We start from the raw sequence: 43196 nt of genomic DNA, 5'->3' as shown, positions 1-43196 counted from the left end.
ACCGACTATCGGGATATGACCACGCGGCTGGCTCTGCTGCATGAGAAGCTGGGGAAACTTGCGGCGGAAAAACTGGAGCTTCAGGAAGAGCTCGCCAATGCGCCGCGGTCCGCATCATATAGCTCCAACGTCGCCGCGCTGATCGGCGAGGACACTGACGCCAGCACAGTTAATGGGAAGCGGGCTCGTCTTCGCGAGCTTGTTGCAGAAGAGCGAGATGTTGAGCAGGCGATCGCAATCGTAGAGCGCCGCCGTGCCGAGCGCATTAGTCCAGCTTCTGTTTCTGCATGCAATGCGGCACGGCCGGAATACGGCAAGCGGGTCGCTGCATTCATTGAAGCGCTGAAGGCGGCGAAGGCCGCCTATGACACACTCGACGAGGTGCCTGACGCACTGGAACGGGAAGGCGCGCAAATAGGATACCTGCAACCGGTTCGCGTGCCGTTCTTCGCTGGCAATGATAATGCGATGACCCGTCTTATCGCTGAAGCGAAAGAGGCTGGCCATGTCGGTTGAACGTGCGGTTTCAAAGTCTGGAACGCGCGAGCGCCTCGTCACAATGCCTGGTGGCGCGGCAATCCGCACATCCGCAACGGCGCGCGAGATCGCAGAAAAGTTGCGCGCGCGGTCGAAGCTAGCCGAAGCCGAGGCCAAGCTGCGGAAGTATGAAAATGGCCGATGAGATCACTGGTTACGTTGCCCGCTTCAATCGCGAGGCGGTAATTGCCGGAGCCTGGCGTGAAGTCCTGGCTCCGGGCTGCTTCACAAGATCATTGCGCGACTTCCCCGACGTGGTTGCGTTACTGGACCACGACAGCGGCCGGGTGATCGGCAGGACTTCGGCAGGAACGCTCGAACTTGCTGAAGACGCGCAGGGGCTTCGCTTCAGGCTGATGCCCGACCCATCAACGCCATCCGGTCAGGAGGCGCTCGGAACGGTGCGCCGCGGCGATGTTCGGGGTTGCTCCTTCGGCTTCTTCGTAGCCGATGAGGAATGGCAAGATGGCGGCAAGCGCCTGCCGCTTCGCATTATCAAAGAGGTCGAACTCTTTGAAATAACCCTCACTGCCTTTCCGGCCTACGGAGATGACACCGAAGCGACCCTTTCCGGCACTGCCGGCGCTGCGGCAAGGGCTGCGGCTAAGATGCGCGCGCGCGGCATCACCTCTTGAGGGAGGGGTGGGTCCGATCTCTGGCCCGATCCGGCCTCCGTACCGGCGATGGGCAAACGCGTGCATTTCCGCAAATGAAAACATGGGGTGCCGATGGCTAGACCTCGAAAACCGCTCGCCGTTGCCAAAATAACTGGCGCGACGATAAAGGATCCACAGCGATACCGCCCAAGGATTGAACCGACATGCCTTCAACATCTCGGTGATCCGCCAGATTTCATGGATTCCGCGGCTGCGACTGCTTGGCGCGAACTGGCAGCCGACATGCCGTGGCTGAACGGTTCGCATCGCGGCATCCTAGAGATTGCCGCAATTCTGAAAGCCAAGATGGTCCAGCAGACGCTGTGCACTTCAGGCCTTAACCTTCTCCGCCTTTGTCTCGGCCAGATGGGCGCAACGCCGGCGACAGCACGTTTCGCATCCAGCCCCTGCGACAATCCGGAAGACCCAGCGGATCAGTACTTTAGATAGGAATTTCATATGCTTAGAAAAATTATGCATGAAGCTGCGCAGCAATTTGCGGTGCGCCTTATGCAAGAAGGCGTCGAACCTCAGATGGTGGCGGAGGCCTTGGTAACGGCCGGCGCCGCAACGTACGCGGTTGCAGGGAAAGATGCACTGGCCCTCACGCTGGTTGAAGAAATCGCCCTCGCCGAAATCGAGGGCTAGCGCATGGCCGACAATACCGATGACCTGATAATTTCGATTAGCACCGATCAGGCCACGCTTCGGCGCAGCATCAAGCGTATTGAGCAGGATCTCGGAACGCTTGCCGGCACTGTAAAGAAGCAGTTTGACGCGGTAGGCAAGTCCGTTGACAACTCTGTCACGACTGCCATGCAGAACCGCATCAACGCCATGGTTGGCATTGGTGCGAAGGGTGTGAAGGAGTGGAATGGAGCGCTTGCTGATCAAGGCAAGGAGCTCGAGCGCCTTCGTGCGAAATACAATCCGCTTTTCGCAGTTCAGTCGCAGTACCGTAAAAACGCGGACGACATCAAGCGCGCGCACGCACTTGGGGCGATCTCTTCAACGGAATATCAGGCTGCCATGTCGCGCGAGCGGCAGGCGGCACTTGCCGCTACCGCTGCCATTAAGGGGCGGAACCAGGCGATTAGCGCCGGTCCAGGCCGGTTAACTTCCAACGGCGCTGGGGCATACCAAACCGCCAATATCGCGGCGCAGTTTCAGGATATCGGCGTAACAGCCGCGATGGGTATGAACCCGCTGCAGATTGCTCTGCAGCAGGGCACGCAGCTTTCTTCGGTCTTTCAGACCATGGGGGGTGGGAAGGCCGTTGTCGCAGGGCTGGCGGAAGCATTTGCTTCGCTCGTAAATCCTGTTTCTCTTGTCACGATCGGCCTTGTGGCTGGTGGCGCTGCCGCGATCCAGTACTTTTCATCCGTTTCATCCGGCGGGGAGAAGTCCGAAGAAACGTTGCGCCGTGAAGAAGAGCTGATCCAGAAGGTCATCGACAAGTGGGGTAGCGCTCTTCCAGAGCTGCGAAAATACGAAGAGGCGCGGCAGAAACTTGCAGATAGCGCCGATATTAAGGACGCAGCTGCCATTGAAGCAGCCCGCCAATGGGAGGAACTGAGGAGTAGGGTCAGCGATCTTACGGTGGAGTTCGCCGATGTGGTGTCGCTGTTGTCGGCTGCTGGCGCAGAGGCAGATCAAGTCTCAACTCTTCAGCGCGCCTTTTCTGATCTCGCCGCTGCTATCAAGGATGGGTCCGCAACGACCGAGCAGGCCAAAGCGGTACAGACCGCCCTTGCCGCATTCGCAAGCCAAACCGGCGTACCCGCCATCGCGGATTTTGCGGCGCAGTTTGATGGTCTGGCCGCCTCGATTGGCAAGTCGTCCACGAACGCAGCTAAGCTGAAGCAGGACGCGGCCATTCTCGTGGATCTGGTCAAGAAGCTTCCGCCGCTTGGCACGCTGAATCCTATGACATCGGCAGGCGGTCGGTTCATCACCGACCCCAATGAGCAGCAGAGCCAGCGTGCGCGTGATGCCGAAAGCGCGGATCCTAAAATTCTCTCGAACGGGCAATGGGTCACCCCGCCAACTCCGACCCCGCGTCCGAACATTGAACTAGAAGGCCTCCCCGGCGATACCAAAAAGGCCGGCTCCGCATCCAACGCCTATCGCGATCTGGTCAAATCGGCAGACGATCGTCTTGCGCAGATGCGCCAGGAGATTGAGCTCACCGGCAAGGCAGGCATTGAAGCCGATGCGCTGCGGTTCAAGCTGGATCTGCTGCAGCAGGCGGAAGATAAAGGCCGAAAGCTAAGCGCCGAGCAGCGCGGGGAGCTTGAGAAGAAGGTTGATCTTTACAAGCAATACAGCGAGCAGCTTGCAAAGGCCAAGCTACAGCAGGATCTACTAGAGCAGCGCAAGCTCTCTGGTTTGTCCTCCACTGAGCAGAAGGTGTACAGCACGCTTCAGCAGTATGGGCGTCCAACGGATCTGGCCAGCGACGAAGCTGCCGCGATCCGGCAGATGATCCAGATGCAGGACACGCAGGACGGCATCAAGTCATTTCTGACAGACTTCCAATCGGCACTGGTTAGCAGTGGCGGAGACATCGGTGAGGCGTTCGCCACGGCGATCAAGAACGCCATCAACAACGTGCTTTCCAAGGTGCTTGATCAGGCTCTGACAAACCTGTCGAAGGCGATCACTGGCGCGATTTTCGGTGATGGCGCATCATCCAGTGGCGGCGGTGCTGTTGCCGGTGTCGTGAGCGCTGTTGGCGCGGCGCCGGTTATTCCGGTTCAGCGTAGTGGTCTCGGAAATATTAGCTCTTACGCTAAGGCCATCCAGTCCATTGAGAGCGGCGGTAACTACGGCGCCCTCGGCCCAATCACGAAGAGCGGCGACAGGGCGTATGGTGCCTATCAGGTAATGGGCGCCAATATCCCTTCGTGGACCAAGGGCGCACTCGGGCAGTCAATGTCACCTTCCGCCTTCCTATCCAGCCCGTCTGCCCAGGATGCGGTGTTCAATAAGTATTTCGGCGCATCCGTTGCCAAGTATGGAAACCCGCAGGACGCGGCTAGTGTCTGGTTTACCGGGCGGCCGCTGGCGCAGGGAGCAGGTGCTGCTGACATCCTTGGAACCACCGGCAGCCAGTACGTTGACAAGTTCAACAACGCACTTGGCAAGCTCGGCGAGACGGCAGAGGCGGCAACAAGCGGCCTCGGCACATTCGGATCTGGTCTGACGCAAGTAGGATCGGCTCTCGGTGGCGCTGGTGGCGGGGGCGGAGGTGGCGGTGGTCTTTTCTCGTTCCTCGGGTCGCTGTTTGGCGGTGGCGGGAAGACAAGCGGAAGCCTGTATACAAGCGACCGCCTGTTCAGAGCGGCTGGCGGACCTGTTTCCGGACCCGGGACAGGCACGAGCGACAGCATCCCAACGATGCTTTCCAACGGGGAATTCGTCGTTAACGCGCGCTCGAGCCGCAAGCACATGGCGCTTTTGCATGCCATCAACAACGGCACCATAGGGCACATGGCTGCAGGCGGCGTCGTTCGTCCCGTCGCCGTTCCCGTCATGCCATCCGTCGCCAGGATGGGCAATGCCAACGACAACGGCAGCCGCAGCGGCGTTCTCAACGTGCACATCCACGGCGCCAACGGCGATGATCATGTGCGCAACCTTGTCAAGCAAGGTGTTGACCAAGGGATTGCCGCACAGAACGAGCAAATGCGCCGCGGTGGCTTCGGCACCATGAACAACCGCTATAGCAGCCAGAAGGGTTGATATGCCGTATCGAAGTTTTACGTCATGCACACATTATGAACATGCAGACTCGGCGGAAATCTTCCGCCGAGTTCGCGAAATGGATTTGCGGGCAAACACCAGCACATATGCACTGAACGTACACCACGATCCAATCATCTCCCCAATTGTTGGAAGCATCCTGACTGCAGCATTTGGGGCAGTTCCGGCAGCCGTACAGGGCATTGTTACCGCCCTGGTCACCACTGCGGCCGTTGGCGGCATCCAAGTAATCGAATCGAGGCCGAAATGAGTATCGTCAACGTTATTGTAGATGTCGATCATGTTACTTTCGTCACCGACACGCGGGCTGTGGTCGCTGGTGGATTGAAGCGTTTCGACGTGATGAAAACGGCCGTTTTCAATCACATGGCCCTGATGCTGGCTACCCGCGGCAAGCTGTCCGCGCTGGAAAAGTACAGCCGGCTAATTCAGGAGTACAGCACGGACTACCTCACGGCGATCGACGTGGTGAAAGCGCGGCTGACGGACGCTGATGAAGAAGTGTTCATTGGCGGCATCTACGGCGGCCGCCCGCGTGCTTGCCGGATCGCCATAGTAGACGGCCGCGCTGAAGTCTTGGAACTGCCCGGAGGCTGCGCCACGCCATCAGTTTCCGAAGAGGACTTCGCGAGCTACGCTGCCGATCCCATTGCCGGCATGCCAGCGCTGCTGGCCGCCCAGGCTCGCCGATCTTCGGCCTGTGGTGGTTGGGCCAACGTCGCAACCATGCGCAACGAGAACGGCACCGTTGTTACCACGAACTACACAATGGCCCGCATTCCAGAAGTGAAACGTGTTTTGGAGCGGTGATGTGTCGCGCTGGTGTCTCGCTGTTTTACAATTCTTTGTGTAGAACGTGAAACAGATGTTGCGCTGTTGCGCTTTGCGCTACAAGGTGCATTTACCCTCACAAGGGTAACGGGCCGAGACGGAAACTGGTGTGGAGCCAGTTCCCGTCCCGGGGCTTTAGGAGCCAGAGACCCAGCGCGGTTGGACTCGCTTAGGCTTGTGGCTGTTTCGGGGATGGAAGCCGAAATCGAATCACTTCTGTCTCCTGTAAATATTACTACTCGTTCTCGATCGATCTGGACAAACCGTGGTGGTGGAAACGCACAGGTTTTTTGTTCACGGTGCGTTCCATTGCGGAACCTGAAGGCGCCACTGCAAACGACCCGCGTTAGGAACCTATCGACAAGGTGGAGGTCAAGTTCGTCACTTCCGGTGGGCTGAAATCTACCGCGGCTAACCGGTGGGCCGGACCGTGCATGGTTTGCAATGCAAGGTTCGGACAATTGTCCGTGCTCTAGTTTGCCCCGAGATGGCATGCCTTGGCTTGACCGTTTTCACAGAGGGCACAATGAAACTTAAGCGCTCATGGGTATACAGAAGGAGCGTTCACGCCGGCCGTACAACCAGCATCGACGCTGAATGGGTGATGCCGCCAACCGGCGCTCTGCACCACGGTGTTGAGTTCGCGTTTGATCTAGGCACAGACGAAAAAAGTGAGAAAATCACACTGTTCCTACACAACGCCGACTTTGAGAACATCGCCAGACTAATGGCGGAGGCGGATCGGGAGAAGGCGATACAGGCCTTTGCCAAAGCTCTTATCTGGAAAAAGGGGTAAAGCGGTTCCGGCTCTGCGCGGCAGAGATGAAATCCTAGCGGGGCTAAAGACCACCAATATCATCTTGCCTCTCAAAGATCTTGGTTCTGCATCGGCGAGGCGCACGACGGCTGACTTTGGAGCCGACAGATAAGCGGATGACGTAACAACCATCTAGCCCGTATAGAATGGTGAAACTGGAGTTTTCACCATGCGCTTCACGTACAAACGAACCACCAAGGCCGCCACCACAGAAGTAGATGTCGAGATCAAGGATGGGCTGATTGTCGGCGTGCTCCACCTCATAGCCAGCTTCTTCAAATGAAGAGCCAGCCACTCGGCGGGCTTTTTTGCGTCAGCAGCCCCTAATGCCGTCAGTTATCCCCTTCGTCAGGAACGGCATAACGAACTGACCGGTATACATAGTGAGATCGGATCCACCTGCAGTCTGCTTTACGTTGACCGTGTAGAGATAGTGGCCGTTGATCATTCCAGCTGTCGGCACGATGTCGTACTCTCGATTTGGCACCAGTGTCTGCGCTACGAATCGCCAGCGCTCAATCGCGACTGCGTTGTATGACTTCTCGATGGACGGGATCAGACAGGCCACCGCATCATTAGCATTCTTAGCCGTCTTGAACTGAGCGAATGGCTTTCCTGACCTAACCTGCGCGTCAGTCTGGCATGAGGCCAGGGCAGCTACGGCTGCTGCGAGAATTAAAAAACGCTTCACTTGAGTTCCCAATTTTTCGTGCTGCGGCTACGGACATATTCGACCAGAGATCTTCAATGGATTCTACCACCTTGAAGAACCCATCGTCCAAGTCATGATCCTCAAGAAGCTCTTGAAATCGGTCAAAATCCTGTGCGCACTTTTCAACATACCGATAAACTTGGCTTGCTTGCTCAGCAGTAAGATCTGGCGCAATCAGTATTGCGGCGACTTTGTGCGCCATGTCCTTTGCAATTTCGCTTTGCTCACGAAGAGCGTCCAATAAGTAGTTTGACATGTGAGCCTCTCCACCTTCAACACAACCAAAGATGTGATAGATGCCCACTATAAACGAGGCAAAGTTGATTTTACCGTGACAGCCATCTGCGTTAGAGGCCCTCTAGCTGTTGGCGGAAAATGCGTTAGCGGTGTCCGAGCCAAGATAAGCACGACAAAGCATTTCGACTTCAGAATGCAAACCGGAACAAAATTTCTTCTGAGCGTTATCGCATGAAGCGAATTAATTGATAAATATAACTACCTTACAAATTTGTCAAAATTGTCATAAAAACAATAACTTATTTCATTTAACGCTGTTGACTTCGCGAGATTTTCTCATGATGCTTTGCCCGTCAAATCGAGGGAAAAGAAATGCTTCACATTCACGCCGACGACTTCCAAAACATACTTTCAGCGGATCCGCTGGTGAACATGTACAGAGCGGCTGTTGCCGCCGTAAATCAGGCCGATGACGAGGACAACGAAAAGGCAGGCGAAGCCTATCACGCAGTCATTGACCAGATCGGACGCGCAGCCTCTACGCAGGATCCGGTTGACGTCAGGGGCGTCATCGTCCGGCTCGGCTACGTTCTAGGCTCAATCGACCGACTGGTGGAGGCGACCCGCGCGGATCTCGAAACGACGGAGATTGTTGAAGAGATGGAGGCGCACCTTCGGCGTTCCGTGAACTGTCTCGCGAAGATCGGCGCCGTGAACATCCATGGCGAGGGGATTGGTTTTCACCACGTCTAATTCAGAGTGCTGGCCGCTTACCGGCCCGGTCTTCTACACCGGACACCGTAACTGGAGGGGAGATGCGCGTTCGAATCGCGCCGCGGCCGCCAGTTCACCACAGGCGAGTGCTCACCACCGGCCCAACACGTGCCGTGCGCTCGCCGCCCTACCCTACCCGCTGGCCACCGTCCGGTCGAAGCCCTTTGCCGCAGTGCCGGCGGGTAGTGGTACGAACGAAAGTACGAACGTCAACCAGAACGCCCTGTTTTTCAGGACGATCCGTCCAGTCCAGCATGGGAACGAAGGCGAAGATCTTGCCGCCGGAATAAGGGCTCTTTCCCGCTAATGCCGCATTGTCAGCCATGGATCGATTCCGGATTACCTAAATTAGATTTTCTTGCTTTTTCTGTCCGAGATTGCTATTCTGACTCTCGGATTATCGGGATGGAGAAGGAATAGCCATCCCCGCCGCTCTCCCCCCGCAAGGGGTGTTTGCGGCTCTCCTACTACGGATCCGCCCGATAAGGAAGCGCGGTTCGCCGGCAAGCGAAAAGCCCGGGTGCGGGTATGCGGGAAGCTGGCGGCTTCAAGGGGCCAACGCCTCGGGGCGGCGAAAGGCGGCCCGCAGGGGCCGGCACCGCTCGCGGCAGAGGAGCGGCCCGTAAGGGGCCAGCGCCCCGGGCGGCCAAGAGGGCGAGCCGCAGAGATCGGTGCCCCGGGCGGTTAAGTCGGGCTGTAAAGGGCCAACGCCTCCGGGCGGCGAAAGGCGGCCCGCAGGGGCCGGCACCGCTCGCGGCAGAGGAGCGGCCCGTAAGGGGCCAGCGCCCCGGGCTGTTAAGGCGGCGCGTAAGGGGCCAACGCCTCGGGGCGGCGAAAGGTGGCCCGCAGGCGAAGGCATAACTGGCGGCAGAGGAGCGGCCCGTAAGGGTGAAGCGCTCTGGGCGACCAAGGGCGGGCTGCAGAGATCGGTGCCCCGGGCGTTAGGGCCGCTCGTAAGGGGCAAGCGCGTCTGGGCAGCGACATGAGGCCCGCAGGGGCAGGCACCACTGGCGGCAGAGGAGCGGCCCGTAAGGGTGAAGCACCCCGGGCGGCCATGGGGGCGAGCCGCAGAGATCGGTGCCCCGGGCGGTTAAGGCCGCCCGTAAGGGGCAAGCGCGTCTGGGCAGCGACATGAAGCCCGCAGGGGCCGGCGCCACTGGCGGCAGAGGAGCGGCCCGTAAGGGTGAAGCGCCCCGGGCGGCCAAGGGCGGCCCGCAGGGGCCAGTGTATCGGCCGGTGGAGGGCGGCGAAGGGCGGCGGCCTCCACAAATAGGACATATTCCCCGCCGATGTGCGCCGCATGGCTTCGCTTCTCAAGGAACTCTCCCTCGCAATCGGCCTGCTTTCCAGCGACGACGCACAGGTCGCGCTGAAGGAGGGCTGGCAGGGCTATGTCTGGCGGGTTCGGCCCGTGGAACACTGCGCGGCGCCGGACGAGCGCGGCTTCTGCACCCTGCTGGAAAGCCGGTGGGACTGGAAGCGCGACCAGCATTACGTTTTCGCGGTGAAGATGGATGGGGAAGAGAACCGGATCGAGACCCGCGTCCTCCTCGACAACCGCGACCCCGACGACGACGATCACGTCTGCATCGCGGCGGTGTTCTACGACCGGGACGACCGGGAGGTGGCGGTGGATTTCCGGCACATCTATTCGGTGCCGGGCCAGAAGACGGGCGGGGAAGCGGTGCTCATGCCCATGCGGCCGCTGAAGGAGGCCACCCGCGTTGCCATCGGCTCGAAGCAGTGCGATGCGGCTGCGGAAGAGGATGCGGCGCTCTTTGCCTCGGTGCGGGACAAGTTGGGGCAGAAATAGCGGCCGGAAGAGGGCCGGAAATAGCGAAGGAGGCCAAAAGGCCTCCTTCGAGCTTCGCGAAAGAACGGTCGTCTGCCGGACGGGCTACGCGGGTGATCACGCCTCGGTCCGGCAAGCGGGCGGCGCCCAGAAGGGGCGCACGGCCTCACCGGCTTGCATGCGAAGCTTCACCGCCCTTGCGGCCTGCCTGTGCCGCGCGTTCGCGGTCATTCTTGAAGTTGCCGCCGGATGCCTCGCCGCCCTTGCGGCCGGCTGCCGCTGCCCGGGCCGGATCGTTCTTGAAATTGCCGCCAGAAGACATGCCGCCCTTGGAGGCGATTTCGCGCTGACGTGCAGGATCCATCGATGCAAAGCCCCGGGTCGACCGGCCACCAGACTGGTTTCCACCCTGGTTGTTCGCCATGATTGTTTCCTCCGTGTTGTCACGAGATGGGACCATTCCCACTAAGGAGGGCCCATGAGCGGGGCCCGGACTTGCTGAACGCGGTTCGTTCAGGATCGTTCCGCTCGGTACGCCAGCTGACTGAAAATATTCACAGGAATCAGCCCCTTCGGCAGGCGGAGAAAAGCTTTCCCCGGCGCGCCGGATCGGCATAATGCAGCCGAAGAAACCGATGCATTCCGCGAGTCCCGCGCCAAAGGAGCAAAGACCGACATGACCGAACCCGCAGCTTCCCGCCTGGTCATACCCGCGCCGCGTCCGGTGCTGCTTCCGGTGGAGGGAGAGGATGGGCTTTTCCCGGTCCGGCGGGTCTATTGCGTCGGGAGAAACTATGCCGACCACGCGCTCGAGATGGGCGGCGATCCCAGCCGCGAACCGCCCTTCTTCTTCCAGAAGAACCCGGACAACCTGGTGTCGCCGCCCGGTGACTTTCCCTATCCGCCGCTCTCCGCCGATGTGCATCACGAGGTGGAGCTGATGGTGGCGATCGGCAAGGGCGGGGCGGATATTGCGGAGGACGACGCGCTCGGCCATGTCTACGGCTATGGCGTGGCCATCGATTTCACCCGGCGGGACCGACAGGCGGAGGCGAAGAAGGCGGGGCGGCCCTGGGAGGTCGCCAAGGCCTTCGAGCAGTCCGCCCCCTGCTCTGCCCTCGTGCCCGCGGCCCGGATCGGCCATCCTGATAAGGCAGGCATCTGGCTCGAGGTCAATGGCAGCCGGCGCCAGTCCGGCGACATCGCGCAGATGATCTGGCGCGTGCCGGAAATCATCGCCGCCCTGTCCCGGCTTTTCGTGCTCGCGCCCGGCGACGTGATCCTGACCGGCACGCCCGCCGGCGTCGGCCCCGTCTCGCGCGGCGATACGATCGCCTGCGGCATCGACGGCATTGCCACGCGCCGTCTCACCGTCATCTGAACCCCGCATACCGGAGGACCTGCCCGTGCCGCTCTATTCGCTTGGCGACAAGACACCCGAAACGCCCGCCGACGACCGCTACTGGGTCGCCCCCGACGCCCATGTGATCGGCGAAGTGCATCTCGGCGAGGATGTCGGCATCTGGTTCGGTGCCGTTCTGCGCGGCGACAACGAGCCGATCACCATCGGCGCCCGCACCAACATCCAGGAAGGCGTCATGGTGCATGTGGATCCCGGCTTCCCTGTGACCATCGGCGAGGGCTGCACCATCGGCCATCATGCGATCGTCCATGGCTGCACCATCGGCGAAAACTCGCTGGTCGGCATGGGCGCGACGGTGCTGAACGGCGCCAGGATCGGCCGCAACTGCCTGATCGGCGCCAATGCGCTGGTGACGGAGGGGAAGGAGTTTCCGGACAATTCGCTGATCGTCGGCTCGCCTGCCCGCGCCATCCGGACGCTGGACGAGAAGGCGGCCGAGGGGCTGAAACGGTCCGCCGACAGCTATGTGCGCAACTGGAAGCGCTTCGCACGGGACCTGCGCCGCCTCTGAGGCCGGGCGGATGCCGGCCGTTGACCTTCGGGCCGGGCGCGGATAGGCTTTTCCGAACTTCAAGGAAAACTATCAGACGCCATGCGAAGCGCGCCAGGCACCCGCACCCTCAGAACCCTTGCCGCCGCCGGGCGGCACCTCAACTTCACCCGGGCGGCCGACGAACTCGGCCTAACCCCGGCTGCGGTGAGCTTCCAGATAAAGGAACTCGAGACGACGCTCGGCTACGAGCTGTTCCAGCGCACCGGCCGGTCGATGGTGCTGACGGATGCCGGAAAAATCCTCTGCGCGGCGGCGGAAGAGGCCATCGACACGATGAACCGGGCCGTAAGCCGGGTCGCGCGGCTGAAGCGCGACGAACGCCAGCTCAAGGTCACGGTCGACCCGCAATTCGCGACGAAATGGCTGATGCGGCACATCGTCGAGTTCCGCCGGCGCCATCCTGAAATCGACGTGCGCTTCGATGTCTCCTACGAGCTCAGGGATTTCGAGATCGACGACGTGGATATCGCCATCCGCTTCGGCACGGGAAACTATCCCGGCTGCACGACGGATCGCCTGTTTTCCAACGTGATAGCGCCGGTTTGCAGCCCCCGCCTGCTGAAGGGCGAGCGGCCCATCCGGACGCCGTCGGACCTGTTGCAGCACACGCTCGCTCATATCCACTGGACCGGCGACGGCCTGACCTGGCCCACCTGGTCGGTCTGGATGGCCGCTGCGGGCATTCCGGATTTCGACGACGACAACACGCTCGTCTTCGAAAAGTCCTCGGACGCCATCGAGGCGGCGATGACGGGCGAGGTCGTGGCGCTGGCGGATTTTTCCATGGTCGCGAACGACCTTTCGGAAGGACGGCTCGTCCGGCCGTTCGACCTCGGCGTCACCGTCCCGCCGGAATTCGGCTACTACCTGGTCTACCCCACCGCCGAAACGCTGAACGAGCGGGTGGCCGTGTTCCGCGACTGGGTGCTGGAAGCCGCAAGGGCGGTGCAGGGCCGCGAGGCGGCAGGATCAAGTTTTCCTTGAAGCACTCTCAAGTATTCCGCGTTTCCCCAATGCAAGCTGAAAGTGCATGATCCCTGCAATGGGCGAAAGCCCGCTCGCATATGAAAGGCAGGATCATGTCCGTTTCCCTCAAAATCCAGGCTGGCTGGGACGCCCCGGCAGCCTCGCCCGCTCCGCGCACCAGGACCGCAACCCATCTTCGGCTGGTCGAACCGACCATTGCGGTGGCACCTGTTGTCATCACACCCGATGTGGCGCGCCTTCCCGAGCATCTGCTGCGGGACATCGGCCTGGAGCCGCACATGGTCGCCCGCCCGCTGCCGCTCGAAACGCTCTCCGCGTCGCTGCGCTTCCTCGAGCGGCTGATCCTTCGGCGTCCCTAGGCGACCGCGACGTCCCGCGATACTCCCGGGCTGATCTCGTTATACCCGGGTTCACTGCGTGATGCCCGGGCTCACCCCGTGACGCCCCGGGCTCACCTCAAGGCCAGGAAGGGCACGGAGACCGTGCCCTTTTCCATGCAGACGGCGCCCTCGCCCGTCTCAGGCGGCGCAGCGCGCGCAAAGCCCGCGGATCTCGATGGTGGTCTTTTCCGGACGGAAATTGCGGGCCTTCGCCCAGACCGTCAGGCGATGATCGATCTCGTGATCGTGGAATTCGTCCGCCTGCCCGCATCCCGTGCAGATCGCAAAGGCAACCGTTCCGTGCGAATGCCCGCCGCAGCAGGAAGCGTTGCGATGGGCGCAGGCGACGAAGGCGTTGAGGCTTTCCAGCCGGTGCACCAGCCCCGCCTCGGTCAGTTTGTCGAGGGCACGGTAGACCTGCAGCGGCGCGCGGAAGCCGTGATCCCGCAACCGGTCCAGGATGGTGTAGGCGCTGATCGGCTGTTCGGCGCGCACCAGCACGTCGAAGACAAGGCTCTGGTTCTTGGTCAGTGCGGGCGCAATCATCGGCGGCCCTCCCTTTCTGCAGCCTCCGCCCCGGCACCGCGGCCGAAAGGCAGGAGGCTGATCAGGAACATCATGAGTGCCGCAACGGCGATCGAGGGGCCGGAGGGCGTGTCGTAGTGCAGGGAGCCGTAGAGCCCGCCGACCACCGCCGCCGCACCGATGAGCGAGGCAAGCACCGCCATCATCTCCGGCGTGCGGGAGAAGCGGCGCGCGGCAGCCGCCGGGATCACCAGCAGCGAGGTGATGAGCAGGATGCCGACGATCTTCATGGCAATCGCGATCACCAGCGCCATCAGGAGCATGAAGGCCAGCTTTGCCCTTTCCGGATGCATGCCCTCGGCCTCGGCGATCTCGGCCGAGACGGTGGAGGCAAGCAGCGGCCGCCAGAGCGCCGCGACAGCGGCCAGCACCAGCACCCCGCCGCCCCAGATGATGCCGACATCCTGCCGGGAAACCGCAAGGATATCGCCGAAGAGGAAGCCCATCAGGTCGACGCGCACCCAGGTCATGAAGGCGACGATGACGAGGCCGATGGCAAGCGTCGCGTGGGACAGGATGCCGAGCAGCGCATCGGCGGACAGCCCGCCGCGCTTCTGCAGCACGATGAGCAGGAGAGAAATGGCCGCCGCCACGACGAAGACGCTCACCATCAGGTTGACGCTGAAGAGAAGCGAAAGCGCAATGCCGAGCAGCGCGGAATGGGCCATCGTATCGCCGAAATAGGCCATCCGCCGCCAGATGATGAAGCAGCCGAGCGGACCGGTGGTGATGGCAAGGCCGATGCCGGCCAGCATGGCGCGGAAGAAGAAATCGTCAAGCATCGGCAGCCCCCTCGCCCGTGGCGGGCACTTCGGGCTGAAGCCTGCCCTTGTACATCAGGTGCAGGCGGGGCTCGCCGCAGCCGCAATCATCGTCATGGACATGGCCCGGATGATGTCCGTCACCGGGATAGCAGCGATCCGTGATCTGCCCGTCCGCGTGGAGAACGCGGCCATCCGGCAGATGGGTGTGATCGTGCTGGTGGTTGTAGAAGGCGAGCGCTCCCGCCGCACGACCGCCGAAGAGCCGCGAATATTCCGGGCTTTTCGAGACGGCAGCCGGCGTTCCCCGGCAGCAGACATGGCCGTTCAGGCAGATCACGGTATCCGTCTCGGCCATGACCACGTGCAGGTCGTGGGAAATCAGCAGGATGCCGCAGCCGGTCTCGTCGCGGATCTTGCGGATGAGCTCGTAAAGGGCAATCTCGCCATTGAAATCGACACCCTGCACCGGCTCGTCGAGCACCAGCAGATCGGGCTTGCGGGCTATGGCGCGGGCAAGGAGCGCGCGCTGGAACTCGCCGCCCGAGAGATGCTGCACCTCGGCGCCCGCCATGTGGGCGATGCCGGCAGCCTCGAGCGCGGCAACGAGGTCGCTTTCGGCCAGCGGGCCCGTCAGCGTCATCAGCCGGCGCACCGTCAGCGGCAGCGTCCAGTCCACCTGCAGCTTCTGCGGCACATAGCCGATCCGCAGGCCGGGCCGGCGCTCGACCCAGCCTTCCGTGGGCTTGAGGACCCCGGTCGCGGTTTTGGCGGTGGTGGATTTGCCGGAACCGTTCGGCCCGATGAGCGTCACGATCTCGCGCGGGCTGACGGAAAAGCCGACATCGCGCACGAGCCAGCGGTCGCCACGGCGCACGCCCACCCCCTTGAGGGTGATCAGCGGCGGGCCATTCGGGGAAGAGCGGTCGAGCATTTTTTCTCTTTCATGCCTGTTGCCACAGCCTATGCCACACGTTATAGCATAACGCAATGAATGTAATAACATTACAAAACGGAGGCAAGTGGTGACGCTCAGCAAATGGTTTCCCTTCGCAGGTCTGGCGGCCGGCGTTTCGCTCTCGCTGCTCGGCAGCTTTCCCGCCCACGGCCAGGAAGCGCCGGTCGTGACCGCATCGGTCAAGCCGCTGCATTCGCTGGTGGCGGCGGTCATGCAGGGCGTCGGCGAGCCGAAGCTCATCGTCGGCGGCTCGGCATCGCCGCACACCTACAGCCTGAAGCCCTCCAATGCGGCCGACATCGAGAGTGCGAAGGTGATCTTCTGGATGGGCGCGGATTTCGAGCATTTTCTCGAAGAGCCGATGAAATCCCTGGGCGCCAATGCGCAGATCGTGGCGATGCAGGATGCGCCCGGCCTGACGAAGCTTCCCTTCCGCGAAGGCGGCGCATTCGAAGCCCATGACGACGGCGATCACGCCGAGGAAGCCCATGCGGATCACGACGGCGCGGAAGAGGCCCATCACGACCACGGGGAAGAAGGCGCCTACGACCTGCATTTCTGGCTGGACCCGCAAAATGCGGTGGCCATGGTGGAAAGCATCCGCGATACGCTGGAAAAGGCAGACCCCGCCCATGCCGAGCAGTACCGGGCGAATGCACGGGCGGTGGAGGCCAATCTGGAGGCGCTCGACCGGGAGCTTGCCGATACGCTGGCCCCCATCCGGAACAAGCCCTTCGTGGTGTTCCACGATGCCTACCAGTATTTCGAAAAGCGCTACGGGCTGAGGGTCGCAGGCTCGATCACCGTCTCGCCCGAAACGCCTCCGGGAGCGGAGCGCGTGCGCGAAATCCACGACAAGATCGCCTCGCTGGGCGCCACCTGCGTCTTCGCCGAGCCGCAGTTCGAGCCGAAGCTCGTGGGGGTGGTGACGGAAGGATCCGCGGCGCGCTCCGGCACGCTGGATCCGGAGGGCGGCACGCTTGCCGAAGGGCCCGACCTCTACTTCACCCTGATGCGCACCATCGCTTCCTCGCTCACGGAATGCCTCGGAAAAAGCTGAGCGGCATCAGCAACGCGCAAGGCTCGGTTCGTAAGGCTCGTCTCCGATACTTATGTGATTTTGGAGACGAGTCTTGACCGTCGATGCCCGCATTCAGGAGGCGCGCGCCAGGCTGGAGACGCGCCGCTACGGCGAAGCGCTGGCCGTGCTTCAGCCGATCATCACCCCCGACAGCAGCGAAGAGGTGCTGGCGCTGGTGGGCGAAGCGCTGGCCGGAATGGGGCACAAGGCCGATGCGGCGGAATTCTTCGAAAGCGCGGCGGCGCTCAGTCAATCCGCCGCCTACGACCACGCCAGGCGGGCGGCCGAACTTCACCTCGCCGCCGGCAACGACGACAAGGCGCAGCTGATCGCCCTTCGCCTCCTGCAGCAGCGGCCCGAGGACCCCGCCCTCGCCTTCATGCTCATCACCATCTTCGAAAAGACCGGCGAATTGCAGCTCGTCGACGCGCTGAAGCACCGGCTGGTCGAGAGCGAGGTGCCGGAACACCTGCAGATGGCGGCGCGGCTGCTTGCGAGCGACCCCTACTCGCCCTCCAATGCCGTCGTGTACCGCAAGCTCCGGGCCCTTTTCCCGAACGATCCCTACATCCGCTTCACCCATCTGGGCTTTGCCCGGGAGAGATGCGAATTCGAGGTGGTGGAGAAGGAAGAAGCGGCGATCCGCGCGGAACTGGCACGCGGCAACACGGCGATCCTGCAATTCGAGGAACCCCATGCCGCGCTCATCTGGCTGGAGGATGAGGCCCTGCTGCGCAAGGCGGCGAACACCGGCGCCCTGCCGCTCTACACGGAGGAAAGCCGCCGCAGGCGGCGCGCGATGCCGCATCGCTGGGGCGAGCGCATCCGCATCGGCTATGTCAGCTCCGACCTCTGGGACGACCACGCGACCATGCGGCTTCTGGGCGACGTGTTGCGTCACCATGACCGCAACCGGTTCGAGATCACGCTGTTCTGCGCCACACCGGAGAAGTACCGGTCCTTCGATGGCGGCGGGCGATCCGGCTGGGGCAAGATCGTCTCCATCCGCGAGATGGACGACGCGGCCGCAGAAGCCGCGATCCGTGCCCGCGGCATCGACATTCTGGTGGACCTCAAGGGCCACACCGGCAATCACCGCTGCGGCATCTTCAACCGGCAGGCCGCGCCGGTGCAGGTGGCGTGGCTGGGCTTTCCCGGATCGGCCGCAGGCGTGGATTGCGACTATGTGATCGGCGACCGGTTCACGCTGCCGGACGGCTCCGCACCGCATTTCCACGAGCTCTTCTGCCGCCTGCCCGAAAGCTACCAGCCGAACGATCCCTCTGCCCGGCAACGACCGGCGGCGGTGAGCCGCGCCGCCCTCGGCCTGCCGGAGGACGTCTTCCTCTTCGCCTCGTTCAACGGCACGAAGAAGCTCACGCCCGGGACGCTGGACATCTGGGCCGAGGTGCTGAAGGAAGCGCCCGAAGCGCATCTCTGGATCATGGCGCACGGGCAGACGGTGAAGCCCGCCTTCGCCCGGCGCGGCATCGATCCGGCGCGGATACATCCGGCCAGCAAATGCGCCTATGCGGATCATATCGCCCGCGTCCAGGCAGCGGACCTCGCGCTCGACACCTTCCCCTGCAACGGCCACACCACCACGTCGGACATGCTGTGGGCGGGATTGCCGGTTGTCACCATGAAGGGACAGACCTTTGCCGGGCGGGTTTCGGAAAGCCTGCTTCACGCCATCGGCCTGCCGGAGCTGGTGGCCGAGGGACGCGAGGGCTTCGTGGCGCTGGCATCCGCCATCGCCCGTTCCCCGGGAACGTCGGACGCGCTGAAGGCGCGGCTCGAGGAAAACCGCTTCCGCGCACCGCTCTTCGATTCCGAGCGGTTCTGCCGCCATCTGGAGGCGGCGTTCCGCACGATGGCCGACCGCGCCCGGGCCGGCGAGCCGCCCGCCGCCTTCGACGTGCCGGCCCTGCCGCCCCGCGCGGGCACCTTCCGCTAGGGCGCCCTCACTTCAGGAGCGCGCTGGCCTCCTCGATGCCGAGTGCGGCGGGCTGGGTGCAGGTGGTGGTCATCTCCACGAAACGCCCTTCCGCGCCCGATTTCAGGATCGAGGTCATCACGTCCACACCATGCAGCGTGCGATCCAGCGAGCAGCGGGCGTCGCGCCCCGTCTCCAGCGCCGCCACCATGTCGGCGAGGCCGGCGGTGCGGTAGTTGGCGAGCGGCCCGAGATGCGGATGATCCTGGTTGAGCCTGCCGAAGGGATGGTCCCAGGGCGAAAGCTCGCGCGTTTCCGCGCCGGCCGGCGTCACCTCCACCTTGCCGCCGAAGAAGTTCGGGTCCGGCACGAAGATCGAGCCTTCCGTGCCATAGAGCTCCATGTTGGCATGGCGGTGCGCCCAGACATCCCAGCTGGCGGACAGCGTGATGGTTGCACCGCTCTGGAATTCGAGGAGCGCGTGGATGTTGGTCGGCGTCTTCACCGGGATGACCTCTCCCTTGCGCGGCTCGCTGGAGATGGTGCGGCTTTCCCGCGCCATGTTGGTGAGCGCCGCAACCCGCTTCACCGGGCCGATGAGGTTGATGAGATTGGCGATGTAATAGGGCCCCATGTCGAGGATCGGCCCGCCGCCGGGCAGGAAGAAGAAGTCCGGGCTCGGATGCCACATTTCCATCCCCGGCCCCATCACGTGGCAGGTGCCCGACGTGACCTTGCCGATGCCGCCGGCATCGATGAACTGGCGGGCCTGCTGGTGCGCGCCCCCGAGGAACGTGTCCGGCGCGCAGCCGACGGCCAGCCCCTTCGCCGTCGCGATGCGGCGGAGATCCTCGCCCTCCTCCAGCGAGAGCACCAGCGGCTTTTCCGAATAGGCATGCTTGCCCGCCTCGAGGATGCGCTTCGTCACCGCATAATGGGCATCCGGAATGGTGAGGTTGACGATCACATCGATCTCGTCATTGGCGAGCAGGTCTTCGATGGACTGGGCGCGCACGCCATATTCGGCCGCGCGGGCTTCCGCCGCCGCCGGGTTGAGATCGGCGCAGGCGCGCACCTCCAGCCCCTTGAAGAGCGGCGCCAGCGAGAAATAGGTGGTGGAGATGTTGCCGCATCCGAGGATGCCGACGCCATAGGTCTTGGTCATGGTATTCTACCCTGTTCAGAAGGACTGGAAGGCTGCGATGGAGCGCGTGGCAAAGCGCTGGAGATCGTTCGGATTGTCGTGCTCCATGATGAAATGGCGGGCGGGCGTGGCCTTCAGCGCCGGCATGAGCTTCGCCCAGGGCACGATGCCGGAACCGACATCTGCCCAGCCGTCCTCATCCGCGTTCTGGCCCGAGGGCGCGATGTCCTTCACGTGCACGGAGGTGATGCGATGGCCCATGCGCTCGATCCACTCGAAGGGATCGGCACCGCCCCGGACGATCCAGGCGATATCCGCTTCCCAGGAAAGCGAGGGGCCGCCGCTGAAGATCTGTTCCTGCGCCGTGGAGCCGTCCTCCAGCGGGAAGAACTCGAAATCGTGATTGTGCCAGCCGAAATCGAGACCGGCGGCGACGAGCGGCGCGCCGGCCTTTTCCAGCCGCTGGCCGAGCGCGAACCAGCCTTTCGCCGTCGTCGGGCGGTGTTCCGGCGGCAGCCAGGGGCAATAGGCGCTCTCGAAGCCGAGGGCCCGGGCGATCTCGATGGCGCGGGTGGGATTGCTTTCCAGAATGTCGATCGAAAAATGCCCTGTCGGCATGGTCAGCCCGTTGCGGTCGAGATCGGCCCTGAGGGCTGAAAGCTCGCCGTCGCTCATGCCCTCGTAGATGAAGCCGAAGCCTTCCACCTCGCCATAGCCGGCGGCAGCGAGCGTGGCGAAGACATCGGCGAAGGGCTGGAAGTTGCGGGCGCTGTAGAGCTGGAAACTGGCCTTGGTCATGGATCTGTCCTTGCGGGGGTCGTGGATTAGGGGAAGGCTTCGGCTAGAGCGCCGGCGCCTGGCTCGAATGGAGGTCGTGGAGGCGGAAGGCGGGCACGGCCGCTCCGGCTCCTTCTCCTGTTGGCGTGAAGACGAGGCGGCGCGTTTCGCCGGCCGAGAGATCGAAGAGATTGTCGCTGAACCGGCCGGGGCAATCCGCCTCCGCCAGAACGAAGAGCGCCAGACCCTGCGCGGTGACATCCACCGACCAGCGGCCATCGGGCTCGCGGATCGCCGTGACGGTGAGGCCGGCGGGTTTCAGCGCCAGCGCCTTCCAGACGTCGGCCACCAGATGCCCCTCGCCGGTCATGCCGTTCGAAGCCTCGAACCGCCAGGCAAGCACCTGCCCCTCGGGCAGCTTCACGCGGGGAAGGAAGCCCAGTTCCAGCGCACGGTCGGTCGGACATTTGCCCGCCATGTCGCCGAGAGACTGGCGGCGGCCGTCGAGATCGAGCGCGTAAAGCCGGGCATTCACCCGGACAGGCTCTGCCGTATCGTTGATCATGGTGAAGCGATAGCCGCCCTCTTCCGGAACGACGGCCACATGCACCGGCTGGAAGAAGCGCCTGGCCGCATGATGCAGCGCCTTCCAGCCGCCGCCATGGTCGAGGCTCGACCAGGAGGCGACGGGCCACGTGTCGTTGAGCTGCCAGTAGAGCGTGCCCATGCAATGGGGTTTCAGCGAGCGCCAGTAATCCACCGCCGTCTGGATGGCGACGGCCTGCTGTACCTGGCTGAGATAGACGAAGCTTTCGAAGCTGGTGGGGAAGCGGAAGTAGCGGAACATGGTGCCCGCAATCCGCTCGTTGCCGCCCTTGTTCTTCTGGTGCCGCTCCATGACCGGCGAGGCGATGTTGAGATCCCCGGGCGCGGCAAAGCCGTGGATCACGGGCATGGACGTATAGGACTGGAAGCCGAATTCCGAGCAGAAGCGCGGCTTGACGCTGCGGTAGTTGTCGAAGCTCCTGTTCTCGTGCCAGACGGACCAGTAATGCATGTCGCCGGAACCGTCCGCATGCCAGGCGTCGCCATAATCGAGATAGCCGGAGGCGGGGCTCGACGGCCACCACATGGCATCGGGTGCCGCCGCCTTCATCGCCGTCTCGATGGTGCGGTTCAGCCGGTCGTAGGAGACGAGATAGCGGTCGCGGTTCTTGCGCGACACCTCGAACCAGGTGAGCGCGCCGACCAGCTCGTTGTCGCCGCACCAGAGCACGATGGAGGGATGGCTGGCGAGCCGGCGCACCTGATGATCCACTTCCTCCCGGACGTTTTCGAGGAAGTCCGGCGTCGAGGGGTAGAGGTTGCAGGCGAACATGAAGTCCTGCCAGACCATGAGCCCCAGCCGGTCGCAGATGTCGTAGAACCAGTCCGCCTCGTAGAAGCCGCCGCCCCAGATGCGGATCATGTTCATGTTCGCGTCGACAGCGGACCGGAGCAGCGCCTCGGTCTTCTCCCGGCTGGTGCGGGAAAAGAGCGCGTCGGCGGGGATCCAGTTCGCCCCCTTGCAGAAGATTTCCCGGCCATTGACCGACAGCGCGAAACGGCTGCCCGCCGCATCCGGCGTGGTGATGAGCTCCACCTGCCGGAAGCCGATCTCGCGCCGCACCGTCTCGCCACCGGCGGAAACCGCCAGCGGATAAAGTGCCTGCTCACCGGCCCCGACCGGCCACCAGAGTTGGGGCCTCGCGACGGTGAAGACATGGGTGACGCGGTTCATGCCGGGATGGAGCGGGCAATCGATCCGCACCGCGTCATCGCCCAGCGCCAGTGTCACCGGGGCGTGACCGGCTTCCGCAGCGTGAAGCATCACCTCCACACGCAAGGAAACCGCGCCATCCGCCTGAAAATGCTGGCGTGTCATGACATGCTCGATGCGGCAGGCATCGAGCCTTTTCAGCCCCACCGTGCCATAAAGACCGAGCGGGGCGAGCGCGATGTTCCAGTCCCAGCCGAAATGGCACTGCGGTTTGCGCAGCATGTTGCCATAGGGGATCGGCGAGTTCATCTCCAGCCATGGCACCTCGAAGGGCTGCGCCTCGAAGCGCTTCCGCCCCTCCTCGATGCTGCAAGGAAAATGGAAGCGGATGCGGTTTCGCCCCGGCCTCAGCGCGGCGCTGACATCGGGCCTGTAGCGGCGGAAGCAGTTGTCCGCCTGAAGCACCGGTATATCGTTGAGGAAGACGGTCGCGACCGTATCCACGTTGTCGAGGTCGAGATACCAGCGGCCGGACGCATCGGCGAGATCGAAGTCGCGCTCGATGATCCAGCCGGTCTCGGCCACCCACTGCACCCGCTTCTCGTTTTCGCCATGATAGGGATCGGGAATGATGCCCGTCGCTTCCAGCGCCGAATGCACGTCGCCGGGCACGGTCATCTCCGCCCGATGCAGCCCGTCCACCGAGGCGAGATGCCAGGTGCCCGCAAGATCCAGAGATGTCACCGGCAGGTGATCGCCCATCGTCGCGCCCTTCAGATCCGGAGTTCCGTGGCGGCATCGAAGAGCGAGGCCATGGACATGTCGAAGGAGAGGCGCACCGGCGTGCCCGCCGCAAACCGGCGCGCGCCGTTGACCCGCACGGAGATGACATGCCCGTCGAGCTTCAGCCAGAGCAGGTTGTCTGCCCCCATCGGCTCCTCGATATCCACCACCGCCTCCCGGACCGGATCGCCATCCCGCTCCTCGTTGACGCGGATATGTTCGGGCCGGACGCCGAGCACGACGGCGCGTCCCGAAGCCAGCGTTTCGCTTGCCCGGTAGCCGTCGAGCGGCAGCCGCGCGCCGCCGGTCTGGAAGAAGGGCCTGCCCTCTTCCACGATGATCTCTCCCTTCAGGAAATTCATCGACGGCGAGCCGATGAAACCGGCGACGAAGAGGTTCTTCGGGGCGTGATAGATGACATCGGGCGTATCGAGCTGCTGGATGACGCCGTTCTTCATGATGGCGATGCGGTCGGCGAGCGTGAGCGCCTCGATCTGGTCATGGGTGACGTAGATCATCGTGTTTTTCAGCGACTGGTGCAGGCGCTTGAGTTCGACGCGCAGCTCCGCCCGCAGCTTGGCGTCGAGATTGGAGAGCGGCTCGTCGAAGAGAAAGACGTCCACATCCCGGACCAGTGCGCGGCCGATGGCGACGCGCTGGCGCTGGCCGCCGGAAAGCTCCGCCGGCTTGCGCTTCAGAAGCGGCCCGATCTGCAGGATTTCGGCGGCGCGGGCGACGCGCTTCTCGATCTCCGGCTTCGGCATGCCGGCGATGCGCAGCCCGAAGGAGAGGTTCTTCTCCACCGTCATCTGCGGATAGAGCGCATAGGACTGGAACACCATGCCGATGCCGCGGTCCTTCGGCTCCAGCCAGGTGACGTTCCGACCCTTGATGAAGATCTGCCCGCCGGTGGGTTCGAGAAGCCCGGCAATGCAGTTGAGCAGCGTCGACTTTCCGCAGCCGGAGGAGCCGAGCAGCACCAGGAATTCGCCATCGGCAATATCGAGATCGAGCGCCTTCAGCACGCTCACCGCGCCGAAATCGAGGGACAGGTTCTTGATGGATACGCTTGTATTCATGGGAAAATTCAGCCCTTCACTGCGCCTGCGGCGATGCCGCGCACGAAATATCTGCCGGAGAGGAAATAGACGGCGAGCGGCACGGCCCCGGTGAGGATGGTGGCGGCCATGTTGACGTTGTATTCCTTCACGCCCTGCACGGAATTGACGATGTTGTTGAGCTGCACGGTCATCGGGTAATAGTCCGGCTTGGTGAAGACGACGCCGAAGAGGAAGTCGTTCCAGATGCCGGTGACCTGCAGGATCATCGCCACCACCATGATCGGCACCGCCATGGGCAGCATGATGTGGAAATAGATGCCCCAGAAGCCCGCCCCATCCACGCGCGCCGCCTTGAAAAGCTCGGCCGGAAGCGCGGTGAAATAGTTGCGGAAGAGCAGCGTCAGGATCGGCATGCCGAAGACGGTGTGCACCACGATGAGCCCCGACAGGCTGCCATAGAGGCCCATGGTGCGCAGGATGATCACCATCGGATAGAGCATCACCTGATAGGGAATGAAGGCGCCGATGATGAGGATGGTGAAGAAGAGATCCGAGCCCCTGAAGCGCCAGTTGGAGAGCGCATAACCGTTCACCGAGGCGACCGCGATGGAGACCAGCACGCTTGGGACCGTGATGATGACCGTGTTCCAGAAGCCGCGCGAGAGGCCGTCGCAGTTCAGCCCCGTGCAGGCCTGCGACCAGGCTTTCACCCAGGGTTCGAAGGTGACTTCGACGGGCGGCGAAAAGATGTTGCCGAGCCGGATTTCCGGCATGCCTTTGAGCGATGTCACGATCATCACGTAGAGCGGCAGGATGTAGTAGAAGGCCGCGACGAGCAGCAGGCCGTAGATGACGATGCGGCGCGGCGAAAGCAGACTCTTCGGCCGGCGGCCCTGGGGCCCTTGGAGCGCAGACGTGTGAATGGCGGCCTCAGCCATGGCGCTGCCTCCCTGAGAATTCGAGATAGGCCCAAGGCACGACAAGCACGGCGACCGAGATGAGCATCATGGTGGAGGCGGCAAAGCCCTGCCCGAGGTTCTGGGCGTAGAACATGTTCTGGTAGACATATTTCGCCGGCACTTCCGAGGCGATGCCCGGACCGCCGCCGGTCTGGGCCACGACGAGATCGTAGACCTTGACGATCGCGGCCCCGATCAGCACCAGCGAGGTGATGAAGACCGGCCGCATCATGGGGATGATGATGAAGACATAGGTCTTCCAGGCGGGAATGCCGTCAACGCGCGCGGCCTTCCAGATGTCCTCGTCGATGCCGCGAAGGCCGGCCAGCATGATGCACATGATCAGCCCCGTGCCCTGCCAGAGCGCGGCGATCAGGATGCCGTAGATCACGATGTCCTGGTTATAGAGCGGATCGAAGGTGAAGTTTTCGAAGCCGAGGCTGCGCACCACGTGCTGCACGCCGAATTCGGGGTTGAGGATCCACTGCCAGACCAGACCCGTGACGATGAAGGAGAGCGCGAAAGGATAGAGGAAGATGGTGCGGAACGTGTTTTCGAAACGGATCTTCTGGTCCATCAGCGCTGCGAGAACGAAGCCCATGAGGAGCGAGAAGACCAGCATGAAGACGCCATAGACCAGCAGGTTCTCGACGGAGACAACCCAGCGCTCCGTCGACCAGAGGCGGCGATACTGGTCGAGCCCCACGAAATTCAGCTTCGGCAGCAGCTTGGAATTGGTGAAGGAATAGACGACCGTCCAGGCCGTTCCGCCGACGAAGACGACGAGCGCCGTCAGGATCATCGGCAGGCTTGCGATTTTGGCGGCGGCATTGCGGAAGAACGGATTTCCGCGCGCGCCCGGGCCGGGTTCGTTCATGAGACCTCCCCTGTCATGATAGCGGGACCGCCTTCGCGCAAGGCGAAGTCCGGCGATCCTGTTTCCCGCGGGTTTGCCGGAGCGGGACGGCATCGCGCCGTCCGCGTCGAGGGCAAACCGGTCGGTGCGGCCCGGCCCGTGGCGGGTCGGGTCCGGGCCGCTCCCATCGGTCAGGCGGTCAGTCCGCCTGCGCGATGATGTCGGCGAAGCGCTTCTGCCCTTCCTCCGGCGTCATCGAGGGGGTGTTCCAGAACTGCACGATCACGTCCTGCAGCTGGTTGGTGGTGTCGGGAGACATGGTCATCGTGCTGTCGGGCAGGATGTTGCCCTTGGCGAGGATGTCGAGACCCTTCTTCATGCAGTCGTTGGCGGCATTGAGGTCCACGTCGCCACGGACGGGCACCGAGCCCTTCTTCAGGTTGAAGGCAACCTGGGTTTCCTTGGACAGCATCACGGAGGCGAGCTGCATCTGCGCCTTGGTCTTTTCCGGATCGTCGAGCTTCGGGAAGTAGAAGGCATCGCCGCCGGTGGAGATGATCTCGTTCACGCCGAGGCCCGGAAGGCAGGTGTAGTCCTTGCCGGCGACCTGGCCGGCCACCTGGAATTCGCCCTGCGCCCAGTCGCCCATGATCTGCGCGGCAGCCTTGCCCGTGATCACCATGTTGGTGGCCTGGTTCCAGTCCTGAACCTTGGTATCCTTGGACCAGTCGCGCGCCTTGGCGGCGGCAGCCCAGACCTTGGCGAATTCCGGACCCCGCGCGGCGTCCGCATCGAGCTCCACATAGACCTTCTTCCACGTATCGATGCCGGCAAGGGCAATCGCCATCACGTCGAAGGCGCCCTTGGACTGCCAGCTCTGCCCGCCGACCGCGAGCGGTACGATGCCGGCCTTCTCGAGTGCGGGTACCGCCTTTTCGAACTCGTACCAGTCCTTCGGCACCGGAACGCCCGCCTTCTCGAAGGCGGCGTTGGACAGCCACATCCACTGCCAGGAGTGGATGTTGATCGGCGCGCAATAGACCTTGCCGTCCTTGGTGCAGGCATCGAGCAGCGAGGACGGGCGGACAAGATCCTTCCAGCCTTCCTTCTCGGCCACTTCCGTCAGATCCTGCAGCAGGCCGGCCTCGATCAGTTCCTCGGCCTGGCGGCCGTGGTTGAACTGGGTGGCAGCCATCGGATCGCCGCCGGTGATGCGGCTGATCATGATCGGGCGGGCAGTATCGCCACCGCCGGCAATCGCGCCGTCGACCCATTTGTTGCCCGTCGCATCGAATGCCTTCGCGAGCTCTGCGACTGCCGCGGCCTCCCCGCCGGACGTCCACCAGTGCGTGACTTCAAGATCGACGGCATGTGCAGCCCCGAGGGGCAGCAGCACGGTCGCGGCCAGAACAGCCGCCGTTCTGCGAATAGTCATTGAGTTCCTCCCGAACTGTAACGTTGCCGTAAAAACCTAGGCGAAAGCGTCAGGTGGCGCAACAGGCCCATCCAAAAAATATTCATGTCGGGGCGAGTACACTAAAAGATTGTCGACGTCACAAGCGCTAAGGGCCATTGAAATGCGACATGAGAATATCAAAAGGCGCCATTAACGCCTTGCTTCTTCAAGCTATATCGTTGCAGTGAGGCCTTTCCGGCCGGTGATGCGGAACCTATCGCCGAAGTTGTTTCCGCAGCGCAGCAGGCGAGGCTATTGCAGCGCAACCAAGGCGTTTATCCACAAGACCCCTCGACAAATCTCCTGTATCGTTACAGTAATTATCCGGTGGAACGATGCTCACGCCCTCCTGTTTGCAGATCGTGCAAATTCGGATAGACGAAGAGAAGGAACGGACGACATTCATGGTCCGGCTAGGCGGTAACGAGATGCGTGACGGCGGGGACTTGAAGGATGGGGCGCGGGAACGGCCGACGCTGAAAACCATCGCCTTCATGACGGGTTTGGGGATCACCACCGTATCGCGGGCGCTGAAGGATGCGCCCGATATCGGGGCGGACACCAAGGAGCGCGTGCGGCTCGTCGCGCGCCAGATCGGCTACCAGCCGAACCGGGCGGGCGTGCGCCTCAGAACCGGCAAGACCAACGTGATTGCCCTCGTGCTCTCCATCGAGGAAGAGCTGATGGGCTTCACCAACCATATCGTGTTCGGCATTTCCGAGGTTCTGACCGGCACGCCCTACCACCTCGTCATCACGCCGCACGCCTCGGCGCGCGATCCGATGGTGCCGATCCGCTATATTCTGGATACGGGCTCGGCGGATGGGGTGATCATCTCCCGCACGGAGCCCAACGACCCCCGCGTAGCCCTGATGGAAGAGCGCGGCATGCCGTTTGCCACCCACGGGCGGACCAACATGGGCATCGTCCATCCCTATCACGACTACGACAACGAGACCTTTGCGCGCGAGGCGGTGCGGCGTCTCGTGGCGCGCGGGCGGAAGAACATCGCGATCATCCTGCCGGAGGGGCATCTTTCCTATACCGGACACAGCATCAAGGGCTTTCGGGACGGCCTCTCGCTTCACGGCGCGCGATCGGTGCCGTTCGATTCGGTGACGGTGGAATCGCCGCTGACCGCCATCCACGACGCGACGCGTGCGCTGATGTCGGGCCCCGATGCTCCTGACGGGCTGATTTCCATGGCCGGCGGCTGCACGATCGCCATGGTCGCCGGTCTGGAGGCCGCCGGCAAGAAGCTGGGACGTGACGTGGACCTCGTTTCCAAGCAGAATTCCGACCTGCTGAAATGGATCCGGCCGGAGATCATCGCCGCAAACGAGGATATCCGCGCGGCGGGCATGGAGCTTGCCCGCGCAGTGCTGGCGAGCATTGGCGGCGCAGCGCCCGAAAGCCTCCAGACGCTCTACCAGCCGAGCTTTGCCGAAGACGCCTGAGCGGCGTCAGAGCCGGGCGAAATCCTGCAGGCCGCTGCCCCACGGGCCGTGGTGGAAATCCTTTCCGTCCAGACGGTCGAAGCCATGCGCGCCGAAGAAATCGCGCTGCGCCTGGATGAGGTTCGCTGTGCCGCGCGCCTGCCGGTAGGCGTCGAAATAGCCGAGCGCCGAGGAGAGCGCGGGAACCGGAAGTCCCGACGCCACGGCTGCCGCCACCACCCGACGCAGCGAGGGCAGCGACTGCTTCAGCATCTCGGCAAAGGCGGGCGTGAGGATGAGGTTCGGCGCATCCGGCATGGCCGTGAAGGCCTTGGTGATCTCGTCGAGGAACTGCGAGCGGATGATGCAGCCGGCGCGCCAGATGCGGGCAATCGTCGGCATCGGCAGGTTCCAGCCGAATTCGCGCGAGGCCTCCGCCATCACGGCAAAACCCTGGGCATAGGCACCGATCTTGGCGGCGAAGAGCGCGAGTTCCAGATCCTCTTCGAGGCCCGCGCCGCCGGACAGGGAAAAGTCCGCATGACCACCGCCGAAGACCGCCGCCGCCGCTTCGCGCTGGCTCTTCTGCGAGGAGAGGCTGCGGGCGGCGACCGCGGCCTCGATGGCCGTTGCCGGAACGCCCATCTGCTGCGCCTCGATGACCGACCACTTGCCGGTGCCCTTCTGGCCGGCCTTGTCGAGGATCATGTCCACCATGGCCCCGCCGGAAATCGGGTCTCTTGCCGCAAGCACGGACGCCGTGATCTCGATCAGATAGGAGTTGAGCCGTCCGCGGTTCCAGCCTTCGAAAATGGTGCCGATCTCGCCGGCGGACCTGCCCAGACCGTCGCGGAAGATGCCGTAGATTTCGGCGATCATCTGCATGTCGGCATATTCGATGCCGTTATGGATGGTCTTGACGAAATGCCCTGCCCCGTCGGTGCCGAGCCAGGCGGCACAGGGCTCGCCATCGAAGCGCGCAGCGATGGAGGTCAGCACCGGCTCGACCCGCTTCCAGCTTTCCTCGGTTCCGCCGACCATGATCGACGGCCCGTGGCGCGCGCCCTCCTCGCCGCCCGAGACGCCCATGCCGATGAAGGTCAGGCTGGTGTCCCTGAGCCGGGCGAAGCGGGCCATGGTGTCGCGGAAATTGGCATTGCCGGCATCGATCATGATGTCGCCGGCGGAGAGATATTCCTGCAGCGCCGTCATCTGCTGGTCGACGGGATCGCCCGCCTTGATCATGATGATGATCGGCCGCGGCGGGCGGATGGCGGCGACGAACTCTTCCATCGTGTAGCAGGGCACGATGCGCTCCGCGAGATCGCCGGCGGATGCCATGAAGGCCTCCGTTGCAGCGCCCGTGCGGTTGTAGACGGCAATCCGGTTGCCCTTTTCGGCAATGTTGAGAGCAAGGTTCGAGCCCATCACGCCAAGGCCGATCAGTCCGATTTCCGCTGCTTCCATGTCCTGCGACTCCTTTGTTGTCGCAGACAGTTGTTGCACCGGAACGGAGGAACGACAAGAACGTAATTAGACTTTCGTCAAATAGCGCGCCTCGTCCGATCAGTCGCCGGGCTTGCCGTCGCCATCGTCCAGCGCACGCCAGGCGGCGCCATCCAGGTCCTCGTACTGGCCCGACTTCAGCGACCACAGGAAGGCGCCGAGCCCGAGCCCGCCCATGAAGAGCGCAGCCGGAATGAGGATCAGCAGATTGCTCATCAGGCGAACCTCGCGGTTTCGACGCCGGGCTCCGTGCCTGCCCGCTCCTCCGTCCGCGCGGCCTCGCTTCTGGCGAGCCGGTTCAGGCGAAGCGCATTCACCACGACGATCATGGACGAGGTGGACATGGCGATGGAGGCGACCAGCGGGGTTGCATAGCCGGCAATGGCGATCGGCACGGCAAAGATGTTGTAGCCGATGGCCAGAGCGAAGTTTTCGCGGATCAGGCGGCCCGCCCGGCGGGAAATCTCGATGGCGAGCGGCACGGCATCGAGGCTGTCGCGCAGGAAGACGAAATCGGCGGCCTGCCGCCCGATGTCGGCGGCGGTTGCCGGTGCCATGGAGACATGGGCTGCGGCCAGCGCCGGGGCATCGTTGATGCCGTCACCGACCATCAGCACCTTGTGGCCCGCCTTCGCCGCCTCGGCGCAGTAATCGGCCTTGTCGCGCGGGGACAGCTCTGCCCGCCAGTCGGCAATGCCGAGCCGGGCGGCCAGATCCTTCACCACGGGCGCGCGGTCGCCGGAGAGAACCACGGTCTGGAAGCCCTCGCGGGCAAGGGCCGCAACCGCCTTCTGCGCGCCGGGACGCGGCATGTCCTCGAAGCGGAAGGTTTCGAGCGGACGGTGATCGAGCGAGAGAACCACCTCTGAGGTGGCATCCGACCCTGCCGCAGCATCGGCTTCCTCGCCGCAGGCAAAGCGGCGGTTGCCGAGCCGGTAGGTGCCCTCGGGCGCAACGGCCTCCAGCCCCTCGCCCGGCCGTTCGGAGACTTCGGCGAAATCCCGCGCGGAGGATGCGGCCGATACCAGCGCCCGCGACAGCGGATGGCGGGAATAAAGCGCAAGCCCGGCAGCGATCTCCACATGCTCGGGCCTTGCCTCGCCCCGATTGGTGAGGCGCGGACGGCCGATGGTGAGCGTGCCGGTCTTGTCGAAGAGCACGCTGTCGATTTCGGCGAGGCGCTCCATGGCGGAGCCTTCCTTGACCATGATGCCGTTTTGGAAGAGCCGACCCGCCGCAACCACCTGCACCACGGGCACCGCAAGCCCCAGTGCGCAGGGGCAGGTGATGATCAGCACGGAGACGGCGATCAGCAACGCTTCCTTCCAGTCCCCGCCGAAGATGCCCCAGCCGAGGAAGGAGAGAAGCGCCAGCAGGTGAACGGCGGGCGAATAATACTGGGCCGCCCTGTCTGCGATGCGGCGATAGCGGGCGCGCCCGCCTTCTGCCGCTTCCATGAGGCCGATGATTTCCGAAAGGAAGCTGTCGCGGGCGCTTGCCGTCGCCTCGAGCACGAGCGAACCGGTGAGGCTGAGGGTGCCGGCCTGCAGCAGGCTGCCCGCCCCTGCCGGCACCGGCGCGCTCTCGCCATTGACGATCGACATGTCGATGTCGGAGAGGCCGGCAATGACCTTGCCGTCGACGGGAATGCGGTCGCCGGCGGCAATCGCCACCCGGTCGCCGGGGCGAATGTCTTCCACCGGGCGGTATTCGCGGCTTCCGTCGCGGTTGAGGACGGTCGCGCCGCGCGGCGAAAGCCGGGCAAGGCCGGTAATCGCGGAACGCGCCTTGTCGCGCATCACGTGATCGAGCGTGCGCCCGATGAGCAGGAAGAAGAGCAGCGAAACGGTTGCGTCGAACCAGGCATGCGGACCGTGATGGATCGTTTCCCACAGCGACATCGCATAGGAGAGCGTGATGGCGAGCGAGATCGGCACGTCCATGTTGGTGCGGCCATGCTTCAGCGCGTTCCAGGCGGACCGGTAGAAGAAGCGCCCGGCGAAGATCAGGACGGGACCGGCGATGAGGCCGGAGATCCAGTGGAAGAGATCGCGCGTGGCGTCGGTCGCCCCGGACCAGACCGAGACCGAGAGCAGCATGATGTTGGCGGCGGCGAAGCCGGAAATGGCAACGGCGCGGATGAGCTCGTTGCGGTAGGCGTCGTTCGCCTCCTCCGCCGAGGTGAAGAGATGCGCGTCATAGCCGGTCGCGGCAATCCGGCGGACGATATCGACAGGGTCGGTCTTCACGCCGTTCTCCTCCGCCTTCCAGACGAAGGAGACGCGCTTGGTGGAGAGATTGACGCGCGCGCGGGTGACGAGCGGGCTTTCCTTCAGCGCGCCCTCCACCGTGGTGATGCAGGTGCCGCAATGCACCTTCGGCACCGAGAGATCCGTCTGGCGCAGACCGTTGCCGAGGTCGCGGCTCGACAGCCACAATTCCTCGGACGACGGCAGCCCGTGGCTGATCTTCTCGAATTCGAGGGCACCCTCGGTTCCCGGCGCGCAGCAGCTCATGTCACTTCACTCCATCGACCATCACGCGGACGGCCTCGTGCATCACGACCTCGTCGCCCTTGAAGGCTTCGGCCTCGACGATCCACTGCCCGGGCAGCACCGCGTGCGTGCCGGTGAAGCGGTTGCCGCCGGCATCGGCGAGCTCCAGGGAGAAGTCCTGATGATCCCCCACCGGGCGGCGGAAGGTGAGATGGACGCGGGTGGCGATGGCATCGCCGGCCCTGGGGGCGGTCAGCTGGTAGCTGATCGTATCCTTGCCGATCTCGACCGCGCCCTTGATGCCGGCCGCCTCGATCTTGCGCGAAAGCGCCGCCTTCGCATTGAATTCCTGGCTGGCCACATAGGTGTTCTCAGCCACCAGGCCGCTCCAGCTGGAGCGGGCGAAATAGGCCATGACCATGTTCACCGTGATGATGGTTCCGAAGAACAGCACCATGACGATCGCCATGTGCCTGCCGGTGAAGACGAAACCCGAAGCCTTGCCGGAACCGCTCTGTTGAATGCTCATTGGTTGACCTCCGGGGCTGTGAAGCTGGTTTCGACGACGTCGCGCTCGTGGCCGGGCTTGTCCTCGAGGATAAAGCGGAACTCGCCGGATTCGCCAGTGGCCTTGCCGGCCGGCACGGTCACGAAGACCTTCAGCGGCACGGTCTGGTCCGGGTCGGCCTCGAAGGTGAACTCGCGGCCTTCGGTTTCCGATACGGTCGGGATCTTCACGGTCGCATCCGGCAGCCCCTCGATGGAAAGCGTCAGGTAGCGCTTCTCCGGAATCATGTTCAGCACCTTGAGCATGTAGCCGTTGCGGATCGAACCGTCGGACTCGACGACGAATTGCGGGTTGCGGTCCTTCAGCACGTTGAGCTCCAGCCGGTCACGCGACAGAAGCGCGATCAGCAGGGCCACGCCCACCGCCGACCAGGCGCCGAAATAGATCATCGTGCGCAGCCGGAAGATGACGCGCCAGTCGAAGTGGCGGATCTTGTCGGAGAACTTGCCGTTCTCGTCGCGGATGTTGCGCGGGTTGATGGCGGTCGTGCCGTTCGCGGTCGCGAGCGCCATGTTGTCCTGGTATTCGCTGAGCGTCGCATAATGGATGAGGCCGCGCTCGAGGCCGATCTTGTCCATCACGCTGTCGCAGGCGTCGATGCAGAGCGCGCAGGTGATGCATTCGAGCTGCTGCCCGTCGCGGATGTCGATGCCCATGGGGCAGACGGCCACGCAGGCATTGCAGTCCACGCAGTCGCCCTGGATCTCGCCGGCCGCAGCCGCCTTCTTGGAATGCCGGCCGCGGGGTTCGCCGCGCCAGTCGTTATAGGTGACGACGAGCGAATGTTCGTCCAGCATTGCCGCCTGGATGCGCGGCCAGGGGCACATGTAGGTGCAGACCTGCTCGCGCATCAGCCCGCCGAAGACATAGGTGGTGGCGGTAAGGATCGCGACCGTCATGTAGGCGATCGGCGCGGCCTGTCCGGTCACGAAATCGAAGCCGAGCGTCGGCGCATCGGCGAAATAGAAGATCCAGGCGCCGCCCGTCGCCACGCCGATGGCGAGCCAGATCGCGTGCTTCACCACCCGCTTCCAGATCTTGTCGAAGGTCCAGGGCGCACTGTCGAGCTTGATGCGGGCATTGCGGTCGCCCTCGATCGCCCGTTCGACGACGAGGAACAGATCGACCCAGACGGTCTGCGGACAGGTATAGCCGCACCAGGCGCGGCCGACCGCCGAGGTGATGAGGAACAGGCCGAAGCCCGCCATGACGAGAAGACCCGCAACGAAGAAGAACTCCTGCGGCCAGATCTCGATGAAGAAGAAGTAGAAGCGGCGGTTCGCGATGTCGACGAGCACTGCCTGATCGGGCGCGAAGGGTCCGCGATCCCAGCGGATCCAGGGCGTGAGATAGTAGATGCCGAGGGTGATCAGCATCACCAGCCACTTGAACTGGCGGAACCGTCCCGAAGCGCGCTTCGGATGGATCTTCTTCCGGGCCTCGTAAAGCGGCTTTCTGACCTTGGCCGAATTGACGGGGCTCGCCTCCAGGCGCTCCACCTCCTCCGGCTTCAGCTTCGGATCGGTGTAGAGATTCATCGCATTTCACCCTTGTTTTACGTGTGAATCTCTTCCCACTTCCCACCCCCTGCTGCCTTGACTTAAATCAAGCAGCGGCGAACGGTCGCGATCACGCGCTTCCGCCCCGGGCGGCGCGAGGACCGAAGGAACAGAACCATGAAAACCCATGCAGTGCGGCTTGTTCACCTGACTATCCGCCGTGACTGGCGCGAAGTTTACGCCCTTGCGAGCGACCCGCTCTCCATGCCGCGCTGGGCCGAGGGACTTTCCGCGACAATGCGCCGCGACGGCGAGGACTATGTGGCGGATGGGGGGCCGATCGGCGCGATCCGCATCCGCTTCACCCCCGACAATGCCTATGGCGTCATCGACCACACCGTCACCTTCGAGGACGGACGGCGATTCTACAACGCGCTGCGCGTGCAGCCGAACGGCGATGGGGCGGAAGTCATCTTCACCCTCCTGCGGATGGAGGATACGCCGGATGCGGATTTTGAACGGGACGCGGAAGCCGTCGCCGCCGATCTCCGGCGCCTGAAGGCGCTCTGCGAGGCCTGAAACGAAAGACGGCGCCGGTTGCCCGGCGCCGCCCCTCTGTTTGTTAAGAGCCGGCGGAAAACCGCCCGCTTCTTACTGTTCGCCGCCGCCCAGCTGGTGGACGTAGACGGCCAGCTGCTTCACCGTCGCATCGCCGAGGCGTGCGCCCCAGGCCGGCATAACGCCATGCTTGGGATGGGAAACCTGCGCGGCGATCTGCTCCTCGCCCTTGACCTTCAGCCAGATGGCATCGGCCAGGTTCGGGGCGCCGAACTCGCGGTTGCCCTGGGCGTTGTCGCCATGGCAGGCGGCGCAGTTTTCGGCAAAGACCTGCTTGCCGGGCTCGACGAGCGCCGTATCGGAGGGCTTGCCGGTCAGGCTGACCACATAGGCGGCAACCTGCTTGATCTGCTCCGGCTGGAGCACATCGGCAAAGGCCGGCATTTCCGAGCTGCGGGTATCGGCATCGCCGGCATAGCGGATGCCGTGGGTCAGCGTGGTGTAGATGTCCTCCACCTTGCCGCCCCAGAGCCAGTCGTTGTCGTTCAGGTTCGGGAAGCCCATGCCGCCCGCAGCGCCGGAACCGTGGCACTGCGCGCAGTTGTTCTTGAAGGCCGAGGCACCGCCGGCCACCGCGAATTCGAGCAGCGTCTTGTCCTTGGCGATGTCACCGACCGGGGTGGCGGCGATCTTGTCGAGCGTCGCCTTCTGGGCAGCCTTGGCCGCATCCATCTCGGCCGTCAGCGAGGCGCGGCTGGAGAAGCCGGAGGTGCCCTTGGTGTTTTCCGTCAGCAGCGGGATCGAGGGGTAGACGACACAATAGCCGATCGCCCACAGGATCGTCGCGTAGAAGGTGTAGACCCACCAGCGGGGCATGGGGTTGTTCAGCTCGCGAATGCCATCCCACTCATGGCCGGTGGTCGAGACGCCACTGATTTCGTCGACGTGTTTTTCTGCCATTTCTCAATCCTCCTTGAGAGGGATACTTGCGGCCTCTTGGGCCTGTCTCTTGCCGCCCGGACGAAGGGTGAAGACAATGACCCCCACGAAGAAGAGGGCCATGGCCAACAGGCCCCAGCTATCCGCGAACTGGCGCATGGCTGTGTAGGTTTCCATTCCATGCCTCCTTAGCGGTAACCGGATTCGTCGTTGTAGCTGGAGTAGTCGACCAGCGTGCCGAGCATCTGCAGATAGGCGACGAGCGCATCCATCTCGGTGACCTTGTTCGGGTCGCCGTCGAAGTCGCCGACCTTTGCCTTCGGATAGCGGGCGAGAAGCGCCGCGGTATCCGCGTTCGGGTCAGCCTGTGCCTTGAGGTCGGCCTCGGCATTGTCGAGCATTTCCTGGTTGTAGGGTACGCCCACCTCGGTGTTGGTGGTCAGGTCTGCCTTGATGTTGGAGACCTTGAGCGGCGTGTCCTTCAGGAAGGAGTAGCTCGGCATGATCGATTCCGGCACCACGTCGCGCGGCTCGTTCAGGTGCTGGACGTGCCACTCGTTGGAGTACTTGTCGCCAACGCGGGCAAGATCGGGACCGGTGCGCTTCGAGCCCCACTGGAAGGGGTGGTCGAACATCGATTCCGCAGCCAGCGAGTAGTGGCCATAGCGCTCGACCTCGTCACGGAACGGACGGATCATCTGGCTGTGGCAGACATAGCAGCCTTCGCGGATGTAGATGTTGCGACCGGCGAGCTCCAGCGGCGAATAGGGCCGCATTCCCTCGACCTTCTCGATCGTGTTCTGCAGGTAGAAGAGCGGCGCGATTTCCACGATGCCGCCGATGGTGACGACGAGCAGAGAGGAGACCAGAAGGAGGGTCGCGTTCCGTTCGATGTATGCGTGTTTATCAAGAATGGACATGGATCCACCTCCTCATTCAGCCGGCTGCAGGACCGGTACGGAGCCGGCGATCGGGGCTTCGTTCCGCTGGTAGCCACGGATGGTCATGTAGACGTTGTAGGCCATGACGAAGCCGCCAACGAGGTAGAGGGCACCGCCGACTGCACGCAGGACGTAGTAAGGGAACATGGCCTTTACCGATTCCGCGAACGAGTAGACGAGGAAGCCGTTGCTGTCATATTCGCGCCACATCAGGCCCTGCTGGATACCGGCAACCCACAGGACGGCGGCGTAGATCACGATGCCGAGGGTGGCGAGCCAGAAGTGCCAGTTGACCATGCGCAGGCTGTACAGCCGCTCGCGGCCCCACAGCTTCGGCACGAGATAGTAGACGGCGCCGAAGGTGATCATGCCGACCCAGCCGAGCGCGCCGGAGTGAACGTGACCGATGGTCCATTCGGTGTAGTGGCTGAGCGAGTTGACGGCCTTGATGGACATCATCGGACCTTCGAAGGTCGACATGCCGTAGAAGGCGATGGCGATGATCATCATGCGGATGATCGGGTCGGTGCGGATCTTGTCCCATGCGCCGGAGAGCGTCATCAGACCGTTGATCATGCCGCCCCAGGAGGGCATCCACAGCATCACGGAGAACACCATGCCGAGGGTCTGTGCCCAGTCCGGCAGAGCGGTGTAGTGCAGGTGGTGCGGACCTGCCCAGATGTACATGAAGATCAGCGCCCAGAAGTGGATGATCGACAGCCGGTAGGAGTAGACGGGACGGCCAGCCTGCTTCGGAACGAAGTAGTACATCATGCCGAGGAAGCCAGCGGTCAGGAAGAAGCCCACGGCGTTGTGGCCGTACCACCACTGGGTGAGCGCATCCTGGACGCCGGAGAACAGCGAATAGCTCTTCGAACCGAGGAACGAGACCGGGATCGCCAGGTTGTTCACGACGTGCAGCATCGCGATGGTGACGATGAAGGACAGGTAGAACCAGTTGGCCACGTAGATGTGGGGTTCCTTGCGCTTCAGGATCGTGCCGAGGAAGGTCAGCAGGTAGGCGACCCATACGATGGTGATCCAGAGGTCGACATACCATTCCGGCTCGGCATATTCACGGCCCTGGGTGACGCCGAGCACGTAGCCGGTGGCAGCCATGACGATGAACAGCTGATAGCCCCAGAACACGAACCAGCCGAGCGAACCGCCGAACAGGCGGGCGCGGCAGGTGCGCTGCACGACGTAGAAGGACGTGGCGATCAGCGCGTTGCCGCCGAAGGCGAAGATCACAGCAGACGTATGGAGCGGACGCAGACGGCCGAAGTTCAGGTAAGGCTCGATGTTGAGGTCCGGAAAGGCCAGTTGCAGGGCGACGACAACGCCGACCAGGAAGCCGACGACGCCCCAGAACACCGTGGCGATCACGCCATAGCGGACGACTTCGTCGAAATATTCCGATTCGGACGGCGCGCCGCCCACGAGGGCAGCGGTGCCGGCGCCGGCAGGCGCGAAATTGATGCGGCGGAGCATGAGGATGAAGCCGATGGCGAGCGATATCGCCAGGACACCCATATGCGCCTGGAACAGGCTATCCTGTGCGAATGCTGCCCCAAGCACCGCCAGAAACACGCCCACCCCAATGAGAATGGTCTCTATCGTGTAGTTCATTGTTGGAATCCCCCAACGTCTTTGCTGATGACTCGCAAGGCCGGTTGCGACGCGGAAGGCTCGCGAATCCACTTTTGCGTCGTGTGCACAATTTGCATTCCAGGGCTTCCCCAGCCTTGATCTGAATCAAGGCGAAGCAGCTTCCGCCAAGGAATAAACGGACATCAGGCTGGGAGGCGTATGCGAGGCCCCTCCCCGGCGCCCCGGCGGAGGGAGAGACAGATCGATGCACGGAAGTGAAGTCACAAGGCGGCAGCACGGCTCTGCACCGCAGCCCGAGGCGGACAAGCCGTCGCTCGCCATCATGCTCGCGGCACAGGACGAACAGCTCGCGCTGTGCCGGGAACTGGAGGATATCGCCGACAGCCTGCCCGGCAGCGTCAACCGGCAGAAATGCATCTACGCGGCCCAGGCGCTCGGCACGCTGATGAAGCGGACCCATGCCTACGAGGAGGACGTGTTCTTCCCGTGGCTGGAACGGGGCCGCGAGGCGGACGACAGGCTGGCTTCGATCCTCAAGCGGCTGCGCTACGAGCACTTCGAGGACGAATGCTATGCGGAGGAACTGATGGAGGTTCTTCTGAAGCTCGGACGCGGCGATCCCGTCAACATGGAAGCGACCGGCTACATGCTGCGCGGCTTCTTCGAGGCGCGGCGCAGGCACATCGCCTTCGAGCGCGACCACCTGCACACCTACATGCGCCCCTGACGGCAGGCGCTTCGACGAAAAACCCCGGCATGCGGTGGCGCATGACCGGGGTTTTCCTATTTCAGTGCCCGACTTCGGCGGGAACCGCCATGTCGGATTGCGCCACCATGACCGCGCCGGTGATGCGGCGCTCGATGTTGCGCAGCGGCGTCAGCCGGATGGTGAAACGGCCGGATGACCGCCCCGCCAGCGACGGCGCCTCGAACTCGCGGAACTCCCCGGCAAAGCACATGTCGAGATGCGTGCGATAGGCCGATTCGAAAACCGACATGTCGCAGAACTCCGAGACGGGCCTGCCGACGAGGGTGCGCGGCGACCGGTTGAGGTCCTCCGCCATCACCGCGTTGCAATACAGGAAACGGTAGTCCATCGAGACCACCGCGACCCTTGCGACAGCCGGCGCCTGTGCCGGCTGGTCGCCCTGCGTGACGAGCGGGATTTCCATGACGGGCGCCCGTGCGGCATCGTCTGCGCCGTAGCGCAGCTTTCCGTCCTGGAAATAGTGAGCGATCAGCTCCGACAGTTTTGCCGAAAGCCGAACCACCGTGGCGGCATCGTCGGAACGACGCACGAGCAGGTCCGTGATGAACTTGAGCTGACCGTGTAGTTCCGCCGTGTTGGTCGCCTTGTAGAGAAGAATGTCCTCGAGGATCGGGTCAATTTCCCGGTCGAGGTCCTCTACGATGTGATCTTGTCCCAACTGGATCGCCCGTTCGATCTGGGACTCGATATTGGAAAAGACTTCCAAGCGTGACAGCAAAAAAAGCACCTCCGCTTCTCTATCTGCGCGGCAAGACCAGCCCCCCGGCTTGACCGCAAACCCCTGAAACGCTCCCGCTGTCCGGAGCATTTAAGAACATCTCTATATGTAACATGATTTTCATTCATGTTCAACGACGCGAAGCACCGCGTCGTGGCTCTATTGTCGCAAATTAACGGCGCTGTGAAAACAATTAATATTCACCCGGGATTGCAGGACTTGACTTCGTTAGCGAACTTATATTTCGCTGCGTGAAGCTTAGAGCCTCGCAGGCAAATCAATCCCCAAAATTATAGTGTGACCAAAAAGAATAAGGCCTCACAAAAAAATGCGAGGCCCGATATCGCTGTGGGTAAAAACTTTTTGCTTACGCTGCGGAGGACTGGCGTCGATCCGGAAGCTCTTCGGTCACCAGCAGCGCGCCGATCAGCACCGAATTGCTGGCATAGTAGGGCGAGAGCCTCGTGCGGATCACCACCGTGCGGCCGCCCATCTGGTCGGCATAGGTGTAATCCACGATCTCTCCCGCGAAGCAGCGGTCGAGCCGTTCCTTGAGCCCCTGGACGAATCGGTGAAGCCCGATGAACTCGCCCACATGCCGGCCGAGCAGTTCCTCCGGCTTGCGGTGGAGCGCAACGGCATTGGCCTCGTTGGTGAAGACGAAACGGTAATCGGGCGCGACGACCGAGACGCGATTCGACAGGCTTTCGAGCAGCGAGACGTCGAGATCGGCGGCGACCACCGCGTCCACGGCCACCCGTTCCGGCGCGACGGAGCGATCGAGGTCATCGGGCGTGAACTGGCCGACATGGCCGGGGATGATGTGCCGCTCCACGACCTTGTGCAGGTTTTCCGCATGGCGCAGCACGCAGCAGGCATCTTCCGATTCCCGCTTCAGGAGCTCGAGCGCCAGCTGGAACTGCATCTGGATCTCGACGGCATTGCTGGCCTCGCGGGCGAAGATGCTGTCGAGGAGGCTTTCCACTTCCCGGTCGAGGATGCCGATCGACTGTTCGTCCAGATCCCCCACGGCCTTCTTGATCTGGGAATATTTAGTCCAGAATAGATCGATCAGCTCTTTCAAGTCCGCGTCTCCCAATACGACCGGACTGATGGTCCGGCCGCTCGTCCATGCGGGCGGCGACGCCAGGCGCCAGCCGCTCCGGGTGATACGGCTTCCGGCCCTCGCGCGATCCCGCAGCGCCGGAAGTCCCCTTCTGTCGTAAGACCGCGCACAGCTGCCTCTCCCAGCGGAGACGCGAGCGGTACGCGGTTACAGATGTGAAAAGCGACCGCCGCCCCTCCCGATGAAAGGCGGTACAGCCAGGTCCCCTCGCCCCGGCGGTGAATCGTTACGGGACGGCCTTATCTAGTTGTGTTAACGAATTGTACATCTAGATAACAGTTATTCAACCTTGTTGGAGCCTTGCGCACCCAGCCATTCGCACCTTTTTTGGGCAAAAATGCACGCTTCGCTACACTGAAGGTTGATTTAGAGAAGGGGATTTTCCGCTCGAAATTGCGAAAGCGGTACAACAAGGGCCATGAGCCCCCTCAAGAATCAGGTGATTACAAGTGATTCTTGATATTCCACCGGTCGTGGTACCAAAGCCACTGCTCCGGATATTCCCGAACCCAGCTTTCGACTTTATCATTCAGAAGTTGTGCCGTAGCGGTGACATCGAGGCCGCCATCCGCCTTGCGGGGAAGCTCGAGCCGGGGCTCGATCTCCAGCCGGTAGCGGTGTCCGGGAAGCCGCACGCAGCGCGCAGGATAGACCTCGCACTGGAACTGGCGGGAAAGCTTGGCGAGAAGCGGGTTGGTCTGCACCGGCAGCCCGAAGAATCGCGTCTCGACGCCGCGGGTGAATTTCTGGTCGACGAGGACGCCGACGCCGCCCCCCTCCTCCAGCGTGCGCGCCAGCGCGAAGGAGGAGCCCGCATGGGAGGGCACGAGCTTGCCCATGCGGGCGGCGCGGAACTGGAAGACCTTTTCCCCGATGTAAGGGTTGTTCGGCGGCCGGAAGAGCACCGTCACCGAAAGTCCGAAGGCGGCCCCTGCCACCGGCAGAAGCTCGAAGCAGCCGGAATGGGCCGTGAACACGATGAAGGGCCGCGGATTGTCCCTGAGGTCGAGGAAGATCGGAATGCCCGAGACCTCGATGCGGCCCGGCCGGTCGCTCTCCGGATCGAAATCGAAGAGCCGGTCGAGGAAGACATACTCCGCCACCATGCGGCCGAGGCTGCCCCAGCTGCCGAGCGCGATCTGCGTGATCTCCTCATCCGACTTCTCGGGAAAGGCGCGCTTCAGATTGTAGAGCACCAGCCGGTGCCGGCGCGTGAGCGGGCCGATGCGGCGCATCAGCCCGTCGGCAACCGTCATTGCCCGGTCGGCGGGAAACAGCTTCAGCAGGTTCAGGAACCCGAACGCCACCTGCGCGATCAGCCATTGGCGAAAATGGTAGAGCGCCAGCACGATGCGGGTCAGGAACATCTTCATCGGCGGATCAATCCATGTTCAGGATGATCTTGCCGAAGATCTGGCGGCCTTCCATGCGCTCGAGCGCCTTGCCGATC

Annotated in this window: 44 protein-coding genes and 1 tRNA gene (1 of these 45 cut by a window edge); 19 read left to right on the top strand and 26 right to left on the bottom strand. The window is 63.1% G+C overall.

Going from position 1 to position 43196, the window contains the following annotated elements; genetic code table 11:
* The 7 genes from GGR23_RS20845 to GGR23_RS20815 all read left to right on the top strand — a co-directional run.
* Positions 1-516: hypothetical protein (locus tag GGR23_RS20845; protein ID WP_210297041.1), on the top strand; the 516-nt coding region annotated here is incomplete at its 5' end.
* Positions 506-682: a hypothetical protein gene (locus tag GGR23_RS20840; RefSeq protein ID WP_183368278.1), complete on the top strand. Its 177-nt coding sequence runs from the start codon at positions 506-508 to the stop codon at positions 680-682. The genes GGR23_RS20845 and GGR23_RS20840, both read left to right, overlap by 11 nt.
* Entirely contained in the window at positions 672-1172 is a 501-nt protein-coding gene (locus tag GGR23_RS20835; protein WP_183368277.1) for an HK97 family phage prohead protease, read from the top strand. Before GGR23_RS20840 ends, GGR23_RS20835 begins: the two co-directional genes overlap by 11 nt.
* A 480-nt stretch (positions 1173-1652) precedes the next feature.
* Positions 1653-1841: a hypothetical protein gene (locus GGR23_RS20830; protein WP_183368276.1), complete on the top strand. Its 189-nt coding sequence runs from the start codon at positions 1653-1655 to the stop codon at positions 1839-1841.
* A gap of 3 nt (positions 1842-1844) precedes the next feature.
* On the top strand, positions 1845-4937 hold the full coding sequence (locus GGR23_RS20825; protein WP_183368275.1) for a phage tail length tape measure family protein: 3093 nt from the start codon (positions 1845-1847) through the stop codon (positions 4935-4937).
* 267 nt (positions 4938-5204) lie between these two features.
* Complete coding sequence (locus GGR23_RS20820) at positions 5205-5768, top strand: hypothetical protein (RefSeq protein ID WP_183368274.1); 564 nt, start codon at positions 5205-5207, stop codon at positions 5766-5768.
* A 547-nt stretch (positions 5769-6315) separates the two neighbouring features.
* Positions 6316-6585: a hypothetical protein gene (locus GGR23_RS20815; RefSeq protein WP_183368273.1), complete on the top strand. Its 270-nt coding sequence runs from the start codon at positions 6316-6318 to the stop codon at positions 6583-6585.
* A 653-nt stretch (positions 6586-7238) separates the two neighbouring features.
* On the opposite strand, the gene GGR23_RS20810 is transcribed toward GGR23_RS20815, so the two are convergent.
* Positions 7239-7574 carry a hypothetical protein gene (locus tag GGR23_RS20810; protein ID WP_183368272.1) on the bottom strand — a complete coding sequence of 112 codons (336 nt, stop codon included), beginning with the start codon at positions 7572-7574 and terminating at the stop codon, positions 7239-7241.
* 353 nt (positions 7575-7927) lie between these two features.
* Here GGR23_RS20810 and GGR23_RS20805 point away from each other — a divergent pair, with 353 nt between their 5' ends.
* Together GGR23_RS20805 and GGR23_RS20800 are read left to right on the top strand one after the other, a co-directional pair.
* Positions 7928-8308 carry a hypothetical protein gene (locus GGR23_RS20805; protein WP_183368271.1) on the top strand — a complete coding sequence of 127 codons (381 nt, stop codon included), beginning with the start codon at positions 7928-7930 and terminating at the stop codon, positions 8306-8308.
* Positions 8309-8319: 11 nt separating this feature from the next.
* Positions 8320-8400, top strand: a tRNA-Tyr gene (locus GGR23_RS20800).
* A gap of 56 nt (positions 8401-8456) precedes the next feature.
* On the opposite strand, the gene GGR23_RS20795 is transcribed toward GGR23_RS20800, so the two are convergent.
* Positions 8457-8654, bottom strand: coding sequence for a hypothetical protein (locus tag GGR23_RS20795; protein ID WP_183368270.1), 198 nt, complete (start codon positions 8652-8654; stop codon positions 8457-8459).
* A gap of 975 nt (positions 8655-9629) precedes the next feature.
* On the opposite strand from GGR23_RS20795, the gene GGR23_RS20790 reads away from it, so the two are divergent.
* Positions 9630-10142 carry a hypothetical protein gene (locus GGR23_RS20790; protein ID WP_183368269.1) on the top strand — a complete coding sequence of 171 codons (513 nt, stop codon included), beginning with the start codon at positions 9630-9632 and terminating at the stop codon, positions 10140-10142.
* Positions 10143-10287: 145 nt separating this feature from the next.
* On the opposite strand, the gene GGR23_RS20785 is transcribed toward GGR23_RS20790, so the two are convergent.
* Positions 10288-10545 carry a con-10 family general stress protein gene (locus GGR23_RS20785; protein WP_210297040.1) on the bottom strand — a complete coding sequence of 86 codons (258 nt, stop codon included), beginning with the start codon at positions 10543-10545 and terminating at the stop codon, positions 10288-10290.
* Between the two features lie 252 nt (positions 10546-10797).
* Here GGR23_RS20785 and GGR23_RS20780 point away from each other — a divergent pair, with 252 nt between their 5' ends.
* The 4 genes from GGR23_RS20780 to GGR23_RS20765 all read left to right on the top strand — a co-directional run bounded on the left by GGR23_RS20780 (position 10798) and on the right by GGR23_RS20765 (position 13443).
* Positions 10798-11502 carry a fumarylacetoacetate hydrolase family protein gene (locus tag GGR23_RS20780; protein ID WP_183368267.1) on the top strand — a complete coding sequence of 235 codons (705 nt, stop codon included), beginning with the start codon at positions 10798-10800 and terminating at the stop codon, positions 11500-11502.
* A gap of 25 nt (positions 11503-11527) precedes the next feature.
* A complete protein-coding gene (locus GGR23_RS20775) occupies positions 11528-12055 on the top strand; it encodes a DapH/DapD/GlmU-related protein (protein ID WP_183368266.1) in 528 nt (175 codons plus the stop codon).
* An 81-nt stretch (positions 12056-12136) separates the two neighbouring features.
* Entirely contained in the window at positions 12137-13081 is a 945-nt protein-coding gene (gcvA, locus tag GGR23_RS20770) for a transcriptional regulator GcvA (protein ID WP_183368265.1), read from the top strand.
* A 95-nt stretch (positions 13082-13176) separates the two neighbouring features.
* A complete protein-coding gene (locus GGR23_RS20765; protein WP_183368264.1) occupies positions 13177-13443 on the top strand; it encodes a hypothetical protein in 267 nt (88 codons plus the stop codon).
* A gap of 159 nt (positions 13444-13602) precedes the next feature.
* On the opposite strand, the gene GGR23_RS20760 is transcribed toward GGR23_RS20765, so the two are convergent.
* Genes GGR23_RS20760 through GGR23_RS20750 form a run of 3 tightly spaced genes read right to left on the bottom strand, consistent with a single transcriptional unit; the run spans position 13603 to position 15744 of the window.
* A complete protein-coding gene (locus GGR23_RS20760) occupies positions 13603-14010 on the bottom strand; it encodes a Fur family transcriptional regulator (protein WP_183368263.1) in 408 nt (135 codons plus the stop codon).
* On the bottom strand, positions 14007-14831 hold the full coding sequence (locus tag GGR23_RS20755; protein WP_183368262.1) for a metal ABC transporter permease: 825 nt from the start codon (positions 14829-14831) through the stop codon (positions 14007-14009). The genes GGR23_RS20760 and GGR23_RS20755 overlap by 4 nt, the downstream gene beginning before the upstream one ends.
* Complete coding sequence (locus GGR23_RS20750; RefSeq protein ID WP_183368261.1) at positions 14824-15744, bottom strand: ATP-binding cassette domain-containing protein; 921 nt, start codon at positions 15742-15744, stop codon at positions 14824-14826. Before GGR23_RS20750 ends, GGR23_RS20755 begins: the two co-directional genes overlap by 8 nt.
* A gap of 91 nt (positions 15745-15835) precedes the next feature.
* Here GGR23_RS20750 and GGR23_RS20745 point away from each other — a divergent pair, with 91 nt between their 5' ends.
* Both GGR23_RS20745 and GGR23_RS20740 read left to right on the top strand, forming a co-directional pair.
* Complete coding sequence (locus GGR23_RS20745; RefSeq protein WP_382340977.1) at positions 15836-16828, top strand: zinc ABC transporter substrate-binding protein; 993 nt, start codon at positions 15836-15838, stop codon at positions 16826-16828.
* Between the two features lie 73 nt (positions 16829-16901).
* The gene (locus GGR23_RS20740; RefSeq protein ID WP_183368260.1) at positions 16902-18806 is read left to right on the top strand and encodes an O-linked N-acetylglucosamine transferase, SPINDLY family protein; all 1905 of its coding nucleotides are present in this window, start codon (positions 16902-16904) and stop codon (positions 18804-18806) included.
* A gap of 7 nt (positions 18807-18813) precedes the next feature.
* Here the strand turns inward: GGR23_RS20740 and GGR23_RS20735 are convergent, their stop codons facing one another.
* From GGR23_RS20735 to GGR23_RS20705, 7 genes are all read right to left on the bottom strand, one after another.
* Positions 18814-19950 (bottom strand): Gfo/Idh/MocA family protein, encoded by a 1137-nt coding sequence (locus tag GGR23_RS20735; protein ID WP_183368259.1) that lies wholly within the window; start codon positions 19948-19950, stop codon positions 18814-18816.
* A gap of 15 nt (positions 19951-19965) precedes the next feature.
* The gene (locus tag GGR23_RS20730) at positions 19966-20727 is read right to left on the bottom strand and encodes a sugar phosphate isomerase/epimerase family protein (protein ID WP_183368258.1); all 762 of its coding nucleotides are present in this window, start codon (positions 20725-20727) and stop codon (positions 19966-19968) included.
* A gap of 43 nt (positions 20728-20770) precedes the next feature.
* The gene (locus tag GGR23_RS20725) at positions 20771-23227 is read right to left on the bottom strand and encodes a beta-mannosidase (RefSeq protein WP_183368257.1); all 2457 of its coding nucleotides are present in this window, start codon (positions 23225-23227) and stop codon (positions 20771-20773) included.
* An 11-nt stretch (positions 23228-23238) separates the two neighbouring features.
* Positions 23239-24327 carry an ABC transporter ATP-binding protein gene (locus GGR23_RS20720; protein ID WP_183368256.1) on the bottom strand — a complete coding sequence of 363 codons (1089 nt, stop codon included), beginning with the start codon at positions 24325-24327 and terminating at the stop codon, positions 23239-23241.
* Between the two features lie 8 nt (positions 24328-24335).
* Complete coding sequence (locus GGR23_RS20715; RefSeq protein WP_183368255.1) at positions 24336-25247, bottom strand: carbohydrate ABC transporter permease; 912 nt, start codon at positions 25245-25247, stop codon at positions 24336-24338.
* On the bottom strand, positions 25240-26145 hold the full coding sequence (locus GGR23_RS20710; protein WP_183368254.1) for a carbohydrate ABC transporter permease: 906 nt from the start codon (positions 26143-26145) through the stop codon (positions 25240-25242). The genes GGR23_RS20715 and GGR23_RS20710 overlap by 8 nt, the downstream gene beginning before the upstream one ends.
* A gap of 178 nt (positions 26146-26323) precedes the next feature.
* The gene (locus GGR23_RS20705) at positions 26324-27559 is read right to left on the bottom strand and encodes an ABC transporter substrate-binding protein (RefSeq protein WP_183368253.1); all 1236 of its coding nucleotides are present in this window, start codon (positions 27557-27559) and stop codon (positions 26324-26326) included.
* Positions 27560-27984: 425 nt separating this feature from the next.
* Between GGR23_RS20705 and GGR23_RS20700 the strand changes: the two genes are divergently transcribed.
* On the top strand, positions 27985-29037 hold the full coding sequence (locus GGR23_RS20700) for a LacI family transcriptional regulator (RefSeq protein WP_246365952.1): 1053 nt from the start codon (positions 27985-27987) through the stop codon (positions 29035-29037).
* A 6-nt stretch (positions 29038-29043) separates the two neighbouring features.
* Here the strand turns inward: GGR23_RS20700 and gndA are convergent, their stop codons facing one another.
* From gndA to ccoG, 5 genes are all read right to left on the bottom strand, one after another.
* Positions 29044-30483: an NADP-dependent phosphogluconate dehydrogenase gene (gndA, locus tag GGR23_RS20695; protein ID WP_183368252.1), complete on the bottom strand. Its 1440-nt coding sequence runs from the start codon at positions 30481-30483 to the stop codon at positions 29044-29046.
* A 99-nt stretch (positions 30484-30582) separates the two neighbouring features.
* The gene (gene ccoS / locus GGR23_RS20690; RefSeq protein WP_183368251.1) at positions 30583-30738 is read right to left on the bottom strand and encodes a cbb3-type cytochrome oxidase assembly protein CcoS; all 156 of its coding nucleotides are present in this window, start codon (positions 30736-30738) and stop codon (positions 30583-30585) included.
* Entirely contained in the window at positions 30738-33038 is a 2301-nt protein-coding gene (locus GGR23_RS20685; RefSeq protein ID WP_183368250.1) for a cation-translocating P-type ATPase, read from the bottom strand. The genes ccoS and GGR23_RS20685 overlap by 1 nt, the downstream gene beginning before the upstream one ends.
* 1 nt (position 33039) lies before the next feature.
* On the bottom strand, positions 33040-33546 hold the full coding sequence (locus tag GGR23_RS20680) for a FixH family protein (protein WP_183368249.1): 507 nt from the start codon (positions 33544-33546) through the stop codon (positions 33040-33042).
* The gene (gene ccoG / locus GGR23_RS20675) at positions 33543-35123 is read right to left on the bottom strand and encodes a cytochrome c oxidase accessory protein CcoG (RefSeq protein WP_183368248.1); all 1581 of its coding nucleotides are present in this window, start codon (positions 35121-35123) and stop codon (positions 33543-33545) included. The genes GGR23_RS20680 and ccoG overlap by 4 nt, the downstream gene beginning before the upstream one ends.
* Positions 35124-35261: 138 nt before the next feature.
* Here ccoG and GGR23_RS20670 point away from each other — a divergent pair, with 138 nt between their 5' ends.
* Positions 35262-35663: an SRPBCC family protein gene (locus GGR23_RS20670; protein ID WP_183368247.1), complete on the top strand. Its 402-nt coding sequence runs from the start codon at positions 35262-35264 to the stop codon at positions 35661-35663.
* A gap of 72 nt (positions 35664-35735) precedes the next feature.
* Here the strand turns inward: GGR23_RS20670 and ccoP are convergent, their stop codons facing one another.
* From ccoP to ccoN, 4 genes are read right to left on the bottom strand one after another with little or no spacing between them, the layout of a single operon-like run.
* Positions 35736-36602: a cytochrome-c oxidase, cbb3-type subunit III gene (gene ccoP, locus GGR23_RS20665; protein ID WP_183368246.1), complete on the bottom strand. Its 867-nt coding sequence runs from the start codon at positions 36600-36602 to the stop codon at positions 35736-35738.
* Positions 36603-36605: 3 nt separating this feature from the next.
* Positions 36606-36758: a cbb3-type cytochrome c oxidase subunit 3 gene (locus tag GGR23_RS20660; protein ID WP_183368245.1), complete on the bottom strand. Its 153-nt coding sequence runs from the start codon at positions 36756-36758 to the stop codon at positions 36606-36608.
* An 11-nt stretch (positions 36759-36769) separates the two neighbouring features.
* Positions 36770-37501: a cytochrome-c oxidase, cbb3-type subunit II gene (ccoO, locus tag GGR23_RS20655; RefSeq protein WP_183368244.1), complete on the bottom strand. Its 732-nt coding sequence runs from the start codon at positions 37499-37501 to the stop codon at positions 36770-36772.
* Between the two features lie 12 nt (positions 37502-37513).
* The gene (gene ccoN / locus GGR23_RS20650) at positions 37514-39151 is read right to left on the bottom strand and encodes a cytochrome-c oxidase, cbb3-type subunit I (protein WP_183368243.1); all 1638 of its coding nucleotides are present in this window, start codon (positions 39149-39151) and stop codon (positions 37514-37516) included.
* Positions 39152-39377: 226 nt separating this feature from the next.
* On the opposite strand from ccoN, the gene GGR23_RS20645 reads away from it, so the two are divergent.
* Positions 39378-39860: a hemerythrin domain-containing protein gene (locus GGR23_RS20645; RefSeq protein ID WP_246365949.1), complete on the top strand. Its 483-nt coding sequence runs from the start codon at positions 39378-39380 to the stop codon at positions 39858-39860.
* A 61-nt stretch (positions 39861-39921) separates the two neighbouring features.
* On the opposite strand, the gene GGR23_RS20640 is transcribed toward GGR23_RS20645, so the two are convergent.
* The 4 genes from GGR23_RS20640 to GGR23_RS20625 form a co-directional block, all read right to left on the bottom strand.
* Positions 39922-40620: a PAS domain-containing protein gene (locus GGR23_RS20640; protein WP_183368242.1), complete on the bottom strand. Its 699-nt coding sequence runs from the start codon at positions 40618-40620 to the stop codon at positions 39922-39924.
* Between the two features lie 367 nt (positions 40621-40987).
* On the bottom strand, positions 40988-41704 hold the full coding sequence (locus GGR23_RS20635) for a PAS domain-containing protein (RefSeq protein ID WP_183368241.1): 717 nt from the start codon (positions 41702-41704) through the stop codon (positions 40988-40990).
* 485 nt (positions 41705-42189) lie between these two features.
* Complete coding sequence (locus GGR23_RS20630) at positions 42190-43119, bottom strand: lipid A biosynthesis lauroyl acyltransferase (RefSeq protein ID WP_183368240.1); 930 nt, start codon at positions 43117-43119, stop codon at positions 42190-42192.
* Positions 43120-43126: 7 nt separating this feature from the next.
* Positions 43127-43196 carry the end of a zinc-binding dehydrogenase gene (locus GGR23_RS20625; protein WP_183368239.1) on the bottom strand. 959 nt of this gene lie beyond the right edge of the window, so the window shows 70 of its 1029 coding nt (coding positions 960-1029); the start codon falls outside the window, past its right edge; its stop codon occupies positions 43127-43129.

Source organism: Gellertiella hungarica (assembly GCF_014197145.1).
GTDB classification, from domain to species: domain Bacteria; phylum Pseudomonadota; class Alphaproteobacteria; order Rhizobiales; family Rhizobiaceae; genus Gellertiella; species Gellertiella hungarica.
This window is presented reverse-complemented; position numbering and strand designations above follow the sequence as displayed.

Bases quoted from the DNA above. Each gene is read 5' to 3' on its own strand.
- gcvA (WP_183368265.1), top strand. From the start codon at position 12,137: ATGCGAAGCGCGCCAGGCACCCGCACCCTCAGAACCCTTGCCGCCGCC.
- GGR23_RS20755 (WP_183368262.1), bottom strand. From the start codon at position 14,831: ATGCTTGACGATTTCTTCTTCCGCGCCATGCTGGCCGGCATCGGCCTT.
- GGR23_RS20760 (WP_183368263.1), bottom strand. From the start codon at position 14,010: ATGATTGCGCCCGCACTGACCAAGAACCAGAGCCTTGTCTTCGACGTG.
- GGR23_RS20705 (WP_183368253.1), bottom strand. From the start codon at position 27,559: ATGACTATTCGCAGAACGGCGGCTGTTCTGGCCGCGACCGTGCTGCTG.
- GGR23_RS20810 (WP_183368272.1), bottom strand. From the start codon at position 7,574: ATGTCAAACTACTTATTGGACGCTCTTCGTGAGCAAAGCGAAATTGCA.
- ccoS (WP_183368251.1), bottom strand. From the start codon at position 30,738: ATGAGCAATCTGCTGATCCTCATTCCGGCTGCGCTCTTCATGGGCGGG.
- GGR23_RS20835 (WP_183368277.1), top strand. From the start codon at position 672: ATGGCCGATGAGATCACTGGTTACGTTGCCCGCTTCAATCGCGAGGCG.
- GGR23_RS20790 (WP_183368269.1), top strand. From the start codon at position 9,630: ATGGCTTCGCTTCTCAAGGAACTCTCCCTCGCAATCGGCCTGCTTTCC.
- GGR23_RS20730 (WP_183368258.1), bottom strand. From the start codon at position 20,727: ATGACCAAGGCCAGTTTCCAGCTCTACAGCGCCCGCAACTTCCAGCCC.
- ccoP (WP_183368246.1), bottom strand. From the start codon at position 36,602: ATGGCAGAAAAACACGTCGACGAAATCAGTGGCGTCTCGACCACCGGC.
- GGR23_RS20735 (WP_183368259.1), bottom strand. From the start codon at position 19,950: ATGACCAAGACCTATGGCGTCGGCATCCTCGGATGCGGCAACATCTCC.
- GGR23_RS20765 (WP_183368264.1), top strand. From the start codon at position 13,177: ATGTCCGTTTCCCTCAAAATCCAGGCTGGCTGGGACGCCCCGGCAGCC.
- GGR23_RS20630 (WP_183368240.1), bottom strand. From the start codon at position 43,119: ATGAAGATGTTCCTGACCCGCATCGTGCTGGCGCTCTACCATTTTCGC.
- GGR23_RS20710 (WP_183368254.1), bottom strand. From the start codon at position 26,145: ATGAACGAACCCGGCCCGGGCGCGCGCGGAAATCCGTTCTTCCGCAAT.
- ccoG (WP_183368248.1), bottom strand. From the start codon at position 35,123: ATGAATCTCTACACCGATCCGAAGCTGAAGCCGGAGGAGGTGGAGCGC.
- GGR23_RS20700 (WP_246365952.1), top strand. From the start codon at position 27,985: ATGGTCCGGCTAGGCGGTAACGAGATGCGTGACGGCGGGGACTTGAAG.
- GGR23_RS20815 (WP_183368273.1), top strand. From the start codon at position 6,316: ATGAAACTTAAGCGCTCATGGGTATACAGAAGGAGCGTTCACGCCGGC.
- GGR23_RS20720 (WP_183368256.1), bottom strand. From the start codon at position 24,327: ATGAATACAAGCGTATCCATCAAGAACCTGTCCCTCGATTTCGGCGCG.
- GGR23_RS20645 (WP_246365949.1), top strand. From the start codon at position 39,378: ATGCACGGAAGTGAAGTCACAAGGCGGCAGCACGGCTCTGCACCGCAG.
- GGR23_RS20670 (WP_183368247.1), top strand. From the start codon at position 35,262: ATGAAAACCCATGCAGTGCGGCTTGTTCACCTGACTATCCGCCGTGAC.
- gndA (WP_183368252.1), bottom strand. From the start codon at position 30,483: ATGGAAGCAGCGGAAATCGGACTGATCGGCCTTGGCGTGATGGGCTCG.
- GGR23_RS20680 (WP_183368249.1), bottom strand. From the start codon at position 33,546: ATGAGCATTCAACAGAGCGGTTCCGGCAAGGCTTCGGGTTTCGTCTTC.
- ccoN (WP_183368243.1), bottom strand. From the start codon at position 39,151: ATGAACTACACGATAGAGACCATTCTCATTGGGGTGGGCGTGTTTCTG.
- GGR23_RS20795 (WP_183368270.1), bottom strand. From the start codon at position 8,654: ATGGCTGACAATGCGGCATTAGCGGGAAAGAGCCCTTATTCCGGCGGC.
- GGR23_RS20685 (WP_183368250.1), bottom strand. From the start codon at position 33,038: ATGAGCTGCTGCGCGCCGGGAACCGAGGGTGCCCTCGAATTCGAGAAG.
- GGR23_RS20785 (WP_210297040.1), bottom strand. From the start codon at position 10,545: ATGGCGAACAACCAGGGTGGAAACCAGTCTGGTGGCCGGTCGACCCGG.
- GGR23_RS20725 (WP_183368257.1), bottom strand. From the start codon at position 23,227: ATGGGCGATCACCTGCCGGTGACATCTCTGGATCTTGCGGGCACCTGG.
- GGR23_RS20825 (WP_183368275.1), top strand. From the start codon at position 1,845: ATGGCCGACAATACCGATGACCTGATAATTTCGATTAGCACCGATCAG.
- GGR23_RS20805 (WP_183368271.1), top strand. From the start codon at position 7,928: ATGCTTCACATTCACGCCGACGACTTCCAAAACATACTTTCAGCGGAT.
- ccoO (WP_183368244.1), bottom strand. From the start codon at position 37,501: ATGTCCATTCTTGATAAACACGCATACATCGAACGGAACGCGACCCTC.
- GGR23_RS20750 (WP_183368261.1), bottom strand. From the start codon at position 15,744: ATGCTCGACCGCTCTTCCCCGAATGGCCCGCCGCTGATCACCCTCAAG.
- GGR23_RS20715 (WP_183368255.1), bottom strand. From the start codon at position 25,247: ATGGCTGAGGCCGCCATTCACACGTCTGCGCTCCAAGGGCCCCAGGGC.
- GGR23_RS20780 (WP_183368267.1), top strand. From the start codon at position 10,798: ATGACCGAACCCGCAGCTTCCCGCCTGGTCATACCCGCGCCGCGTCCG.
- GGR23_RS20840 (WP_183368278.1), top strand. From the start codon at position 506: ATGTCGGTTGAACGTGCGGTTTCAAAGTCTGGAACGCGCGAGCGCCTC.
- GGR23_RS20830 (WP_183368276.1), top strand. From the start codon at position 1,653: ATGCTTAGAAAAATTATGCATGAAGCTGCGCAGCAATTTGCGGTGCGC.
- GGR23_RS20660 (WP_183368245.1), bottom strand. From the start codon at position 36,758: ATGGAAACCTACACAGCCATGCGCCAGTTCGCGGATAGCTGGGGCCTG.
- GGR23_RS20820 (WP_183368274.1), top strand. From the start codon at position 5,205: ATGAGTATCGTCAACGTTATTGTAGATGTCGATCATGTTACTTTCGTC.